This is a genomic window from Butyrivibrio sp. INlla14, from assembly GCF_900102515.1.
Classification (GTDB): domain Bacteria; phylum Bacillota; class Clostridia; order Lachnospirales; family Lachnospiraceae; genus Butyrivibrio.
On record NZ_FMVS01000029.1, the window covers coordinates 1 to 51,027 of the forward strand.

Genomic DNA, 51,027 nt, shown 5'->3' on the forward strand with positions numbered 1-51,027 from the left:
ATCCTTATGAGTCCTGTGACTTGCAGAATCATTGGTGTGAAATATGCTGTCAATCAGCTTGTCAAAGTGCAGTTTGCTGATAAATTCCTTTATTAGGAGAAGACCAGCATCGGAGGATAAATCGCCTCCATCAAAATTTAATTTAAAACGCTTATTGCTTTCTAAGGTTGTGTAATCTAAACTATACATATGAAGCCTCTTTTTTGTTATGGTTTTGGATTCGACACCTAAAATTGTAACAGAATTGGGGCTTTATTAATACCCTTAGGTTTCACTTATTGGGTGAAAGCAATATGCAGTTTAAATGCAGTAACTATGCGGCTTTGTAATTAAGCCGTGAATAATTCAGGATAATATTTATATGTTCTTTGAAAACAGGGCAGATTATATTATGCAATATACCAGGGAACTGGCTCAAAAGGGCGGTGATATGGCATATGTGCAGCAGTATGAGGAACAGGCTTTAGAGGAAAATCCTGATGAGCAGGCCTATGAAGAAATGAATAGTTTAGAAGAAAATAGTGACGAAGAAGTATCGCAGGAAAATGAGGACAATACAGATGGCTGAGACATTAGTTGATATCAGACTTTATTACGCAGAACTTATCAGGGCATGTCTGGAAAAGAGAAAACCTGCTCCAATTCCAGAAAAGGTTAGTCTTAATGATTTACTGAGCTATGCTAAGACTGGACAAATCAGCTATCCGATATTTAGCTCGCTTATTAAGCTGGACATAGATGAAGAACATGCTGATACCATCAGGCAGGCACTTAAGCTGAGTACTTTCAGGACCTTTATGCAGATGGGGGCATTTACTGAGATAACCAATGCCCTTGAGGCAGCAGGTATTCGCCATCAGGTGTTAAAAGGGGCAATCATAAAAAGAGACTATCCATCGCCTGAGATAAGAGAAATGAGCGACATAGACCTTGTTATCTATGATGAATCATTGGATAAGGCTGCTAAGGTTATGGAGAAGCTTGGCTATAAAAATCATGGCATAATCAAGCATCACATGATATTCACCAAGGGGAATGATCTTTATGTAGAAGTGCACTGGTGTCTTTTTGATGAAAGTGTAGGTCATAGCCAGCATTTATATTTTAATGACTTTAGAGCAAGACGCATAGATGGAAAAAAGTATACCTATGAGTTTAGTCATGAAGATTTCTATGTATATCTGATCGCACATATGGCCAAGCATTTCTTTGAAACCGGGTGTGGTATCAGAAATCTGATGGATATCTATATTTATGTGAATAAATATGGAGAGCAGATGGATAAAGAGTACCTTGATAAGGAACTGGAAAAGTGCGGGATCAGGGACTTTGAAAGGGAAATGCGAGAACTTGCATTTATCTGGCTCGACAGCAGAGATTGTCCTGAGTTTTATGAAAATCTTTTTGCTTATATGCTGGACAGCGGTATCTATGGCAAGGGAGAAAACGGAGTATGGGGGCAGCTTGCAAAAGAAACCGTTGCTGGCAATAGAAATATTAAAGTCCATTATTATTTTCCATCCATCAAATTTATGAAGGAAAAGTATACATGGTTAAATAAAGCGCCCTTTTTACTTCCGATAGCATGGGCTGTAAGAGGTGTTTGCGGGGTAAGTAGTAAGACTTCAAGGGAACACAGGCAACAACTTGAAAGTACGGACAAAGACAATGTTGAGAAAATGCTGGATATTTACCATAGATTGAATTTGAATTTTAGAAAGTAATTTTTGTGGGGGAGATTATGTTTCTTAAGAGGGTAGTATTTCATTCAATAAGGGGAGTGGGAAGACTTTTTTTTCGAAAACATATTTGGCTTGTAAGTGACAGGGAAAAAACTGCTGGAGATAATGGAGAAGCCTTTTTCAGATATTTGCAGGATAAGCCGGTGAATTCGGTATTTGCAATCAGCAAGGACAGTCCTGATTATGTCAGGATGAAGGAAATTGGTAAGGTTGTAGATTATGGATCACTTAAGTACAAAATGCTTTTGTGCATAAGTGATTGCCATATTAGCTCGCAGCTGATCCATATGGAGTCACATTCGGAGACTCCGCAGATTTTTTTGCAGCATGGAGTAGCAGAAAAATCTATCGCTAAAATGATAGAACCTGCCTGCCACAAGAATTTTTATATTCTGTGTTCTAGTAGACAAGAAAGTTTAAACAGATGCAGAAATGATTATATTATTTCTGATGATCACATCTGGAATTTAGGTCTTCCAAGATTTGACTTGTTAGAGAATGAAGCTAAGAAACTCGTAATTATTGCGTTTACCTGGCGTGCTGAACTGGCTGGAAGTACAGAGGAAGAGTTTAAAAAATCCTATTATTATTCAGAGCTTGCTCGTATTATGACGGATGAGAAATTACTAGATGAATTAGCTAAAAGGGGATATAAGCTCTGCATAAAGATTCATCCGGAGATGGAGAGATTTAAGGAACTGCTTCCAGTATCGCATAACTGCAGCATTTACACGAAGTCATATAGAGAATTATACAAAGAGGCAGCAATCTTTATTACAGACTATTCCTCATGTATCTATGACTTTGCCTATCTTAATAAACCAGTTATTTATTATCAGTTCGATGACGGCAGATACTATAAGAATAATCCATATGTCGACTTATGTGGATTTAGCTACAAGGAAAATGGGTTAGGACCAGTAGTGACTAGTTACGAGGCGTTTATCTACGAACTTGAGAAGTGTATTGATAATAATTGCGCTATGGAAGATGAGTATCTAAATCGGACAAAAGAGTTCTTTTTTTACCATGACAAGAATAATTGCGAAAGAGTCTATAAAAAGATTCTTGAAACTATCTAGAAGGAAATAAAAGAATGTACTATTACAAAATTTATGGCTTAACTCTTGCCTCTGATTACAAATTTCCGCAGTTTGTCAGTATAGACATGCCCAACGGGGAAGCTGATATAGAGATCGAACATGGTATGTCAGAAGAAATAATGACAAAAGTTAAAGATGGCATCTGGAGTCTTGATAGATTTCATGATAAATGGTTCAGAAATCAGGTTGGAATTTTTTGGATACATGATGACAGAAAGATTAATTTCATTGAGTATGGTGGCACTGTTGATGAGGCTGCGCAGTTCCTTCCGGGAATGTGTCTTTCTATTTTGCTATGGTTTAGGAAAATGATAATGATTCATGGCGCATGCCTTAGATATAAAGGGAAAACTATTATCATTGCAGGAAACAGCGGGGCTGGCAAGTCAACCTTGTCTACAGAACTTATAAAAAAGGGAGCTATGCTGATAGCTGATGATCTGACTGGGATTGTCTCAGAAGACGGGGATTTTTATTCTTATCCGGCATTTCCGGCACAGAAACTCTGTCTGGACCAGGTTGCGAAAAATGAATTTGATGCAAAAAAGCTTAAGCAAATAAGCTATGACAATAATAAGTATGAGATACCAAGAACAGATATTTTTTACGACAAAAAGAGTAAGGCAGACTATCTTTTCAGAGTGGAATTTACCGGAGAAAATGGAGATGCCGAAGAGTCTTATGAATTAAAGACTATGAAAATAGACGGATCTGAGAAAATCAAGGTATTAACAGACTCATTGTTTGTAAAATTTCTATTCGATAATTATTTCAGATGTGAAGCAGATGATCTTCTAAGATGTGTTGGCCTGGCCAATGAAATTGAAATCCACAAGATAATCCGCAACAATAGGAGCAATACTCTGGGTAGAATTATTGAATATATTGATGAAAAGGTTATCTGAAATTAGGGGATTTTCATGTCAGCAATTTGGGGATGCATAGACTTTTCAGGGGATGCTATAGAAAAAGATCTGCCTGAGAAAATGAGCAGGTGTACAAAAAAATATAGGATAGATAAGACTGATCAGCTGCTGGAAGGCTGCATTTACATGGCCTGTGGCCTTCAGTATATAACAAAAGAGTCTTATAGTGAGGAACTTCCTTACTGCGATAAAGGGATTTATTATACTGCTGATTGCATTTTAGATGGGAGAGATGATCTGCTAAAAGAGCTGGGGCAGGCGGCAAATAGTCAAATGCCAGATGGGAAGCTTTTGTTTTTAGCCTATCAGAAATGGGGAGAGGATTTTGGGGAACATGTCTTAGGTCTTTTTTCTTTTGCTGTGTATGACAGCATCCAAAGAGAGTTCCACCTTTATACCGACCACACTGCCTCAAGATGTATTCACTATCATATAAGAGGCAGCAGGGTTTATTTTTCAACACTGACCACATCTATAACAGGTGCTCTTCCTGATATAGAAATCTGTGAAAAATGGATGTGGGCTTGTGAGCAATCAATCTTCTCTTTTGCATTTATACATGAGAGCCTTACTCCCTTTGAAGGGGTGTATATTGTCCCATATGGAAGTGGGATAACTGTTAAGGATATGGGTCAGGGATTACTTGCTACTACAAGGCGTTATTGGGATCCCTTAGGCAATATCAGCCAGGACAATAAGCGCACGGATAGCCAGTACAGACAAGAATTTCTGACGACACACATAAGTGCTGTAAGAGATGCCATCAGGACAGATGGCGAGGTTGGAGTACTTCTAAGCGGCGGCCTGGATTCCACATCTGTTGCAAGTGTTGCTGCGACTGAACTTGCAAGAACAGGTAAGGATCTTTTTAGCTATACTTCTATTCCTTTAGAAGAGTTCAGACAGTCCAAAGAGAACAAAAGTGTATATTGGATTGATGACGAAAGCCATTTGGTATTAGAGCTTTGCAAAATGTACCCTAATATAAGGCCTGAGTTTCTGGATTGTGAAGGAATCAGTACCTGGACTTATCTTGAAGATCTTGTTGATTTCATGGAGATGCCTGGGAAGGCCTTTGTGAACGATGTCTGGATAAATAGTGCCTATAAAGAGGCTAGGGAAAAGGGTTGCAAGGTAGTCATGGGGGGCTTTTGGGGAAATTACACTATTTCCTATGGAAGCATGGAAGAAACAGCTTACAAAGATATTGTAAGCGGACATCCGATCTCGGGAATAAATGAGCTTATGGGCTATGCCAAAAAAATGCATTTTAGCAGAAAAAAGTATATGAAACACTTTCTGCATATGTGCAGTGATAGCAGGAAAAAAACTGATTTCTCCGTTTGCCTTAAGGATGATTGCCTAAAAGAAATCGATTTGCGGGAGTATGATTCCACAAAGACCTGGGAGAAACTTTTATCTGAAGGTGGAGGAGCCTTTAAAAGTAGTGCCGAGAAGAAACATTTTGTGATAAATCCGTACTATATGCAGCATATGGGAGTGGAATGTACTAAATATGGGTTATACCATGGAATTGTTATAAGAGATCCTTCTGCTGATAAGAGGATGCTTGAACTATGCCTCAGGCTTCCATACAAATGCTTTGCGTCAGATGGAGTAGAGAGAAGGCTTGTCAGAGAATATCTGAAAGATTATTTGCCTGACAAGATAAGGTGCGAAGTTATACGTCGTGGAAGACAAAGTCAGGATGCTGCACTCAGAATGGAAAAATATGCATTTCCAGATGGGAAGGAGCCTTGGGAGAAAATAACAGACAAGATTGAGAAATATTATTATAAAGACAAGATAGTAGAAAAACTAAAGGAAAACAGGGGAAGAAATATAGACTGGCAGATAAAAGTTGTGTCATGCAACCTTTTTTTGGAAAAAAATCAAAAATAAAAAGATCAACTTCATAGAAGTTGATCTTTCCCCCGACTACATCAGGCGTGCTGTTCACCGCTTACATAAGCATACTGCTCTGAAGGAACTTGACGTCCATTCGCAAGTGTAGTGTACACGATTTTTCCATCATGGGTCGTGATGTCGAAGCTTCCACCAGCGGTCTGGTTGAGTGCAAGTTCTACAATCTCAGCACTGTTCCAAGTTTTCATACATTTTGCCCTCCTTTGCTGTCTATGGCATAAAGATAGCAAGCAAGACCGTAAGTGTAAAGAAATCTAACAAAACTGTAACCTTTTAATGTATTGAAGTGAACTATAATAGGAGAGATATGGGCATCATAGGAAGAGGATATAGATTCCTTAGATACAACGAACATAAAAGTGTGACTCTTAAAGCCTGGGTTTTATCTGCATATTACAGATTTCAGATGTTGTATGAGGATACCAGGAAACTAAATAAAAAGTGGGGCATTGAAGGAGAGGAATCTGCAGAAGATGTTTCAATGGATGAATACCGCTACTGCAAGAAAGTCTCCTACGCTGTAAATCAGGTCTGCAGTAAGACTAGATGGGAGAGTAAGTGCCTTGTAAGAGCGCTCACGGCCCAGAAGCTTCTTGCAGAAAAGGGAATAGAGTCCACTATGTATCTTGGAGTCAAGGAAGATGGAAACCACAAGATGGTAGCCCATTCCTGGATAAGAGTTGGAAAAGTATTTGTAACTGGTGGTAATGGCGTAGCAGATGGCTATGCTGTAGTAGATAAGTTTAGATCAAGGATCAGTAAGAAAAGATGAGTAAGATTGATAAACTTAAGCATTATTGGAATAGACGTGGGGATGCAATCGAATATTTGAAGTGGTGTTTAAATTACACCAAGCCATATTTCCCTCAATTGGCGCTTCTTATGGGATTTGATTTTCTTGGAACATTTTTGTCAGTTGGTATGGCCATCATAGGAAAAAAGCTGATAGATAAGGCTTCTATCGGCGACCTTTCCGGATTGTGGAAAATCATAATCATATATGTTGCTGTAATCCTGGGAAGCCAGTTGATGGGCATCATAAGTAGCCTTATGGCAGTAGTTGTATACGAAAAGTTTGGGTTTGGAATAAGAAAGAAGGTATACAGGAGAATTCTTGATACCTGCTGGATTGATATTTCCAAGTATCATACAGGGGATCTGATGACCAGACTTACAAGTGACGTAAGCGCTGTGTCTGATGGTATCGCCAATACAATTCCAACCATATTAAGGCTAGTGGTGGAGCTGTTAGTAACCTTCTGCACATTGGCCTATTATGATATTAGACTTGCCCTTTTTGCACTGCTGGTGGCGCCAATAGCCATGATTGCCAGCTTCTGGCTTGGAAGAAAACTCAAGTACCTTACAGTAAAGGTTCAGCAGACTGAGTCCAAGTACCGCTCATTTATGCAGGAGAGTCTTGCAAATATCCTGATCGAGAAGTCTTTCTGTCTTGAGGATTATTCAGAGCAGAGACTTACTCAGCTAAGAGATGAACGAATCTATTGGGTGTTTAAGAGGAATAGGACAAATATGTATGCATCAGCTGCTATGGGATTGTCATTTCAGCTGGGATATATTGTAGCCTTTGCATGGGGTGCTATATGCATAGCTAACAAGACTATCACTTACGGAACTATGACAGTTTTCCTCCAGCTTGTAAACAGGATACAGGCTCCTATTGTGAGCCTTGCTCAACTTATACCAAAAATCATCTCAATGCTTGCGTCTGCAGGACGAATCATTGAACTTCAAGATCTCCCCAAGGAGAAGTATCTGGGCAAGTCTATAACACCTGAAAAGATAGGCGTTAAGGTAGAAACAATTTCTTTTGGATACACAGAGGAGCTTGTATTTGAAGATGCAAGTATCGACTTTAAGCCTGGAGAATTTACGGCAATAGTTGGTAAATCAGGAATTGGTAAGACAACACTTGTAAGGCTCATCATGGCATTTACTGACAAGATGAAGGGGAATATTGAATTCTACAATGAAAAGGGCGAAAGCATTGAGGCCAGTCCTGATGCCAGACAGTTTATCGCCTATGTACCACAGGGTAATACGCTTTTTAGTGGCAGTATCAGAGATAACATCCGCATGGGTAAAAAGGACGCAACGGATGAGGAAATAGTTGAAGCGCTTGAGAGTGCGGCAGCCTATGACTTTATCAAGGAGTTCCCCAAAGGCATAGATACCATCATTGGTGAAAAGGGAGTAGGAATATCTGAAGGCCAGGCTCAGAGAATTGCCATAGCCAGAGCGCTTGTTAAAAAGGCCCCATTCCTTATTCTTGATGAGGCTACTTCATCCCTTGATGAGAGTACAGAGCTTAGGGTTTTGGAAGGAATCAGAAAGTGGAATCCTTCTCCGACCTGTCTTTTGATAACGCACAGAAGGTCAGTGCTCCAGTATTGTGACAGAGAGATTCAAATAGTAGATAAGAAGATGTCTGCTATCGCGGGGTAAATGATATGTACAAAATTCTTATGGTGGATGATGACCTAGAAGTTTTAGAAGTTAATAAGAAATTCTTTGAAGAGAAAAATTGCAAGGTGCAGATTTGTTCAGAAGCTTCAAAGGCTCTTGAAATTGTAGAAAAATATAAACCTGACTGTATTCTTCTTGATGTTATGATGCCTGAAATTGATGGGTTTAAATTATGCAGGAAAATGAGGCATGTTACCAATGTGCCCATTTTATTCCTGTCGGGCAAGGTTTCTGAGGATGACAAGGTAGAAGGCTTTGAAGCTGGTGGGGATGACTACATTGAAAAGCCCTACAGCTTAAGGGAAGTGTATGTCAGGATAGTTGCAAATATTAAGAGAAATACTCAGAGAGTATCCAAAAAGAGTAGCAGTATGTTGATAATCCTTGGGGATTTTGTTATAGACAAGGAAAAGCACAAGCTCTTTTTCCAAAATGATGAAATTATAATATCAAACAAAGAGTATGAGCTGATACTATTCCTGGCTCAAAACATCAACAGAGAAATCACCTTCGAAGAGATAGGAATAAAGCTCTGGGGAACATATATAGAAACTGACAGGCGAAATGTAATGGTGAATGTATCAAGACTTCGCAAAAAGATCCTTGATAATACAGGAGTTGATAATCTTATCGAGACTGTATGGTCTAAGGGATACAAGCTGGTAAGCCATTGATGATAATGAGGTGACAAATTTATGGCTGACAAGAAAAGGTTTGAACAGCCTAAGGTTGATAGTGATACTGTGGCTGAGCTGTCCAAAAAATTATTAGAGGCTAACGCAAAGCTAAAAGAAGCTGAGCTTGAAAGAAAGCTTATGCTTGAAAATATATCTCACGATCTAAGGGCACCGCTTACAGCTATAAGGAGTGCCATAGACTATCTGAAAGCCAAGGATGAAAAAGAAGGGCTAACAGTTTCATCTAAAGACCTTTCTGACATGTTAAGACTTATAGATAACAGGGCATTGACACTAGAAGTCCTTGTTCAGGATCTTTTTTACCTGACCAGTATCGAAAGTGGAAGAGAGGAGCTTAAATTGCAAAGAGTGCCCATAGGACAGTTCCTTGAGGAGTATTTCTTTGCGGCTCAGATTGATGAAAGATATTCAGGAAGGAATCTTTTATTAGAGATTCCGGAGGATGATGACAGCTTTGTTTCTATTGACATCGGCAAGATGAGCAGAGTGCTGGATAATCTTTTTACTAATGCCAGGAAATATTCGGAGGATGGATCCGATATTACTCTTGGTATGGGGCGCTATGGGGATAATGTTCGCTTTTTTGTAAGAGATACTGGAGCGGGAATCCCAAAAGAAGAGGTGTCTCATATTTTTGAGAGAACTTATAGAGTGAGTAAATCCAGAACCCCGGAGGGAGAGACCAGTAGTGGCCTGGGGTTATCGATTGTAAAGAGCATCGTGGATCAGCATGGAGGCAGAGTCTGGTGCGAGAGTAACTTAGGTGAGGGTAGCTGCTTTTTTGTAGAGTTGCCAGTTGTATGAACGGTAATAAAAGGGTGGAGAGCATTTTGATAGGTTCAAAGGTGAGTATTATAGTGCCGATTTATAACGGCGAAAACTATATAGATAATTGTGTCAATAATTTAAAGAAACAAACCTATGGAAATCTGGAGTTTGTTTTGGTAGATGATGGAAGTACGGATAAGACTCCACTAAAGTGTGATGAACTTGCTAAAGGGGATAGTAGATTTAAAGTTATTCACAAGGCAAATGGTGGACTTAGCACTGCGAGAAATGCAGGTATAAAGGCTTCTTCGGGAGATTATGTGTATTTCTATGATGTGGATGATGATATTATTCCAAGTCTTGTTGAAGATAATGTCAGGCTGGCAGAAGAACATAATGCAGATGTTGTGATGTTTGGTTTCTGGTATCACAACCTGGATACAGGAGAGCACAAGGACAATATCTTAGGAAGAGGATTTGTGGGAAACGGAGAGGAGTTTTTTGACGACTATCTTCAGCTTGCGGTAGACCGCGAGGTATTCAATGCCCCATGGAATAAGATATATCGAAGGAGCTTTCTTGATGACAATAATCTTGAGTTTTTGCCTGAGTATCCAATCTATGAGGATATTATTTTCTCAGTCAGGATGCTCAAAAAGGCAGAGAAGATTGTTGTAAATGACAATATGTACTATGTTTACTATATCAGGAGTGCTGGAAGTCTTATTACCAAATATGTAGATGGATATTTTGATTCTGTGACATATTTTTATGATAATGCTTTGGATTATTGCAGATTGCACGCTGATAATAGCAAACAGATATCAAAGTTTAGTACTTTATATGTAAGACTTGTGACTAATAATCTTAAACAAATTAGTAACAATGAAAATTTGGAGCGTGCTACCAGAATCAGACTGATCAGAAATATATGTCATAATGAAAAGTTCAGAAGTGCTCTAAAGCTTGCCAGGTTAGAACCCAGGAAGATATTTGTGAAGGCCTTTGCTCTTACAGGTAATGCTTATGCAGTGTATAGAATGTACAGATTTCTAAGTAAGCATTACAGATAGAGGTGGGTGGACAATGGGCGAAACACTATTAAACGTATACCGGAGTGAACTAAAGTACTACATTAGCCTTTATGAATATTATTATCTCAGGCAAATGCTGCAGAACATAATGGAGCCGGATCCCAATATGGGTTCAAGGGGCGAGTATTTTATCAGAAGTCTGTACTTTGATTCTGTGGATAACATTGATTATATGAATAAAGTAGCAGGACTTGAGAACAGGAAAAAGATAAGACTCAGGATATATGATACTGATTCAGATAAGGTGAAATTAGAAGTAAAAAACAGGTTTAACTCTTATATGCAAAAGGAATCTCTTTCTATAACAAGGGATGAGGCTTTGCAGATGATAGATGGGGATTTTGATGTTCTTGACGGGTTTGAAGCAAGCGTTGCCCAAAAGGCTAAGAATATCATGGTGGATAATGCCTATACTCCCAAGGTTATCGTTGATTATGAGAGGGAAGCATTTATTTATCCAGAGCACAATGTGAGAATTACATTTGACAAAAATATAAGAGCTGCATTTTCAGACAGGCTCTTTGACCCGAATCTTTTGATGACTCCGGTGATAACAGGGCCATTGATGGTCCTGGAGGTTAAATACGATCAAATGCTTCCGGAATATATAAAAAATGCAATAAGTACAGCAAGAATTCTTAACTCGTCAGTAAGTAAATACTGCATGGCAAGAGAATTATTGGGATAGGGGGATAGTATGAACAAAAAGGAACTTCTTTATTATTTACTTGAAAATAACACTAACATTTCCATTGCTGAGATAGCAATTGGACTTATCATGTCCGTGTTTCTGGCTTTCTTTATCTATTTTATCTACAAGAAAACCTACTCTGGAGTAATGTATTCCAAGAATTTTAATGTGACAATACTGCTGGTAACTATAATAACTACAATGGTAATGATGATCATAGGAAGCAACCTTGCTCTCTCACTTGGTATGGTGGGTGCTCTTTCTATCATCAGATTCAGGACCGCTGTCAAGGATGCCAAGGATAGTGCGTTTATTTTCTGGGCTATTGCTGTAGGTATAGCCTGCGGTTCAGGAATTTATACCATCGCTATTTTGGGAAGCATAATTATAGCACTGGTACTTCTTTTCTTAAGCAGAGGTGTGATGGATGTGACTTCCTATCTTGTTATTGTTCATGGGGATGCTTCTGTAGACGTTGATCTTGTTTCAGGAAAAATAGATGAGCATTGCTCCAAAAGTGCCCTTAAAATGAAGAATATTACAGATTCAAAGATTGATATGACCTATGAGGTTACTTTTAAGAAGGAACAGGAAGCACAGCTTACAAAAGAACTTAGAAAGATAGCAGGTGTTTCAGCGATAAATGTTGTTACTTATAATGGCGAAATAGCGGGGTAATCAGGTGAAACACCGTAATTTCTATAGGGTATTGGGGATATTTGCGGCAATCATCGCATTTGCTGTTATGATACTCTGCATAAAAACTGAATATAGAAATCTGGATAATTACCCGCAAAATGATACTGGAAAGACTCTTTGTATCAATGAAGTTATGTATTCAGGTCTAGGTCTCTATAGAGATGAGGATGGCGATAACAGCGACTGGATCGAACTATACAATTATGGGGATAAACCAGTTAATTTGTGGGGCATGTCTATTGCTGATCACGAGGGAGCAAACAGAAGGTGGTATTTCCCTAACTATGTGATGGAGCCTGGCGAATATCTTATAGTATGGGCATCAGCCAAGGATAAAGTGACAGATAGCGGTCAGATGCATACGAATTTTATGATAAGTTCTTCAGATACTATTACTCTGTACTACGGCAGAGATTGCGTTGATAAGCTTTATATTTCTGCTCCGGTTGACCCGGGAGTATCTGTTGGAAGACCTGCCAAGGAGCCAGGGGCCCTGGCTGTGTTATCTAATGCAACTCCTGAAAAGATTAATAATACCAGGCCCATATCCTATCTGGTGAGGCTTGATGATGAGCTTTCTCCACCAGAGTTTTCATACGAATCCGGAGTGTATTCATCGGATTTTTATCTGACTTTGACTTCAGAAGATGAGGATACTTTAATTTTTTATACTCTTGATGGATCAGAACCTGACGAGGATTCCAGTATCTACTCCGGACCAATACATATCTATGACAGAAGTGATGAACCAAATGTTTTAGGTAATACCAAGACGACGCCTAATTACGAAATGAATTACTATTGGGAAAACACTTATTCCTATAAAGGAATTGTAGTAAGGGCAAGAACTATGAAAAATTGGGCGATGTCTGATGAGATTACTACAAAGACTTATTACATTTCTCCTGAAACTGATTTAAACATAGTCTCGCTAACTGTTGACCCTGGGGATATGTTTGATGAGCGTGATGGAATCTATGTTCCTGGAGAGACTTATTATATTTGGAAAAAATATAACAAAGAGAGCACAAACACTGTCTTTCCACCTGCAAATTATAATGCGGAAGAAAAGGTAAAAGCACACCTTGAAATCATGGACAGTAGTGGAGCGATACTTGCAGATAATGAAGTAGAAGTAGAAATCATGGGTGCTGCCTCCAGGTCCAACGCTGCCAAGGGATTAAAAGTAACAATGGCAGATAATGGCCAGACCTTTGATGCAGATATGTTTGAACTTATTCCTCAGGCAAATGTAACACAAGACGCAGAAGGAACTGATAGTTTGCTCCTTAGAGCTGGCGGAACTGATTTTAACAAGTCAATGTTTAGTGACATTCTGGCTCAGTCAATAGTAGCCGACAATATGAATGTTACCTATCAGGCAGCAGAGCCTGCAGTACTCTTCATAAATGGAGAATACTGGGGAATACATAATATTAGAGAAGCATACGGAGCGGATTATTTTAATAGGCATTACGGAATAGATCCATCAAACTTAAGCCTAATTAAGCTTAACACTGGTGTAGACCCTTACGTGCCTGAGATTTCAGAGGGTACGCTACAGGACCTTCAGGACTATCTTGATCTTGTTGAATATGTTAAGACCCATGATTTGTCAGTGCAGGAAAACTTTGATTATGTTGCAGACAAGATTGATGTGGCCAGTTTTATGGATTACTTCATTGCTGAGATTTATTATGGCAATGACGACTGGCCAGGCAATAACTTCCGCATATGGAGGGCTGCGCAGCCAGGTAACAAATATGGGGACAATAAGTGGAGACTGGTTCTATTTGATCTCGATGATGCCTTTTTATATCCGGAGTTTAATTCTGTTGAGTATGTTCTGACTGAGGATTATGACAGGGAAATACTTAAAGGAGTTAATCTGAACTTTGACGATAACAGAGAAATCATTATTGCACTTATGCAGAATGAAAAGTTTAAGGAAGATTTTTTTGAAAGATTTGATCAGTGTCTTGATACTGTCTTCTCTTCTGAGAAGGTACTTGCACAGATTGATGAGCTTCAGGCAATATACGACTCTGAGATGCCAGCTCATTTTTCAAGATGGCATACTCAGGATGGATGGCTAAAGAAGATAAAAAATAAATTAAAGTATACTTATTCTGAAAAGGATCTGTATACCTATCAAAGATGGCTTGCAAAGTTAGAAAACATGAGAACTTTTGCCAAGGAAAGACCCGATAATTTGCGAAGCTATTTAAATGATTATATAGAAAAATGAAAAGGAGTGGTCAGAATTCTGACCGCTCCTTAACTAGTTTATCCCAGATTATTCTTAGTCCGTATCCAACTGGCGTTTGAGAAAGATTTGGATCCCATCCGTCATTTCCTACAACTATCATAGGCCCTTCTGGTGTAATGGCTACATCCCAGCCAATTGTAAAAAGCTCCGGTATTCTTTCGTGAGTACTAATAACAAGCTCTTTTGCTTCATTCCAGAAAGGGATTTTTAAACCTGCATTGGGATTTTCATATCGCTTTTTTTCTGTAAAGCTGAACATATCATTTCTTACGGTTCCATTATCATTAACACCAGTAAATAATCCTCCCATGTCGCCGTTATCAACAAGCTTACCATGTTTACCAAATCTTAAAGCTGCAGTGGTTATAACAACTCTTTTCCCAGTATTGAAAGTTACAATTCTCATGGTATTTACGGAGGTATCGTTGAATTTGCTCATGGTAGGATGCTGAGTGATAAATGCCTGGATAAGCCAGTTGGATCTTGGATTATACAGTGAGTCCAAAAACTCTTTTATAGTAAAGACTTTTGAGGCATAAATAATTTTATTATCCTGAACCATTGCTACCATTACGCCCGTACCACTGCAGCCAAACGTGCTTTTGAAAACCACGTTTTTTTCCGAAAAATCTTTGAGAAAGATATCCGCCGTGATTTCTTTTTTGCCCCCATCTTCGGAAAAACTATAAAGCTTCCCATTTTCAAATATTCCATAGGATCTGCAAAATGCATTGGTATTGCCGTGAATAGATCTCATGAGCATTTCAAATGACTGTTTATCTCGCATGAAAAGGGTATAGTCATAGGGAAATGCACTTCCTTCAGGGTAATATGTCGCATTTACGTCATGCCTCTGTTTGAGGAAGATGCCTCTGTCCAGCCACTGATCTAAGTTAGTGGTTTCTACCCTGTCCATTCCATAGAGGTTATAGCATACGTTGACATCATTGTATTTGTTATACCAGTCGGTAAGCTCTTGCAGTCTAACTTCTCGTGGCTTTCTTTCAGATTCTGTGTAACAAGTGGGTGCATCTACCACAGCTTCTATTTTTGTTAGTATTTCCTGATCCATTTTTTCTCCTACTATTACAAATAATAACTTAGTAATTTCTTCCTGTTATTGACACCATAAATCTGAGGAATTCCTGTACTTTTTAGATCTTTTCCTATAAATTTACCATCAACATACCATTCTAATCCCATATATTCCGCGTACCAGGATAAAAGCTTATCCATCATAGGTGCTTTCGTTCCTATAATATCTGCATAGGATCTGATAATAGCAAGCCCCCATGGGAAATCTTCAGTAAACATACGGGATGTTGTGTCCGAAGAAAATCCTCCGGGAACCTCTATCATAGGCGCATATACCGACTGGAATGTAGCTATGCTGTTAATTTTTGCAGTCATGGCCTCTTCAGTAGGTGATTCGTAGTGCTCTGTAAGTGGTCTTATGGCACTGGTATCCAGTTCATCGATTTTATCAAGAATCTGGTGCAATTCAGAATCCATGGTTAGAAGCGTATGAGAGGCTTCATCTGTCCAACCTACATAGAACTTACATTTATCACTAAAAACATGGTCTTTTGTGTATTTTCCAAAAATCTCATAAGTTCTTGAAGTGTGGAGTATAGGGTTAGTAGGTGTAAGGGCTACTGATAAGTAATTGGCGGCCTTCTTTGTTTTTAGGCCGCATGCTTCTATCTGTTCACATGCCCAGTCAAGTCTTTCAGGCCTTTGGGTTCCTACGACGCTAAAGGGCTTCCAGCTCTTTAAATTAGCTTCCTGTCCGTATTTTTCAAGTTTTGCTGTAAAAGGAACTCGCTGGAATCCGAAGAGAGTCTGGGAGTTTGTAAAATACTTTCCAAAGAAAAATTCGCAGCCCCCTCCTCCTGGCAAAACTCCTATTAAGGCGCTATCTGAAACATAGGGAGCAATGTCTTTAAATGCTTTTTCTACGGCAAAATGCGGAAGTGCGATAAATACAATGTCAGCATCTTTTGCGGCAACAGAAGGGTCCCCGGAAATATTGTCAGGTTCAACTTCAAAGGAAAAGTTTCCTTCCCAGTCGTTGCACTTTAATACTTTTGAGAATTTCTCGGGCCTTCTGGTAAAAAGAGATACTTTATCAGCTTGATTGTGTTTTTTTATATAACATGTGAGGGTTGTTCCAATATGTCCCCCTCCAACAATACAGATATTCATTAGCGTTATTCCTTTTCTCCAAGTACGTCTTCCAGAGCTGCAATAATAGCATCGTCTTCTTCTTTGGTCTTTACTGCAAGTCGAATGTACTGTCTGTTATTTACGTCCATTTTGGGACTAAGGTTTTTAATAAGGATATTGTGTTTAACTATAAGAGTTCTTGTAAGGGCCTCGGCCGACATTCCGCCTAGAACCTCAGCCATAACATAGTTGGCCTGACTTGGGATAACCCTAAGGTGCTTGTTTTTGGAGAGCCCTTCTGTGTAACGCTTTCTTTCCTCACGGAATTTTTCAAGAGCGGCAACATAATCCTTTTTGTATTTTTCAGATATCTGCATATAGAATTCGCCAAAGGAATTGATATTCCAGATAGCTACGTCTTTTTTCATATCTTCGATAACTTCCTGGTTTCCGGATGCGAGGACACCAAGCCTAAGGCCAGGAACACCGTAAGATTTGGAAATACTCTTCATTACAAAAAGGTGCTTGTTGTCATCAAGTAGCTGTTGGTCAAGCAATGTGTTATTAAGCTCATCAGAAAAGTCAGCAAAGGACTCATCGATAACCAGCTTAATTCCCTTTTGCTTTGTCCAGGAAATAAGCTTAAGAATATCAGCGTAAGGAATATAGTTACCAGAAGGGTTGTCAGGGTTGATGAGCACCAGATTACTTATATCTTTATCTTCAAAGAAGGATGTAAGGTCATCTACTGTATAGGTGTAGCAGTCATTATCTGGCCAATATGCTAATACCATATCCTTATCGTATCTGTGAGCATATTCTTCGAAGGTGGGCCTTATGATGCCAAGTTTTCCATCAAAGTGTTCCATGAGACTTTTGATAAGTTCTGCTGCGCCGTTACCAACAAGGATATTTTCCTGATGAACTCCAAAGTTCTTGGCAGCTAAAAGGCTGTTAACACGCATGCCGGAAGGATATTCGGTGAGAAGAGTATCAAAGTTTGCTCTTAGTTCATCCTTCATTCTTTCAGGTGGGAAATAAGGATTAACAAGGTAACAGAAGTCCATTAGTTTGGGATAACGCCAGTATCCGCCGTAACGACCCTGAAGCAGCTTTACACGTTGATCCTCGTCAGGAATAAACATTGATTGCGCAATGTCCAGATCCTGAATGTCATCAATTTCGTACCAGAGCTGACCGCTAAGTCTTTTTGCTTTGATTTCAGGGTCATCAAGCATAGTGATAACGCGGAGAACCTGTTCATAGTATTCGTTTTCACCGAGAGCACTCTGATATGCTTCAAGGAAAGGTACATAGTGAGTTTCAGAGAAGTGCTTACTGAATTTATAGATGTTTACTGTCTTGTAATAATCCTTGATTTCGCTGAATTTGAATCTTTTGCCTGGAACAAAGGCCTCAATGGAATCGTCACTGCCAATCTTGATGCAGGTTCCATCCATCCAGGATTCGTACTTATCCACAAGAGCCAGAGTCTGTCTTGGATCGTTTATGATTTCATCAAGAACTGCATTTTCGAAAATAAGATCTGATTCAAAAAGAAGTGTATCTTCTTTGCGTAGCCAATCTTTTGCAAGAGCAAGAGAATAGATATTGTTGGTCTTATCATAAATTGGGTTGTTTATATATGTAATAGGCGTGTTGATACCAAGAGTCCCAATATAATCAATAAGATCCTGGCCTCTATATCCAACCACGATTACAATACGGGATAAGTAACGCTTATCAAGCTGCTCAAGCATACGTTGGATAAGTGATACTCCGTTGACTTTTACCATACATTTTGTGTTATTAGCAGTGAGTTCTTTAAGTCTTTTCCCCATTCCTGCTGCCAATATTATTGCCTGCATATTTTATTCCCCCATTATCCTTTTTCTTGGCGCATTCTTTCTAGTATTTTTGTATAGGATTCTTCAGTACTGTTTATAACCTTTCCCAATTGCTGGTGTATTGCTGCCTGCTGCTTGGGTATCATATAATCTTTGCCATAGTACCGTAATAATATTTCGTGATATCCTGCAGGTACAGGCACTTTGGTAAATTCAAAAGGTAAATACAGAGTTTCTGCAAACCATTTTTTTTCAAGGTATCTGTATTTGTTGAAAAACTTGTAAAAGGTGACCTTATCCACAAGATTGCTTTTGAATGGAATAAAGTGACACCATTTATCAAATTTTCTATAAGCTTTGGCGGGATCTTTCCTACATTTGTCAGCAAACTTCCCCATGACAAAGCCCTTAAAGGTCTTGGGGGGAGTAGCAATATATACATAACCAAAAGATCTTCTGTAAAAATTCAGCAGTTTACATTTAAGCTTATTAAAAAGTCTTATTTTAGAAGTGACATCGACAGGGAAAATATCCAGGAAAATTCCTTGATTGAAGGGCACTTTTAGTGCCTCGTTTGAAAGTATGGCTGCAGTTTCGGAATTGCGCAGCTGAACATGCGGCCTTAGAAATCCCTCATCATTGTATGGAGTTTGCAAAAAGTAAGGATGCTTGAATTCTGAATCCCCAATTTCCAAAAGCTTGTCATAGTCTTCCCTTAGCATGACTACGTCTATATCATCATCCCAGGGAATAAAGCCCTTTTCCCTTACTGCCCCAAGTAGTGTTCCGCTATCTACAAAAAAATGAAGGTCGTGTTTTTGACATACCTTTTCAAGTTCATTTAAAAGATCTAATAAAACTGCCCAGATTTCTTTACTCTGTCTGGTAACAGCATATCCACATCTTTCCTCAGGTTCTAAAAAGCCCTCTGGAGGTGTGATGTTAAGATTGACCATTTCTAGTTCCCCTCCCAATACTAAAGTCATACCTCACATGATTATATCATCTTACACTGCTTTCGCCATCATTTGATTTTGAAAAGACGGTAATTCTTTTACTATGAATAGAAAAAATAGTGTTTATTGACCTAAGCCTTAAAACGTATATATAATTATTTTCTGAGTGAAATTTCAGAAATACGGTTTTGTTGTGGGTTATATATGTGTATGAGGTGGGGGAACATAGATGAAATATATAGTAAGCGAATCTTTATGTGACAATAATTTAGGTAAAACAGCTATAGGAAAGGCTAGGGCCGATATTGAGCAGGTGGCACAGGCCAATGGCTTTGAACTGCTGAAACTGCCTTTGGTCGATCCGAAGTATGCATTTAGTCATGCTACACATTTAAAGGTATATGAGAATTGGAAGCAAAATATTCCAAAGCTTGGTAAAGGTGATGCTTTACTGCTGCAGTTGCCGCTCAGACAGCATACACTATTATTTTCAAAATTGCTTAAAAAGCAAAAGCGTGCAGGAGTAAAGATATATGCAATACTCCATGATCTTGATACCCTTAGATTTTCAATGAGCAAAGCTGCTTCATACAAAGAACGAATCCGCAGGAAAGCGGAAGAAACAGGAGTTTTAGCTTTGTGTGATGTGATAATTGCACACAACGATAGGATGAAGGCTGCTCTTGTGGAAATGGGAGTTGATGAGAAAAAGATTATTACACTTAAGATATTTGATTACTTATCGGATCAGCCTGCAAAAGACAGATCTTTTGATAAGACCGTGATAGTAGCAGGTAATTTATCAGATGAGAAGTCTGGATTTGTGTACAAGCTTCCGGAGAATGTGAAATTTAATCTTTATGGGCTTGGTTATAAAGGTATTCAAAACGATACTATCTCATACAAAGGATCTTTTTCTCCGGAGGAACTGTCTGATAAAGTGTCAGGAAGCTTCGGACTTGTCTGGGATGGGGACAGTTTGGATACTTGTTCAGGCTTTTATGGTCAGTATCTAAAAATCAATAATCCGCATAAGACATCTTTTTATCTGTCATGTGGATTACCGGTTCTTATATGGAAGGAAGCTGCCCTATCAGAATTTGTAGCAGAGAATAAATGTGGTATTTTAATAGAGTCGTTAAATGAGATTAAAGATATCATGGATAAGCTTTCGGATGATCAATACCATGAGATTTCTGAGAATGCAGTGAAAGTGTCGGAGAGTATTAAAAAAGGACAGTTTTTTGCTAATGCCTTGAAACAGGCTGAAAATATCGCAAATAACCAGGCACAGAACTAATGAAAGTGTAAGGTTTACATCACAAGACAAATATATTAGAATATTGCATACATGCATTTACAATGACGTGTACAATAAATTTTATTATATAAGGATGGAGTATTAGTTATGGCATTATTACAAGAGTGGCGTGACAAGGCCTATTCTGAGACTGCCAACAAGGGCGATCTTCAGAGATTATGGACAGATTATTTTCAGAAGGAGCGCGATATCTATGCTCAGCTTCTCAAGAACCCTGACGAGGTAGTTACAGGTACTGTTAAGGGCCTTGCTGAGAAATATGGCGTTGAGCTTATGTATATGGTTGGATTCCTTGATGGTATCAACGATTCCCTTAAGGAGCAGAATCCAATCGACGATATGACTGAGGATACAGAGGTTAATCTTGGTTTTGACAAGGAACTTCTTTACAAGAACATGGTAGCAGCCGGTGCCGATTGGCTCTATGGTCTTGAGGAGTGGAAGGAAATCTTTGATGAGGACAAGCTTAAGGCTCTTTACAAAGAGGAAAAGTCTTCTCACACAGTAAGAAAAGAGAACAAGGTTTATCCTAACGATCCATGCCCATGCGGAAGTGGCAAGAAGTACAAGAAGTGCCACGGCAAGAACGCATAATTACATTTTGATAATGAATCGGCATCATTTTGAATCAAAAGTGATGCCGTTTATTATGATTAACCATTATTTTACAAGGAGCATTACCCGGTAGGTATTGCGAGAAAGGACAAAAAATGAATAAAGAAGAGTTTCTAGAAGTTTACCGCCATTCTATGGCACACGTACTGGCCAAGGCCGTTATCGAGTTATACGGCAAGGAAGTTCAGTATGCAATCGGACCTCAGATTGAGGATGGTTGCTACTATGATTTCGTACTTCCTAAGGCTGTTACTCAGGATGATTTCAAGACCATCGAGGATAAGATGCGTGAGATCATTAAGAGAAGAGAGGACTGGACACGTAAAGAGGTTTCAAAGTCGGAAGCACTTGAAATGTTCAAGGACCAGAAGTTTAAGACAGAGCTTATTAATGATCTTCCAGAGGATGAGGTAATCACAGTTTATTATACAGGTGAGGATTATGTGGATCTTTGCCGCGGACCTCACGTAGATAACTCTCAGGAACTTATGAATGTTTCATACCAGGTTAAGTCAGTTTCTGGTGCATATTGGAGAGGTGATGAGAAGAGAGATCAGCTTTCCAGAATATATCTCTATGCTTTCCCAAGCAAGGATGAGCTTAAAAAGCACATCAAGATGATACAGGAAGCTATGGAGAGAGACCACAAGAAGATTGGTCCTGAACTTGACCTGTTTATGTTTGATGAGACAGCTCCTGGTATGCCATACTGGCTTCCAAGAGGATGGAAGATGTATCAGGCACTTCTTAAATACTCAAGAGAGATCCAGGAGAGACACGGTTATACAGAGATTGCCGCTCCTCTTGTTAATAACAAGAAGCTCTGGCTTATCAGTGGACACTGGGCTCACTACGTAAACAACATGTTCATGGTTCCAGGTGTTTCAGGATGGCTCAAGGCTGATGCTGAGATTCCAGGAATTCTTGAGAACAACAATGATCCTACAGAAGAGCCCAAGAATATCAAGATTCAGGCTGGCTCTGTAATCTACAATCGTGAGCAGAATGACACAATGGCTGCTAAGCCAATGAACTGCCCTAATGCCATGATGACATATAAGAGAACTAACCACTCTTACAAGGAACTTCCTATCCGTTACAGTGAGTATGATGTACTTCACCGTAAGGAAAAGTCAGGACAGATGAACGGACTTTTCCGTGTTCAGGAGTTCAGACAGGACGATGACCATACATTCGTAATGGAGTCTCAGATCAAGGAAGAGATTGCTGATGTTATTGCAATTGCTGATGAGATCTATTCAACATTCGGTGTAACATACAGAGCAGAGCTTTCAACAAGACCAGAAGACTTCATGGGTGACATCGAGGTTTGGAACAGAGCTGAGGCAGCTCTCAAGGAAATCCTTGATGAGAAGTATGGAGAAGGCGGATATGAGATCAACGAAGGCGACGGAGCTTTCTATGGCCCTAAGATCGACCTTCAGATCAAGGACGCTCTTGGAAGAGAGTGGCAGTGCGGAACTGTACAGCTTGACTTCCAGCTTCCTCACAACTTTGGCCTTACATATCAGGCTCAGGATGGCAGCATGCAGATGCCTGTTGTTATTCACAGAGCTATTTACGGTTCACTTGAGAGATTTATCGGTATCATTATCGAGAACTTCAAGGGTGTATTCCCATTCTGGCTCAGCCCATATCAGGTAGGTATCGTACCTATCCGCCTTGAGCATAATGAATATGCCAAGGAAGTTGAGAAGGCTCTTATGGATGCTGGAGTTCGTGTTGAGACTGATTACTCAGACAACAACATGAAGGAGAAGATCAAGAAGTACAAGAACTACAAAGATCCATACATTCTTGTAATCGGCGACAAGGAAGCTGCTGAGAGAACTGTATCTATCAATGTTCGTGGATCTAACAAGCAGGTTCAGAATGTGCCTCTGGATGCTTTTGTAGCAATGTGCAAGAAGCTCAATGCAGAGCATTCTCTTGAACTTATTGACAGCTACGAAGCTTAATTAGTTATTGATCATTTATTAGGCACAATGCTTAGGCATTGTGCCTATTCAAAAAAAGAATTCTTTTGCCTGTGGGGGAATTATGTTTGGCAAGATAAAGATTATGTTGGGGCTAGTTCTTTCGCTACAACTTATAACTATTGCAACAGTTTCAAGGCTTGATGTGATAGATGCTCATGCTACAGATGAGCTTAAAAGTGCTGTAGATTGTTCTTTTATTATTCCACCTGAATTTATTCCCGGAGGAGAGACTGGTCTTTTTGTGAACAGGAATGCTCCAATGGAATCATCTACAATTAAATATAGCTATTATGACAATGGGACGGATAAGGTTTTGACCAATAGGCAGAAAAAGGAACTTGAAGAATCCGGGGTCAAACAGATCATTGATTCGTCCAGAAATCTTACTAAGGAAATCTATCTGGAGCAGATGAAGCTTGCCTACGACCAGGAATTTGGACAGAATGTAGGCTTTAATGTCAGCTCTTTTGAAAATATAACTATTGACGGGTACCCGGGCTATCGCATAATTTCCAGCTTTCAGCCTGCAGGTGAGGAAACAATTCATCAGACTGTGTATATAGTTTTGTCCAAATACAGGATGTTTACTATATCCTATCAAAGGGCAGAGGATGATGATTGTGAGGAGTTGTTTGAGAAAAGTGCTCAGACGATTCATGTGAAATGAGTTTTAAGGGGATTTAATGGCAGTAAGCAGATCTAAAAGGACGGCCCAGAATGCTGTTATGGGCTTTACATATCAGTTTGTTACGATGATTCTTGGCTTTGTTTCAAGGGTCATATTCTTGCGGACTATTGGGGTTGAGTTTCTGGGCCTTAATGGTATCTTTGGCGATGTTCTAACTCTTTTATCTATGGCGGATCTTGGTTTTTCGACAGCCATGGCTTATAGCTTTTATAAGCCTCTGGCAGATGGAGACAAGGATGCTATCGCGGCCCTGGTGGCCTTTTATAAGCGTATTTACAATATCATAGCTATGGCGGTGCTGCTTATTGGATTAGTGGTTATTCCTTTTTTGAGGTTGATCGTCAAGACAGAGCAGGATATACCACTTCTAGAGGTTTACTATCTCTTTTCACTTGCCAGAGTAACTACTTCCTATCTGTTTGTTTATAAGACAACTCTTTTAACTGCTGATCAGAAGGATTACAAGGTGGTCTGGATCAGAATGATCACCAATGTTTCCAAAGTATGCCTTCAGATTCTGATGCTGGTAGTATTTAAGAGCTATATTCTGTATCTGACAGTGGCCACTGTAATGGGAATTCTTGGTAATCTCATTGCCTCTAAAAAGGCAGAAAAAGAATATCCTTATATCCGGAACTTAAAGGGAAAATATGTATCGGATGAAAACCTTAAGGATAGAATTGTAGAAAACATGAAGTCAGTGTTTATCTACAAGCTCTCAACCACAGTATTTAGTGCTACTGACAACATTATTATTTCAATGGTCATCAGCACTGCTGCGGTTGGGCTTTATTCTAATTATCTTAACCTTAGTCAGAAGCTTCTTTTGATGGAGCAGATTCTTTTTTCATCAATGACTGCCAGCATAGGTAACGTAATAGCCAAGGAAAATGCTGACAAGAAGTACAAAGTTTTTCAATCTATACAGTCAGTGAGCCTTATTTTGTGCGGTGTTATCACTAGTTGCTATTGTCTGCTGGCAGATGACTTTGTTGGGATAGTTTATGGAAAAGAATATGCCCTGCCTTTCATTGTAGTAATTGCAGTTACTGTGAATGCTTACTTTTCCTGCGCTCTGCAGCCTCTTTGGCTTTATAGAGACGCTACAGGATTATACAGGAAAACTAAGTATATTATGCTGGTGGCAACAATAGAGAATATTGTACTTTCTATAATCCTGGGTAAGATTCTTGGAATTGCAGGTGTTATATTTGCATCAGCAATTTCAAGACTGACAACTTATTGCTGGTATGAGCCAAGGCTCCTTTACAGGGAATACTTTGACAGAACTGCTGGTAAATATTACTTCCAGATACTAACGAATGTGCTCTTGTGCCTGGTGGCGATACTTGGAATCGGATTTGTTGTATCCGGAATTAAAGTGACAGGCTGGATGGAATTTATTATAAAGGGATTAGTTGTTGGAATATTGAGCTTTGCAGTATTTATGGGCATTTATTTTAGGACAGAAGGTGCCCAGAATATAATTAAAAAGATCAGGGGAAAGCTTGTCAGATAAGGTCGTTTGGATTTGTTGGGTTATATGTATATGAAAGATTTGGTTACTGTAATTGTACCTGTGTACAAGGTTGAAAAGTATTTGAATAAATGTGTGGATTCTATTTTGAATCAGAGCTACAGAAATCTTGAGATCATTCTTGTGGATGATGGCTCTCCTGATGAATGTGGCAGGATTTGTGATGATTACGCCAGGATGGATTCCAGGATAGTAGTTATCCACAAGGAGAACGGAGGCCTTTCCAGCGCTAGAAATGTAGCTCTTGATGTGGCCAAGGGAGACTGGATCCTTTGTGTTGACAGCGATGACTATATTCACAGTACTATGGTTGAAAAGATGCTTGCTGCGGCTGAGGAGAATTTGGCTGATATAGTTATCAGTTCTTATTATCTACAAAAGAATGACAAGCTATCCATTGTGGATGAGATCCATGATGAGGTGATCGTAATGGATAAAATGACAGCTCTGGATAGGCTTGTTGCAGATAAAGAGATTAAGAGTTATGCCTGGGGGAAACTGTACAGAGCAAAGCTTTTTGAAGGAGTAAGATATCCAGATGGCAGAAACTATGAGGATATTGCAACCACCTATTATCTGTTTGATAAGGCTGACAAGATAATCAAGATTCCAGAGTATCTGTATTACTATCTTGTAAGGGGTGACAGCATCTCTTTTAACAATTCTACAGTCAGCTGGCATAAGGGATGCCACGCATCCTGCCTTGGACAGGAGGAGAGAGCTGAATACTTCGAGCAAAAAGGCTATGTTGACCTGCATGAAAAGGCGATGGCAGCTCTTTTGCCATATCTGTTCTCTGATATTAAGAGCGCTTACCAGGCTGGTGAATTTGAAGATGCTATTGAAACTCAGAAGTATATACAAGGACATTTGAATTCATTTAGGGAAAATGCGCGTATTTCAGGCAAAGATAAAAAACTTATCGACGTATATTTAAAGTCACCTGATTACTTTAAGTTCTATGAAAAAGTAAAAAAGCCAGTTCTGAAGATAAGTAAAAAAATAGCAAAAGTAAGACATCATATCTGGCTTTTAAATGTGTTTTATGATTTTGAACTAAAGCCAGGGAAGAGCAGAAGAGTAGTTTACTTTGAACTTCCCTGTTTTGATAATTTGGGGGATCATGCTATAGCTTATGCTACTAAAAAGCTTCTAAACAACGTTTTTGCTGACGATGACTCTACTCAAATATATGTGGTTCCTGGATGGAAAACCAATAAAGCAATCTCTGCACTGAAAAGATGTATAGGCAAGGACGATGTTATAGTATGTCAGGGCGGTGGAAACTTTGGAAATCTATATGATTTTGCACAGGTCTTTAGAAGAAAGGTATTAAAGAGTTTTCGTGATAACAGGATTGTTATAATGCCTCAGACAGTTTTTTATACAGATGATGATAAAGGTAAAAAAGAAATCGAGCTTGATAGGAAGGCTATAGAAAAATGTAGCAATCTGACAATACTTGCCCGGGATAAGAAGTCATACGGATTATTCAAACAGTATTTTAAAACCGATGTTTGTCTCATGAGAGATGTAGTAACAACAATGGATATTCCTGAACAGAATAACGAGAGAGAGGGAATTCTTCTCTGTCTTAGATCTGACAAGGAAGGAAAGCTTTCTCTGATAGATAAATTACAAATTGAAAATGAGTGTAGGGAATGCGGACAAGATGTGCGTGTTACTGATACCTGCACTAATTATGTGATAAAAGATGAAGACAGGGAGAGAATCTTACTTTCGAAATTAGGACTCTTTAGCAGGGCTAGGCTTGTTGTTACTGACAGATTGCATGGAATGTTTTTTTCATTTATTACCAAGACTCCTTGTATAGTTCTTGGCAACAACCATCACAAGGTCAGTGAAGCCTATGATACCATAGTGGATTGTGATTATATCAGGTATATTGAGTCAGTAGGTGAATTAAAAAAGGCAATCAGCGATCTTTTAAATGATAATTGTGGTAGTTATACAAGACCTGTTTACAGAAATGATCTAGGCAAATATAAGGAACTTATGCGTGAGGGACATGAAAAAGCAGAATTCAAAGATTGATATTGTTATTCCATGGGTGGATGGAAGTGACCCGGCCTGGCTGGAGGAAAAGAGAAAGTTTGATAAAAGCATAGAGACTATCAGCGGGGATAGTTCAAACTCAAGCCAGCGTTTCAGGGACTGGGGACTTATGCGTTATTGGTTTAGGGGAATAGAAAAATACATGCCCTGGGTTAATAAGATTTTTTTTGTTACCTGGGGACATGTCCCGGAGTGGCTTGATACAAATAATGAGAAACTTGTGATCGTTAAGCATGCAGATTATATGCCGGCCAAGTATTTGCCAACATATAATTCCAGTGTTATTGAGTTAAACGTACATAGAATTAAGGAACTTTCGGAGAATTTTATTATCTTTAACGATGACCTTTTTGCTATAGCACCTACCAAGGAAGAGATGTTTTTTGAAAATGACATGCCTTGCGATATGTTATTAAGTGAGATCATGTATAACTATGATGTTAAAGGAGTTTTTAGGCATATTGTCTTTAATAATCTTGGTATTATCAATAAGTATTTTGGATTTGAAAGAAAAGAGCTAAAACAATTTTCCAAGTGGGTTAATCCTGTATATGGCTACAAGAATATGTTCACAAATTTAAACAAGTTCTTATTTAAAAGGATATTGGGCTTTAAAGATCAACATCTTGCAGTTCCGCACAAGAAGAGCACCTTCGAAAAGATATGGGGATTGGAGCATGATGCATTAGACAGTGCCTGCCTTAATAAGTTCAGATCACCAATGGATTTAAACCAGTGGTTGATGAGATATTGGAATTTTATGACAGGTGAATTTGTACCAACTAATATCTGGGCTATAGGACAATATATGGGGGTCAATGATGCGTCCGCTGTTGATGATGTTTGTGACGTAATCAAGAGACAAGAGAAACCAATACTTGTTATTAATGATACTTTGCGGGGGGACGATGAAGAAGCGTTTATAACTTATAAAAAGAAAATCAGTGAAGCTTTTGAATCTATTTTGCCAGATAAGTGTTCATTTGAAAAATGAACACTTGAGGTGCTTAATATCTAAGATTTCAAAGGAAATGGCGCCTCATTGAACCCATATTTTTTCAGAATGTAATCTCTTCCAAAATTCAATTGGCAAATATAAACAAAAATCCGCGTAAAAATTCTCTGTAACCGCTTACATAAAAATATTGAATCTCCAAGCCTCAAACATTATGATTAAGAGGCATGAACGAAACGGGCTCTGTGGGGGGACACGGGGCTTGTTTCAACTAAAAAATCTTAAAAGTATTGTTGGGAGGTAGAAATGTTGGGGAAACAGTATAAGGCAAGGCTATGTCTGGCTGTAGCGGGGGTATTATGCGCTTCGTCAGTATTTGCAGGAACTGGGCTTGAGGCATCAGCTGCAGTTAATGCTCCAGCTGTAACAAGCGCAGGAGGATGGCTGGAATCAGCCTATGTGACATGGAGCGCATCTGAGGGAGCAGATGGCTACAATGTTTATGTAACAGGTGAGAGCGGAGAAAAGCTCCTTGATGATGAGCTTATCCGCGTATATTCTAATGGCTCAGGGCAGCAGTATTATAGAGCTGATGCGCTGGGGCTTTCTTCTGGTAATTATTCTTTTAAGGTAGTTCCTGTGGAAAACGGCAAGGAACAGGCAGGGGCTAGTTCTTTTTCTCAGACTGTATATGTACAGAACCATGACAGATCAGGCTTTGGCTTTGTCAATGGAACATCAAACGGTGCATATAACGCTGACGGAACTCTTAGGTCAGATGCAGTAGTTCTTTATATCACAAAGGATACTAAGGACAGCGTGGCACTTGATGTCGTAACAAACGCAAAAGGTGCAACTACAAGCGCTACTGGCCTTCAGAATATTCTTAACTTATATAAAAAGGGATATGACAAGCGTCCTCTTGATGTTAGATTTGTAGGACAGATCACAGACTTTGATACAATGGAAGGCGGAGATATCTGCATTAGCGGCTCTGGAGATTCCAAGAGGCTTTCTTGCGGCATTACCTTTGAGGGTGTCGGAGAAGATGCAACAGCAGATGGATGGGGACTCAGAATCAAGAACGCTTCCAATATAGAAGTGAGAAACCTTGGCTTTATGAACTGCGATAGTAACGAAGGGGATGACCTGGGACTTCAGCAGAGTGATGATCATATCTGGGTTCATAACTGCGACTTTTTCTATGGCTATGCAGGTGGAGACGCTGACCAGGCCAAGGGTGATGGAGCACTTGATACCAAGAAGTCTACTTTTGTAACTCATTCTTATAACCATTTCTATGACACAGGTAAGAGTAACCTTCAGGGAATGAAGTCAGAGTCTACTGAGAACTACATCACATACCATCACAACTGGTATGATCACTCAGATTCCAGACACCCACGTATCAGAACATGCAGTGTACATATTTACAACAACTACTATGATGGCAATGCCAAGTATGGTGTTGGCGTAACTATGGGGGCTTCTGCATTTGTAGAGGGCAACTATTATAGAAACTGCAAGTTCCCAATGCTTATTTCAGAGCAGGGATCAGATGTTATCGAGAACTGGGATACACTTAAGAGAAATGAAGACTATGGTACCTTCTCAAGTGAGAACGGTGGAATCATTAAGTCTTTTAACAACTATATCGAGGGTGCTCAGTCCTACGTAACTTACCAGGAAAATACAAAAGAGTTTGATGCTTATGAGGTATCAGCAGCTGAGCAGCAGGTTCCTTCCGAGGTAGTTTCTTATAAGGGTGGCACAAGCTACAACAACTTTGATACATCAGCTATTATGTATTCTTATTCTGCTGATGCTCCAGAGGTGGCAAAAGAAAAAGTACAGGCCCTGGCTGGTAGAGAAAATGGTGGTGACTTTAAGTGGGATTTCAACGATGCAGTTGATGATACAGACTATGGAGTGAACCGTGAACTTAAGGCTGCTCTTAATTCTTATGAGACAAGCCTTGTAGCAGTTGGCGGCGGTTCAGTGGATTCACCAAGTGAAGGGGCATCAGATAGCTCAAGTGAAGGCTCTTCAGAGGCCGCAGGCGAATCATCAAGTGATAGCGGAGCCGAGGCATCTTCTGAGTCAGCAGGCGAAAGCTCAAGCGAGGCTGCATCTGAGAGCTCCAGTACAGAAAAAGAGCCAGAGACGCCTGTGGAAGTAACAAGCTATGTTCATAATTTCACTGCACAGGGCAAGGTTAGCGATTTCTTTAGCATAGTAGGAAATCTTTCTACAGATAAAGGGACAGTTATATACAATGATAAGAAGCTTACACAGTGCCTTAAGATTGAGTCGAAGACAAGCATTAAGTTTACAGCTGCTTCAGAGGGACAGCTTACACTTGTATTTGGCGACAAGGATTCTTCTATAAAGCTTGATGGTGATGCGGTAAAAGAGACATCTAATGTTATGACTCTTGATATAAAAGAAGGTGCTCATGAACTTACCAAGAAGGATACAGAAAATCTCTTTTACATGGAGTATGTAACAAAAGGCCAGTCCCAGGTAGAGGAACCATCTACTGATGAGCCTGGAAATGAAGCTTCTGGCGAGGAGTCAAGTGAGGCTGCAGGAGAGGCATCAAGCCAGGAATCAGCTTCAGAAGCAAGTAGTGAGGCGGCGGGAGAGGCATCAAGCCAGGAATCAGCTTCAGAGTCTTCTAGTGAAGCTGCTGGAGAAGCATCTTCCGAGGAAGTGAATGAACCAGTGATCGAAGAGCCAGGTAGTGACCCAGAACCTGTGGATCCTGAGCCAGTTCAGGAGACAGGCACATGGAGCACAAAGTGGGGCAAGACAACATATGTATTTCCAGATGGAACAGTTGCAACAGGCAAGCAGACAATTGATGGCGTAACTTATTTCTTTAAAAATAATGGTTCGTTGATAAAGCAGGACTTTGTCGACATTGATGGAGACAGATATTATGCCGACAGCGAAGGCAGGATGGTAACAGGCTGGAAAGATAAGTGGAGCGCCAGATATCACTTCAATGATGAAGGCAAAATGGATACAGGAATGACTACTATCGATGGAAACACATATTTCTTCAAAAATACAGGTAAACTTGTAGTCAGCAACTTTGTTACTATCGATGGAAATACATATTTCTTCAACAGCGAAGGCAAGATGGTGACTGGAGAAATGATCAGATGGCATCACAAATATGTATTTGATGAAAACGGAATTTTGATAGAAGGTTGAAAAATAAGTTGACAATAAAAAAATAATGTGCTAATTTATACAAGGTCGTCTGAGATAACCATTCAGATGATGTGCCGAAGACAGCAGGTGTTCCTTTATGAGGAACATAATGAGTGATCGCCTGCCGAGGAAAAGTTTGATTAGACTTTTTTACCTCTCGATGTCTTCGAGAGGTTTTTTTTCGGCGGTATATTCTATAAGGAGGTAAAAAAGATGGCAAAGGTTGAACTTAAACAGCCTGTAGTAGCTGAGATCTCAGAGAAGATTAAGGACGCTCAGGCAGTCGTACTTGTAGATCACCGCGGACTTACTGTAGCACAGGATACTGAGCTTCGTAAGAAACTTCGTGAAGAAGGCGTAACATATAAGGTTTACAAGAATACGATGATGAACTTCGCATTCAAGGGAACAGATTTTGAGCAGCTTTCAGACCTTTTAAACGGTCCTAGCGCTATGGCTGTATCTGAGACAGATCCAGCAGCTCCAGCTCGTGTTCTCTATGAGTTTGCAAAGAAGGCTAAGGCTCTTGAGATTAAGGGTGGTGTTATTGAAGGAAAGTTCTATGACGCTACAGCAATGACAGACATTGCTACAATTCCTGCAAAGGATGTACTTCTTTCAAGATTGCTTGGTTCTATGCAGTCACCTATCACAAACTTCGCTCGTGTTCTTAATCAGATCGCAGAGAAGAATGGTGAGGCAGCTCCTGCTGAGGCAGAGGCACCAGCTACAGAAGAGGCTCCTGCAGAAGCACCTGCAGCAGAGTAATCTGTACAGAATTATTAGTAATAACAACACAACAAATTTAGAAATTATACTATATGGAGGTATATAATAATGGCAAAGTTAACAACAGCAGAATTTATCGATGCTATCAAAGAGCTTACTGTTCTTGAGTTAAATGATCTTGTAAAGGCTTGTGAGGAAGAGTTCGGCGTATCTGCAGCAGCAGGCGTTGTAGTTGCAGCAGCAGGTGCTGGCGCAGCAGCAGCTGGTGAAGAGAAGACTGAGTTCAACGTAGAGCTTACAGAGGTTGGTCCTAACAAGGTTAAGGTTATCAAGGTTGTTCGTGAGCTTACAGGTCTTGGACTTAAGGAAGCAAAGGATCTCGTTGATGGAGCTCCTAAGATGGTTAAGGAGAACGCAGCTAAGGCTGAGGCTGATGATATCAAGGCTAAGCTTGAGGCTGAGGGTGCTAAGGTTACTCTTAAGTAATCTTGTTATCTTCAAAGATAAGCAGATAAATAATGAGAAGTCAGATGTAAGTTTACTTACATTCTGGCTTCTTTTTTTCTTTATAAAAAGCCCTTGACACCCAGAGAAATTGATGATAGGATATAGGGTGCACTATTGTGGTGTGGTGGGCCTTTTTGCGCACTTTTTTAAAAGTACTCTAAAATCCCCATTTCATCGCAAAAAATAAAATTTAGAACGGGGTGAATGTCAATGGAAAAAAACAGATTACATCCTACTGGTTCTGGTAAAAACATTCGTATGAGTTTCCAGCGTCAGAAGGAAGTCCTGGAGATGCCAAACCTGATTGAAGTACAGAAGAATTCATATCAGTGGTTTCTTGACGAAGGCTTGAAGGAAGTCTTTGACGATATCTCTCCTATTGAGGACTACAGTGGCAAGCTCAGTCTGGAATTTGTTGATTTCAAACTTTGCGAGGATGAGATTGACAAAAATAAGAACACGATTGAGAAATGCAAGGAGAGAGATGCAACATTTGCTGCACCTTTAAAAGTTAAGGTTCGTCTCCATAATAAGGAGAAGGATGAGATCACTGAACATGAGATTTTCATGGGCGATCTTCCTCTTATGACAGCCACTGGTACATTCGTTATCAATGGAGCAGAAAGAGTTATCGTCAGCCAGTTAGTTCGTTCACCCGGTATTTATTATGATATTACATACGATAAGATCGGTAAGGAGCTTATGGCGTGCACTGTTATCCCTAACAGGGGTGCATGGCTTGAGTACGAGACTGATCCTAATGACGTATTCTATGCAAGAGTAGACAGAACAAGAAAGGTTCCTGTTACTGTTCTTATCAGAGCTCTTGGTATAGGTACAAATGAGGAGATTCTTGAACTCTTTGGTGATGAGCCTAAGATCCAGGGAAGCTTTTCTAAGGATTCTTCTACAGATTATCAGAGCGGTCTTCTTGAACTCTACAGAAAGATCCGTCCTGGTGAGCCACTTAGTGTTGAGAGTGCAGAGTCTCTTATCAACGCTATGTTCTTTGACCCTAGAAGATATGACCTTGCTAAGGTTGGTAGATATAAATTCAATAAGAAACTTCATTTTAAGAACCGTATCAACGGACATGTTCTTGCTGAGGATGTAGTTGATGAGACTACAGGTGAGATGATCGCATCTGCTGGTACTAAGGTTGACCGCGCTCTCGCTACAGAGATTCAGAACTGCGCTATTCCTTATGTTCTTCTTCAGGAAGAAGAGAGAAATGTTAAGGTTCTTTCTAATATGATGGTAGATATCACACACTTTATTGAGTGTGATCCTGCTGAGCTTGGAATTAATGAGAACGTTTATTATCCAGTACTTAAGGAAATCCTTGATGAGTATACAGTCAAGAATGATCCAGAAGGTCTTGCTGAAACTATCAAGAAACGTGTTCATGAGCTTATTCCTAAGCACATTACCAAGGAAGATATCATTGCTTCTATTAACTACAATATCCATCTTGAGTATGGCATTGGTAATGATGATGATATCGACCACTTGGGCAACAGACGTATTCGTTGCGTAGGTGAACTTCTTCAGAACCAGTATCGTATCGGTCTTTCAAGACTTGAGAGAGTTGTTCGTGAGAGAATGACTACACATGATACAGAAGAGGTTTCTCCTCAGACACTTATCAATATTAAACCTGTACAGGCAGCTGTTAAGGAGTTCTTTGGTTCTTCACAGTTGTCACAGTTCATGGATCAGAACAACCCTCTTAGTGAGATTACTCACAAGAGACGTCTTTCAGCTCTTGGTCCTGGCGGTCTTTCAAGAGACAGAGCCGGATTCGAGGTTCGAGACGTACACTATACACACTATGGACGTATGTGCCCTATCGAGACTCCTGAAGGTCCTAACATCGGACTTATAAACTCACTTGCAAGCTATGCAAGAGTTAATGATTATGGTTTCGTTGAGGCTCCATATCGTGTTGTTGACAGAACAGATCCAGAGAATCCACGTGTTACTGACAAGGTTGAATACCTTACAGCGGACGAGGAAGATAATTACCATGTAGCTCAGGCTAATACTTCACTTGATGAGGAAGGCCATTTCGTTAAGAAGACTGTTTCTGGTCGTTACAGAGAGGAAACATCCGAGTATCCTAAGACAGCAGTTGAGTACATGGACGTATCACCTAGAATGGTATTCTCAGTTGCTACAGCACTTATCCCATTCCTTGAGAACGACGATGCTAACCGAGCCCTCATGGGATCAAACATGCAGCGTCAGGCAGTGCCTCTTCTTATGACAGAAGCTCCTGCTGTAGGTACTGGTATGGAGAGAAAGGCTGCTGTTGACTCAGGTGTATGCGTAGTAGCTAGAAAAGCTGGTACTATCGATTTCGTTGATAGTAAGCTTATCCAGATGACATATGATGATGGTGAGAAGGAAGAGTTCCATCTTATTAAGTTCCAGAGATCTAACCAGAGTAACTGCTACAATCAGAGACCTATCGTATTTAAGGGCGATCATGTAGAAGCTGGTCAGGTTATCGCAGATGGTCCTTCTACATCACAGGGAGAACTTGGTCTTGGTAAGAACCCTCTTATCGGCTTCATGACATGGGAAGGTTACAACTACGAGGATGCTGTTCTTCTTTCAGAGAGACTTGTACGTGATGATGTTTATACATCTGTACATATTGAGGAGTATGAGGCAGAAGCTCGTGAGACAAAGCTTGGACCAGAAGAAATCACTCGTGATGTTCCTGGTGTAGGCGATGATGCTCTCAAGGATCTTGATGACCGCGGAATCATCCGTATCGGTGCTGAGGTTCGTGCAGGTGATATCCTTGTTGGTAAGGTTACACCTAAGGGAGAGACAGAGCTTACAGCTGAGGAGAGACTCCTTAGAGCAATCTTCGGTGAGAAGGCAAGAGAAGTTAGAGATACATCTCTTAAGGTTCCTCACGGAGAATATGGTATCGTTGTTGATGCCAAGGTATTTACAAGAGATAACGGCGATGAGCTTTCACCTGGTGTTAATCAGGCTGTTCGTATCTATATCGCACAGAAGAGAAAGATTTCTGTAGGTGATAAGATGGCTGGTCGTCATGGTAACAAGGGTGTCGTATCACGTGTACTTCCTATTGAGGATATGCCATATCTTCCAAATGGTAGACCACTTGATATCGTGCTGAACCCTCTGGGCGTTCCTTCACGTATGAATATCGGACAGGTCCTGGAGATTCACCTTTCTCTTGCTGCTAAGGCACTTGGATTTAACATTGCAACACCTATTTTTGATGGTGCAAACGAGATAGATATTCAGGATACACTTGAACTTGCTAATGACTATGTAAATAGCACATGGGATGAGTTCGAGGCTAAGTACAAAGATCTTGTACATCCTGAGATCATGGATTATCTGTACGAGAACAGAGATCATAGAGAACTCTGGAAAGGTGTTCCTATCAGATCAGACGGTAAGGTACAGCTCCGTGATGGTAGAACAGGTCAGAAGTTTGATAGCCCAACAACTATTGGACACATGCATTACCTGAAGCTCCATCACCTGGTTGACGATAAGATCCATGCTCGTTCAACTGGTCCTTACTCTCTTGTTACACAGCAGCCTCTGGGTGGTAAAGCTCAGTTCGGTGGACAGCGTTTCGGAGAAATGGAAGTTTGGGCTCTCGAGGCTTATGGCGCAGCTTACACTCTTCAGGAAATTCTTACAGTTAAGTCTGATGATGTTGTAGGACGTGTTAAGACCTACGAGGCAATTATTAAGGGTGATAACATTCCTGAACCTGGCGTTCCAGAATCATTCAAGGTTCTTCTTAAAGAACTTCAGTCCCTTGGTCTTGATATCAAGGTTCTTCGCGAAGATAACACTGAGGTTGAGATTATGGAGAGCGTTGATTACACTGATTCTGATTATCGCTTCGAGATGGAAGGCGATAATTCATCACGTGATTACAGCCAGGAATCTTTTGAGGCTAATGGCTACTCCAAGCAGCACTTCGATGAAAGTGGCGAGCTTGTAGCGGAAGCAGAAGAAGCAGATGATTTTGAAGAGTCATTTGAGGACGATTTCGGTTCATCTGATGATGAGTAATCAGAAATAAACTGTTTGACTGGCCTTATGGTCAGTCAGGCAGATTGCTGTAACTTAAACTCACGATAACATATAGAAAAGAGGTTACGAATGTCTGATTCAACAATGAATAAAGCAATAAATGAAGCTTCAAGTGGCAGAGGCAGCAGCCTTCAGCAGGTTTATCAGCCAATGACATTTGATTCTATCAAGATAGGACTTGCATCACCTGAAAAAATCAGAAGCTGGGCTCATAGAAATGACAATGACCCACATAGTGGTGAGGTAACAAAGCCAGAGACAATCAACTACAGAACACTTAAGCCTGAAAGAGATGGTTTGTTCTGTGAGAAGATATTTGGACCTACCAAGGACTGGGAATGTCACTGCGGTAAGTACAAAAAGATTAGATATAAGGGCGTTGTCTGCGATCGTTGTGGCGTAGAGATCACAAAGAGCAGCGTACGTCGTGAGAGAATGGGATATATCGAGCTTGCAGCTCCTGTATCACATATTTGGTATTTCAAGGGAATACCTAGCAGAATGGGTCTTATTCTTGACCTTTCACCTCGTGTACTTGAGAAAGTTCTTTACTTCGCATCATATATAGTACTTGATCCAGGAGAGACAACTCTTGAGTACAAGCAGGTTCTTTCAGAGAAAGAATATCAGGACGCAAGAGAAGAGTGGGGCGGTAAGTTCCGTGCCGGAATGGGCGCTGAGTCTATCAAAGAGCTCCTTCTTGCTATTGACCTTGAGAAAGAATATACAGAACTCAAGGAAGGCCTTGATACATCAAGCGGACAGAAGAGAGCAAGAATCATCAAGAGACTTGAAGTTGTAGAAGCTTTCAGAGAGTCTGGAAATGATCCTTCATGGATGATCATGGATTGCATCCCTGTAATTCCGCCAGATCTTCGTCCTATGGTACAGCTTGATGGTGGACGTTTTGCCACATCAGATCTTAACGATCTTTATAGAAGAATTATCAACAGAAATAACAGACTTAAGAGACTTCTTGATCTTGGTGCGCCTGATATTATCGTTCGCAACGAGAAGAGAATGCTCCAGGAGGCTGTAGATGCCCTCATCGATAACGGTAGAAGAGGAAGACCTGTAACTGGCCCTGGTAACAGAGCACTCAAGTCTCTCTCTGATATGCTTAAGGGTAAGTCAGGACGTTTCCGTCAGAACCTTCTTGGTAAGCGTGTAGACTACTCAGGACGTTCAGTTATCGTAGTAGGACCAGAACTTAAGATTTACCAGTGTGGTCTTCCTAAGGAAATGGCTATCGAATTGTTCAAGCCTTTCGTTATGAAGGAACTGGTTTCAAGAGGAATTTCTCAGAATATTAAGAATGCCAAGAAGCTTGTTGAGCGTCTTGATGAGCAGGTTTGGGATGTACTTGAGGATGTTATCAAAGAGCATCCTGTTATGCTGAACCGTGCCCCCACACTTCACAGACTTGGTATCCAGGCATTTGAGCCTATTCTTGTAGAAGGTAAGGCTATTAAGCTTCATCCACTTGTATGTACACCTTTCAACGCCGACTTCGACGGTGACCAGATGGCTGTACATCTTCCATTGTCAGTAGAAGCTCAGGCAGAGTGTAGATTCCTTATGCTCTCACCTAACAATATCCTTAAGCCTTCAGATGGTGGCCCTGTAAACGTTCCTACACAGGATATGGTACTTGGTATCTACTATCTTACACAGGAAAGACCTGGTGCTCTTGGAGAGGGTAAGGCATTTAAGAATGTAGATGAAGCTATCCTTGCTTATGAGAATGGCTACATTACACTTCAGTCAAAAGTTAAGATCAGAATTCACAAGAAGGACGCTGAGGGCGTTGATCATACAGGTATTGTAGAGTCAACACTTGGTAGATTCCTCTTTAACGAGCTTATTCCTCAGGATCTTGGTTTTGTTGACAGATCAGATCCAGAGAACTTCTTCAAACTTGAAGTAGACTTCATGGTTGGTAAGAAGCAGCTTAAGCAGATTATTACTGCTATTATCAATACTCACGGTACATTTGCTACTGCTGAAGTACTTGATAAGATCAAGGATACAGGTTATCACTATTCAACACGTGCTGCCATGACTGTTTCAATTGCAGATATGACAGTGCCTAAGCAGAAGCAGGCAATGCTTGATGAAGCACAGGCTACAGTTGACAGAATTGCTGTTAACTATCGTCGTGGTCTTATTACAGATGAAGAGCGTTATCGTGCAGTTGTTGATACTTGGATGGAGACAGATAAAAAGCTTACTGAAGAGCTTCTTGCTGGTCTTGATAAGTACAATAACATTTACATGATGGCTGACTCTGGTGCCCGTGGATCTAACCAGCAGATCAAGCAGCTGGCTGGTATGCGTGGACTTATGGCTGATACAACAGGTCGTACAATCGAACTTCCTATCAAGTCAAACTTCCGTGAAGGTCTTGACGTTCTGGAGTACTTCATGTCAGCTCATGGAGCTCGTAAGGGTCTGTCAGATACAGCTCTTAGAACAGCCGATTCAGGATACCTGACACGTCGAATGGTTGACGTATCACAGGAACTTATCATTCGTGATGTAGATTGCTGCGCAGATAAGGAAGTTATTCCTGGAATGACAGTTAAGGCATTCATGGATGGCAAGGAAACAATTGAGCCATTAAAGGATAGAATCACAGGAAGATATTCTTGCGAAACTATTAAAGATAAAGATGGTAACGTGATCGTTAAAAAGAATCACATGATCACACCATCTCGTGCAGCTAAGATCCTTTCAGTAGGTGTTAACTCAAAGGGACAGCCAATAGAGGCAGTTAAGATCCGTACAATCCTTACATGCCGTTCACATAACGGTATCTGTGCTAAGTGTTACGGTGCTAACATGGCAACTGGTGAGGCTGTTCAGGTAGGTGAGGCAGTTGGTATCATCGCTGCTCAGTCTATCGGTGAGCCTGGTACACAGCTTACTATGAGAACATTCCATACTGGTGGTGTTGCCGGTGGCGATATTACACAGGGTCTTCCTAGAGTAGAAGAGCTTTTCGAGGCTAGAAAACCTAAGGGACTTGCAATCATCTCAGAGCTTGACGGTAAGGTTGAGATCAGAGATACCAAGAAGAAGCGTGAAGTTATCGTTACTAACGATGAAACAGGCGAGTCAAAAGCTTATCTGATTCCTTACGGATCAAGAATCAAGGTTCAGGATGGAATCACAATTGAAGCTGGTGATGAGCTTACAGAGGGTTCAGTTAACCCACACGATCTTCTTAAGATTAAGGGAATCCGTGCAGTTCAGGATTATCTCTTAAGAGAAGTACAGAGAGTTTACCGTCTTCAGGGTGTTGATATCTGCGATAAGCATATCGAGGTTATCGTACGTCAGATGCTCAAGAAGGTAAGAATAGATGAGAGTGGTGATACAGAATTCCTTCCAGGAACTCTTGTAGATGTTCTTGATTTCGAGGACAGCAACGAAGCACTTATCTCAGAAGGCAAGAAGCCAGCTGAAGGTAAGCAGGTTATCCTTGGTATTACTAAGGCAGCTCTTGCAACTAACTCATTCCTCTCAGCTGCTTCCTTCCAGGAGACAACAAAGGTTCTTACAGATGCAGCTATTAAGGGTAAGGTTGATCCACTTATCGGACTTAAAGAGAACGTTATCATTGGTAAGCTGATTCCTGCAGGAACAGGTATGAAGAGATACAGAAATACAACTCTTAATACTGATGCGAACTTTAAGGATCCGGAGAAACTCATTCTCAAGAAAAAGAGAAGAGACTTCGATGATGAGATAGTAGATGCTTCTGCAGATCTTGATGAAGAGCTCATTGTTGATGATGATGAAGAGTGATTGTTAAGAAATTTTTTAGTTGACAATCAAAAACATAGTATTTATAATTCATAATTGCGTGTATTGACAAAGGGGTGAATTTCTGCCCCTTTGTCTTATGCATATATTAAAATAGGAGGTAAAAGGAATGCCAACATTTAACCAGTTAGTTAGAAAGGGTCGTCAGACATCTGTTAAGAAGTCTACAGCTCCTGCACTTCAGAAGGGATTCAACTCTCTTCACAAGAAGGCTACTGCAACAGCTTCTCCACAGAAGCGTGGTGTATGTACAGCTGTTAAGACAGCTACCCCTAAGAAGCCTAACTCAGCTCTGAGAAAGATCGCCAGAGTACGTCTTTCTAACGGTATTGAGGTAACAAGCTACATTCCTGGAGAGGGACACAACCTTCAGGAGCACAGCGTTGTTCTTATCCGTGGCGGAAGAGTTAAGGATTTACCTGGTACAAGATATCACATTATCCGTGGTACTCTTGATACAGCAGGTGTAGCCGACAGAAAACAGGCTCGTTCCAAGTATGGCGCTAAGAGACCAAAGGCGTCTAAGTAATCTATTAACTAAACATCTAATTTTATAAGTGTTGGATTCTTTTAACATAGTTATAAGTAAGACCCCATTTTTATGGGTGGTATTTCTTTATCTAAGTTAGAAAACAGCACGAACACTAAGATTAGTGAGTACCGATGATTTATAGTAAGCAGTGACTTTATTATAATCATTGCAATTCTAAAGGAGGGAAGAACCGTGCCGCGTAAAGGACATATTGTAAAACGTGACGTATTAGCGGATCCTTTATACGATAACAAGGTTGTTACTAAGCTTGTTAACACAGTTATGCTTGATGGTAAGAAGGGCGTAGCTCAGAAGATCGTATACGGAGCATTCGCACAGGTAGAGGAGAAGGCTGGTAAGCCTGCTCTTGAAGTATTCGAGGGAGCCATGAACAACATCATGCCTGCTCTCGAGGTAAAGGCTAGACGTATCGGTGGTGCTACATACCAGGTTCCTATCGAGGTTAGACCAGACAGACGTCAGGCTCTTGCACTTCGCTGGCTTGTTAATTTCTCACGCGCTAGAGGCGAGAAGACTATGGTAGATAGACTTGCTTCAGAGATTATGGATGCATACAACAATACTGGTGCAGCTGTAAAGCGTAAGGAAGATATGCACAAGATGGCAGAAGCAAACAAGGCGTTCTCACACTACAGATTCTAATCTGCAGCGTAGGGATGTGTGTTTAGATTTAATTAGGAGGAAGAACCTTTGGCTGATAGACAATACCCATTGGAGAGAACCAGAAACATCGGTATCATGGCTCATATTGATGCTGGTAAGACTACACTTACAGAGCGTATTCTTTACTATACCGGTGTAAACTATAAGATTGGTGAGACTTACGAAGGTACTGCTACCATGGACTACATGGCTCAGGAGCAGGAAAGAGGTATCACAATCACATCTGCAGCTACAACTTGCCACTGGACACTTCAGCAGAACGGTAAGACAAAGCCAGGCGCTCTTGAGCACCGTATCAATATCATTGATACACCTGGACACGTTGACTTCACCGTTGAGGTTGAGCGTTCACTTAGAGTACTTGATGGTGCTGTAGGTGTATTCAGCGCTAAGGAAGGCGTTGAGCCTCAGTCTGAGAACGTATGGCGTCAGGCTGACGGATTTAATGTTCCTCGTATGGCATTCATCAACAAGATGGATATCATTGGAGCAAACTATTTCGGAGCTGTTGAGCAGATCAGAAATAGACTTAAGAAAAATGCAATCATGATCGAGATTCCTATCGGAGCTGAAGATCAGTTCATGGGAGTTATCGACCTTTTCGAGATGCAGGCTTACATCTACAATGGTGATAAGGGTGAGGATGTTCAGATTGGTGAAATCCCTGCTGATCTCAAGGATGATGCTGAGCTTTATCACTCAGAACTTGTTGAGAAGATTTGCGACCTCGATGAGGATCTTATGATGAAGTATCTTGAGGGCGAAGAGCCTTCAGTTGATGAGCTTAAGGCAGCACTTCGTAAGGCTACTTGCGAGTGTAAGGCATTCCCTGTTTGCTGTGGTTCAGCCCACAAGAACAGAGGTATCCAGAAGCTTATCGATGCAGTTATCGAGTTTATGCCTTCACCAGTTGATATCCCAGCTTGTAAGGGTACAGACATGGATGGCAATGAGATCGAAGTTGAGTCAACAGATGATGGCCCATTCGCAGCTCTTGCATTCAAGATTGTCAGCGATCCATTCGTTGGAAAGCTTGCATTCTTCCGTGTATACAGAGGTACTGCAAATTCAGGTTCTTATGTACTTAACAGTACTAAGGATACTAAGGAGCGTATTGGACGTATTGTTCAGATGCACGCTGATAAGCGTACAGATATTGAGAAGGTTTACTCAGGTGATATCGCTGCAGCTGTAGGTCTTAAGAACACAGTTACAGGTGATACACTCTGTGATGAGAAGAACCCTGTAATTCTCGAGTCTATGGAATTCCCTGATCCTGTTATCGAGCTTGCTATCGAGCCTAAGACTAAGGCTGGTCAGCAGAAGCTTGATGAGGCTCTTATGAAGCTTGCTGAAGAAGATCCTACATTCAGAGCTCATACAAACCCTGAGACAGGTCAGACAATCATCGCTGGTATGGGTGAGCTTCACCTTGATATCATCGTTGACAGACTTCTTAGAGAGTACAAGGTTGAGGCTAACGTAGGTGCTCCTCAGGTTGCTTATAGAGAAGCTCTTACAAAGGCTGTAGACGTTGAGTCTAAGTATGCTAAGCAGTCCGGTGGACGTGGTCAGTACGGACACTGTAAGGTTCGTTTCGAGCCTATGGATGCAAATGGCGACAATCTTTACCAGTTTGATAGCGAAGTAGTTGGTGGTGCTATTCCTAAGGAATTCATTCAGCCAATCAGCGAAGGTATCGAAGAGGCTATGAAGGCTGGTTCACTTGGTGGATATCCAGTAGTTGGTGTTCATGCAACAGTTTACGACGGATCATACCACGAAGTTGACTCTTCAGAAATGGCATTCCATATCGCTGGATCTATGGCGTTCAAGGATGCTATGCAGAAGGGTGCTCCTGTTCTTCTTGAGCCTATCATGAAGGTTGAGGTTACTATGCCTGAAGAGTACATGGGAGATGTTATCGGTGACGTTAACTCTCGTCGTGGACAGGTTGAAGGTATGGATGACCTTGGCGGCGGCAAGATTGTTAGAGCACATGTGCCTCTTGCTGAGATGTTCGGATATGCTACAGACCTTCGTTCTAGAACACAGGGACGTGGTAACTACTCAATGTTCTTTGAGAAGTACGCTCCAGTTCCTAAGAACGTACAGGATAAGGTCCTTTCAAACAAGGGCTGATAATAAAATAAGTAAATGTTTCGCCGTTTAAATCTAGCAAAATGCTTGATTTAGCGGCAAACATTTAATATAATCGATATAGTCGGTTAAATTATGTATGAAAATGTTGGATAACATTTCACTTAAGGAGGATATTTAGAAATGGCAAAAGCTAAGTTCGACAGAACCAAACCACACGTAAACATTGGTACTATCGGTCACGTTGACCATGGTAAAACAACTCTTACAGCTGCTATCACAGCAGTACTTGCTGATAGAGGATTCAGCCCTGCAGTAGCATTCGATCAGATCGATAAGGCTCCTGAAGAGAAGGAAAGAGGAATCACAATCAACTCAGCTCACATCGAGTATGAGACAGCTAGCAGACACTATGCTCACGTTGACTGCCCAGGTCACGCTGACTACGTTAAGAACATGATCACTGGTGCAGCTCAGATGGATGGTTCTATCCTTGTTGTTGCTGCTACAGACGGTGTTATGGCACAGACTAAGGAGCACGTTCTTCTTGCTCGTCAGGTTGGTGTTCCTTACATCATCGTATTCATGAACAAGTGCGATATGGTTGATGATCCTGAGCTTCTTGACCTCGTTGAGATGGAGATCAGAGACCTTCTTACAGAGTATGAGTTCCCTGGAGATGACACACCTATCATTCGTGGTTCAGCTCTTAAGGCTCTTGAGGATCCTAAGTCTGAGTGGGGTGACAAGATCATCGAGCTCATGGACACAGTTGATTCTTACATCCCTGAACCTACTCGTGAGACAGATAAGCCTTTCCTTATGCCTGTTGAGGACGTATTCACAATCACAGGACGTGGAACAGTTGCTACTGGTAGAGTAGAGAGAGGTCACCTTAACCTCAACGACGAAATCGAAATCGTTGGTATCAAGGAAGAGACATCTAAGTCTGTATGTACTGGTATCGAGATGTTCAGAAAGACTATGGATTACTGCGAAGCTGGTGACAACGTTGGTCTTCTTCTTCGTGGTGTTGACCGTGATGGCATCCAGAGAGGTCAGGTTGTAACAAAGCCTGGCACAGTTACATGCCACACAAAGTTCACAGCAGAGGTTTACGTACTTACAAAGGATGAGGGTGGCCGTCATACACCTTTCTTCACAAACTACAGACCTCAGTTCTATTTCAGAACAACTGACGTTACAGGTGTCTGCAACCTTCCAGATGGTGTTGAGATGTGCATGCCTGGTGACCACGTAACAATGTCTATCGAGCTTATTCACCCAATCGCTATGGAGCAGGGTCTTAAGTTCGCTATCCGTGAGGGTGGACGTACAGTTGGATCAGGTAAGGTTGCTACAATCGTTGAGTAATTCTTATCGGATTGCATAAACACTGAACTTATAAAGGGTTTCAAGCTTTTGCTTGAAACCCTTTTTATGTCTATAATTCACGAAATATCAATTGCCGGTGCCAAAACGGTGCCATAAAATAAAAATCCCCATTTTACTGGGGATTTATCATTACCATTTCTTTATATCTTTTATCTGTTTTTCTCTATCAGGGTCTTTATGGTATTGAAACTTGTCGGATAAGTATTGATAAAACTTACTACAGGATCAAAGGAAAAGATGTAATAACAACTCCTAAAACAGAGCAATCGGTCAAAGTGATAGAAATACCGGAGTTTTTACGAGATGAGCTTAAGGAGTACTTGGATAGGCTGTATGGAATCCCATTAGACGAAAGAATTTTTCCAATAGGGCAAGAAGCGGTGCAACATAAAATGAAGAGAAACTCAGAGAAAGCAGGAGTGAAAAAGATAAGGGTTCACGATCTAAGGCATTCACATGTAGCTTATCTGATAAACAGAGGAGTAGAACCGCTTATAATCAAAGAAAGGCTAGGTCATAATGATATAAGAATTACCTTGAACACATACGGTCATTTATACCCAAGTAAGCAAAGAACCATAGCTGATATGCTGGACGCAGATGTTAAGAAAGCAAATATAAGGACGGAGTACACAGATAATGCGGATAGAACTAAAAAACAGAGAGAAGATGATTTGTTATTTGCATACATGTTCCGTCTGAAAGACGGCTCTGAGGATTCATCGTTTTTATGATTAACAATATATCTTGAAATTAATTATAATACTTGGTAATATAATATTACTTAGGGCTGATCGAAAGATCCGGGTCCACATGAAGACGGGCGGGACGCCCGTCATTTTTTTATGGAGAATTATGAAAGAATTAAGTATCTTTGTAGATGAATCAGGAGATTGGGGAGAATATGCGCATCATTCGCCTTATTATATTATTTCCTTTATTTTCCATGATCAAAGTATAGATATTACAGATGAATTGAATAGATTAGAAAATGATTTGAGAAGTGTTGGATATAGAGGACATTGTGTCCATGCGGGTCCTATAATTCGTGGCGAAGAGGAATATAAGGGAGTTGATATTGCAACTCGTAAAAAGATATTTGCTAAGATGATGGGATTCTTCCGAAGAATGGACATTAGTCAAAAATCATTTTACATCGAAAAGAAACAGTTTGATGATTCACTTGATGCTATAGGTCGAATTAGCAAACAGCTAGCAATGTTTATAAGAGAAGATCTTGAATACTTTTTCGAATTTGATACCGTAAAAATTTATTATGACAAAGGTCAGAATGAAGTAAATAAGATATTATCATCTGTGTTTAATGTATTGTTAGATAATGTTGAGTTTAAGAAGGTGATGCCTAAAGATTACAGACTCTTTCAAATGGCAGATTTTGTATGCACTATGAAATTGTTAGAACTAAAAATGGAACAGAAGTCATTATCTAGGTCAGAAGTATTTTTCTTTGATAATGAGAAAGTGCTTAAAAAGAATTATATTAAGCATATTCATAAAAAGGAGCTTAATTACAATAAATAGAAATACTGGTTTCATTTGGAACCCAATCGGTAACTGATCAAAATCGAATATGTTTCATGCTTTAAAACAAAGTTTAAAAATCGTCCACAGGCTGTGGACGATTTTTTTGTACAAATACAGTATTATGGCGCATATTTCCTTGACTATATGCATATGTAACGATACCATCATAATAAAATGGTTGTGGAGGCTTGGGTATGCTTGAATTAAAGGGGATAAACACTGATGCAGAAAAAGAATGGGAATTTGTTAGGGATATGCCGGAAGATGAGAACGAAAAGCCAAATTATGAAGTGAACAGTTTATCAGAACTTCTGGAGGTACTATGAAAATAGCAGCTTATGAGAAAGGTATTTGAATTATGCAATTGTTATATGCTACAGGGAATGAATCCAAAATATGTAATATGAGATACAGGCTCACGGGCTATGATGTAGAGATTATTACTCCTAAAGACCTGGGAATTCATATAGATGTCGATGAATCAGGCAGTACACCTATAGAGAATGCCAGATTGAAGGCAAAAGCTTATTATGAGGAAACAGGACTACCTACATTAGCAGCCGATTCAGGACTTTATGTGGATGACATTCCTTCTGATGCTCAGCCAGGATTATTTGTGCGCAGGGTACAAGGTAAGACACTATCGGAAGAGGAAATGATTGAGCATTATAGTAATCTGGCTGCAAGATATGGAGGAAGGCTGAAAGCACGTTATATTACAGGATTGGTTCTTCTGATAGAAGGAAAAGAATACACTACAGAAATACCAGATGACTATTTTTACATATCTAATGAACCAAATGTTAACAGGCAACATAGAGGCAATCCGCTTGATGTTGTAACGATTTGTCCAGCCAACGGCAAATACTATAATGACTGCTCATTAGATGAGCTTTCGGCTCTTGCAAGTTCTTTTGACAAAAAGTGCATTAAGTTCCTGCAGGAGATACACGTTATACCGGAAAAATCCTGTGGCGGAATTGTTTATAAAAATGTAAATGGTGAAGCGGAGTATCTGCTTGTAGAAGAAGCAAGCGGTTTTTTAAGTTTTCCAAAAGGACATATTGAAATAGGAGAAACAGAGGAAGAAACGGCGATCCGAGAAATAAGAGAAGAAACCGGATTGGAGCTAAGCCTGCTACCCGGATTTAGGGAAATTCAGGAATACTATCCGTCAGAACGTCCTAATGTAAAAAGACAAGTGGTATTATTCTTAGCTGAGTATACAGATCAAGTTCCTTGTATTATGCGGCCGGATGAAATTATTTCAATCAAGAGTTTAAGATTGGACGAAGCTTTATCAATATCAGAATATGATGAAACAAAGCGTGTACTTCTTGAAGCTGACAATTTTTTAAGAGGCAAATTGTAAAAAAAACACATTTATCATAGTAAGGGATTGTATTATGAGCAATGTAATATTCCTTGATGTGGATGGAGTCCTTAATTCGAAGTTTTGGGACAACGAACATCAACGTGAGATTAGTAATGGCAAATATATTGATTCTGAGGCTGTAAAGTTACTTGGAAGCCTTGTGAAAAGAACTAATGCTAAGATAATTCTTCATTCTGGCTGGAGATTTTGGTTTGATGAAACGATGAAACCATTAAGGACGGAAGCAGATTTTTTGGCTAACACAATGAAGGAAGCAGGCATTACGATTGCAGGAGTAACACCAGACTTAACTACGGAAGAGATAAGAAAGGCCAAGAAGTTTAGCCTGGTTAAAGCTGATGAAATACTTTTGTGGTTAAAAGATAATCCCTCTGCGAATTGGGTAGTACTTGATGATCTTGAACTTCATAATAGTGAGATTGAAAAACATCAGGTAAAGACAGATGCTGAGGTTGGCCTTACTACAAAAGATGTTGAAAAAGCTATAACTATACTACTGGGAAATTAGTAAGAAGGAAGAGACTATATGTTAAGACTTGAGAAGATAAATGGTAAAAATGCTTGGGATATTTTAAAACTATCTGTTAATGACGACCAGAGAGAATTTGTTGCTTCTAATGACGTTAGTATCATTGAGGCTTATACAACCATCACAAATAATGGTTATGCTTTCCCTTTTGGCATCTATGATGAGGATATTCTGGTTGGATTTGTCATGATCGGATATGACAAAGATGATTACTGGGATGATGCGCCACAAATAGCAGACAACAACTATAATCTTTGGCGGCTGATGATAGATAAGAGATATCAGCAAAAGGGCTATGGCAGAAAAGCAATTGAACTTGCGCTTGAGTTCATAAAGACGTTTCCTTGTGGCAGAGCAGAATATTGTTGGCTATCATATGAACCAGACAATAAGGTGGCAAAAAATCTTTATGAGTCTTTTGGATTTGTAGAAACCGGGGATGTGGACGGAGAAGAATTAATTGCAGTTTTAAAACTATAAAGCATAAGCATGATGAGGAAAACATGAGCAGAACCGAAATATCAGAAATAACAGTCCTTTGCCTCATTTCAGATGGAGACAAAGTGCTGCTTCAAAATAGAGTCAAAGAGGATTGGAAAGGCTACACTCTTCCAGGGGGTCATGTTGAAATGGGAGAGTCTTTTGTTGATGCGGTAATTCGTGAGATGAAAGAAGAAACCGGCCTGGATATAAAGAACCCACGACTTGCTGGAGTTAAGCAGTTTCCAGTCAGGGACGGTAAATACGAAAATGGAAGATATATAGTATTTCTTTTTAAAACAAACGAATTTACAGGAGATATCATTTCCTCAGATGAAGGAAAGATGGAGTGGGTTGAAATAAGTAAACTGTCAGAGCTTGAAACAGTTGATGACTTGGAAGAACTACTAGAAGTTATAAATAATCCTGAACTGACAGAGTTCCAATATCTGGTTGATGGGGATAACTGGACGGTAGCGATTAAATGAGAGTATATGTAATAAGGCATGGAAAAGTGTTACATGAATGGAAAAAGTGGTGCACATCTGCTGAGTTTGATGAGCAGAGTGCGTTATATGACAAAGCCCCGATTGATAAGGCATCTGTAGATACAGTGAACGATGATATTCAAAAGATTTATATTAGCGATTTGGACAGGACTCTACAAACTGCAGAAAAAATATTTGGAGAAGAGGATTTCAATAGGACAGCACTGCTAAATGAGGTTCCGCTTCATTCAGGATTTGATATAGCAATACGTTTGCCGCTGGGGGTCTGGAATGTTTTAGGAAGGCTGCAATGGCTGACCGGAAATAAAAGACAGCCTGAAGTCCGGAAACAGACCTCTAAGAGAGCAGAGCAGTTTGTGAACATGATAATAGAGCGTAATGAGGATTGTGCTATAGTCACACATGGCTTCTTTATGCACACTTTGATTAGAATGATGAAGAATGCTGGCTTCAAAGCAGATAAAGAGCGCGTGAACTATAGGAATGGAGAAGTAATTTTGCTTACAAGAAAGTGTTAAGGTGAAGAACATGAAACGTTGGTGACGGAAAATACGAAAATAATAATCAAGTGTCAAAAGCTTCTGTTGTTAAGCACAGGAGCTTTTTGCATATATGTGAACTTCCGCGATAATTAACTCTCGGCAGCCAAATTGAGAGGTGGAAAAATTGGAAAAACCCAGATTTTATGCGGATTTCGCTTGATTTTGAGTGGGGAACATGGTAAGATAATAGAGAAGTAATTACATCTCTATGGAGGCTGCCATGTATATGAATTTCCTTGTGAAGATACCGACTGGGGAAAACGGTATCACAATAAAAAACATCAAGGGAACTACCTACGTGTACTATGCGTATGAGAGAAAGTATGACCCTGACAAGAAGTATTCCGTCCCCAAGACCACATCCATCGGA

42 protein-coding genes, 1 pseudogene and 1 other annotated feature are annotated in these 51,027 nt (G+C 40.2%); of the genes and pseudogenes, 37 read left to right on the plus strand and 6 right to left on the minus strand.

Annotation, left to right across the window (positions count from 1 at the left end; genetic code table 11):
* The coding region (locus BLO53_RS15720) for a transposase (protein ID WP_176757321.1) at window positions 1-189 on the minus strand (189 nt) is incomplete at its 3' end.
* Between the two features lie 172 nt (window positions 190-361).
* Here BLO53_RS15720 and BLO53_RS15725 point away from each other — a divergent pair.
* Genes BLO53_RS15725 through BLO53_RS15745 form a run of 5 tightly spaced genes read left to right on the plus strand, consistent with a single transcriptional unit; the run spans window position 362 to window position 5,673 of the window.
* Window positions 362-568, plus strand: a complete 207-nt coding sequence (locus BLO53_RS15725) for a hypothetical protein (RefSeq protein WP_092063709.1) — start codon at window positions 362-364, stop codon at window positions 566-568.
* Window positions 561-1,724, plus strand: a complete 1,164-nt coding sequence (locus BLO53_RS15730) for a nucleotidyltransferase domain-containing protein (RefSeq protein WP_176757322.1) — start codon at window positions 561-563, stop codon at window positions 1,722-1,724. Before BLO53_RS15725 ends, BLO53_RS15730 begins: the two co-directional genes overlap by 8 nt.
* Before the next feature lie 17 nt (window positions 1,725-1,741).
* On the plus strand, window positions 1,742-2,824 hold the full coding sequence (locus BLO53_RS15735) for a CDP-glycerol glycerophosphotransferase family protein (RefSeq protein ID WP_092063715.1): 1,083 nt from the start codon (window positions 1,742-1,744) through the stop codon (window positions 2,822-2,824).
* Window positions 2,825-2,838: 14 nt separating this feature from the next.
* On the plus strand, window positions 2,839-3,750 hold the full coding sequence (locus BLO53_RS15740) for an HPr kinase/phosphorylase (protein ID WP_092063718.1): 912 nt from the start codon (window positions 2,839-2,841) through the stop codon (window positions 3,748-3,750).
* 15 nt (window positions 3,751-3,765) lie between these two features.
* Entirely contained in the window at window positions 3,766-5,673 is a 1,908-nt protein-coding gene (locus BLO53_RS15745) for an asparagine synthase-related protein (RefSeq protein WP_092063721.1), read from the plus strand.
* A gap of 41 nt (window positions 5,674-5,714) precedes the next feature.
* Here BLO53_RS15745 and BLO53_RS19325 read toward each other — a convergent pair whose 3' ends face one another.
* Window positions 5,715-5,885 carry a hypothetical protein gene (locus tag BLO53_RS19325; RefSeq protein WP_176757323.1) on the minus strand — a complete coding sequence of 57 codons (171 nt, stop codon included), beginning with the start codon at window positions 5,883-5,885 and terminating at the stop codon, window positions 5,715-5,717.
* Window positions 5,886-6,004: 119 nt separating this feature from the next.
* Between BLO53_RS19325 and BLO53_RS15750 the strand changes: the two genes are divergently transcribed.
* The 8 genes from BLO53_RS15750 to BLO53_RS15785 are packed head-to-tail and all read left to right on the plus strand — an operon-like array spanning window position 6,005 to window position 14,382.
* A complete protein-coding gene (locus BLO53_RS15750) occupies window positions 6,005-6,469 on the plus strand; it encodes a lasso peptide biosynthesis B2 protein (protein ID WP_092063724.1) in 465 nt (154 codons plus the stop codon).
* Entirely contained in the window at window positions 6,466-8,163 is a 1,698-nt protein-coding gene (locus BLO53_RS15755) for an ABC transporter ATP-binding protein (RefSeq protein ID WP_092063727.1), read from the plus strand. Before BLO53_RS15750 ends, BLO53_RS15755 begins: the two co-directional genes overlap by 4 nt.
* 5 nt (window positions 8,164-8,168) lie before the next feature.
* Window positions 8,169-8,858, plus strand: coding sequence for a response regulator transcription factor (locus BLO53_RS15760; protein ID WP_092063730.1), 690 nt, complete (start codon window positions 8,169-8,171; stop codon window positions 8,856-8,858).
* 21 nt (window positions 8,859-8,879) lie between these two features.
* Window positions 8,880-9,686, plus strand: a complete 807-nt coding sequence (locus BLO53_RS15765) for a sensor histidine kinase (RefSeq protein WP_092063733.1) — start codon at window positions 8,880-8,882, stop codon at window positions 9,684-9,686.
* On the plus strand, window positions 9,683-10,723 hold the full coding sequence (locus tag BLO53_RS15770; RefSeq protein ID WP_092063736.1) for a glycosyltransferase: 1,041 nt from the start codon (window positions 9,683-9,685) through the stop codon (window positions 10,721-10,723). The genes BLO53_RS15765 and BLO53_RS15770 overlap by 4 nt, the downstream gene beginning before the upstream one ends.
* Window positions 10,724-10,736: 13 nt before the next feature.
* The gene (locus BLO53_RS15775) at window positions 10,737-11,432 is read left to right on the plus strand and encodes a polyphosphate polymerase domain-containing protein (protein WP_092063739.1); all 696 of its coding nucleotides are present in this window, start codon (window positions 10,737-10,739) and stop codon (window positions 11,430-11,432) included.
* A 9-nt stretch (window positions 11,433-11,441) separates the two neighbouring features.
* On the plus strand, window positions 11,442-12,113 hold the full coding sequence (locus BLO53_RS15780; RefSeq protein ID WP_092063743.1) for a DUF4956 domain-containing protein: 672 nt from the start codon (window positions 11,442-11,444) through the stop codon (window positions 12,111-12,113).
* Between the two features lie 4 nt (window positions 12,114-12,117).
* Entirely contained in the window at window positions 12,118-14,382 is a 2,265-nt protein-coding gene (locus BLO53_RS15785; protein ID WP_143003261.1) for a CotH kinase family protein, read from the plus strand.
* 10 nt (window positions 14,383-14,392) lie between these two features.
* On the opposite strand, the gene BLO53_RS15790 is transcribed toward BLO53_RS15785, so the two are convergent.
* The 4 genes from BLO53_RS15790 to BLO53_RS15805 are packed head-to-tail and all read right to left on the minus strand — an operon-like array spanning window position 14,393 to window position 19,372.
* Window positions 14,393-15,475 (minus strand): sugar-transfer associated ATP-grasp domain-containing protein, encoded by a 1,083-nt coding sequence (locus tag BLO53_RS15790; protein ID WP_092063749.1) that lies wholly within the window; start codon window positions 15,473-15,475, stop codon window positions 14,393-14,395.
* A 14-nt stretch (window positions 15,476-15,489) separates the two neighbouring features.
* Window positions 15,490-16,608 carry an NAD/NADP octopine/nopaline dehydrogenase family protein gene (locus BLO53_RS15795; protein ID WP_092063752.1) on the minus strand — a complete coding sequence of 373 codons (1,119 nt, stop codon included), beginning with the start codon at window positions 16,606-16,608 and terminating at the stop codon, window positions 15,490-15,492.
* Between the two features lie 5 nt (window positions 16,609-16,613).
* Window positions 16,614-18,437 carry an aminotransferase class I/II-fold pyridoxal phosphate-dependent enzyme gene (locus BLO53_RS15800; protein ID WP_092063755.1) on the minus strand — a complete coding sequence of 608 codons (1,824 nt, stop codon included), beginning with the start codon at window positions 18,435-18,437 and terminating at the stop codon, window positions 16,614-16,616.
* Between the two features lie 14 nt (window positions 18,438-18,451).
* Window positions 18,452-19,372, minus strand: a complete 921-nt coding sequence (locus BLO53_RS15805) for a LicD family protein (protein ID WP_176757325.1) — start codon at window positions 19,370-19,372, stop codon at window positions 18,452-18,454.
* A 229-nt stretch (window positions 19,373-19,601) separates the two neighbouring features.
* Here BLO53_RS15805 and BLO53_RS15810 point away from each other — a divergent pair, with 229 nt between their 5' ends.
* From BLO53_RS15810 to BLO53_RS15920, 24 genes and pseudogenes are all read left to right on the plus strand, one after another.
* Complete coding sequence (locus BLO53_RS15810) at window positions 19,602-20,672, plus strand: sugar transferase (protein ID WP_092063761.1); 1,071 nt, start codon at window positions 19,602-19,604, stop codon at window positions 20,670-20,672.
* 108 nt (window positions 20,673-20,780) lie between these two features.
* Window positions 20,781-21,287 carry an SEC-C metal-binding domain-containing protein gene (locus BLO53_RS15815; RefSeq protein ID WP_092063764.1) on the plus strand — a complete coding sequence of 169 codons (507 nt, stop codon included), beginning with the start codon at window positions 20,781-20,783 and terminating at the stop codon, window positions 21,285-21,287.
* A 116-nt stretch (window positions 21,288-21,403) separates the two neighbouring features.
* Window positions 21,404-23,287, plus strand: coding sequence for a threonine--tRNA ligase (locus BLO53_RS15820; RefSeq protein WP_092063767.1), 1,884 nt, complete (start codon window positions 21,404-21,406; stop codon window positions 23,285-23,287).
* Window positions 23,288-23,369: 82 nt separating this feature from the next.
* Window positions 23,370-23,975 carry a hypothetical protein gene (locus BLO53_RS15825; protein WP_092063770.1) on the plus strand — a complete coding sequence of 202 codons (606 nt, stop codon included), beginning with the start codon at window positions 23,370-23,372 and terminating at the stop codon, window positions 23,973-23,975.
* A 16-nt stretch (window positions 23,976-23,991) separates the two neighbouring features.
* A complete protein-coding gene (locus BLO53_RS15830; RefSeq protein WP_092063773.1) occupies window positions 23,992-25,515 on the plus strand; it encodes a lipopolysaccharide biosynthesis protein in 1,524 nt (507 codons plus the stop codon).
* Window positions 25,516-25,545: 30 nt separating this feature from the next.
* Entirely contained in the window at window positions 25,546-27,588 is a 2,043-nt protein-coding gene (locus tag BLO53_RS15835; protein WP_176757326.1) for a glycosyltransferase, read from the plus strand.
* Entirely contained in the window at window positions 27,563-28,603 is a 1,041-nt protein-coding gene (locus BLO53_RS15840) for a Stealth CR1 domain-containing protein (protein WP_092063811.1), read from the plus strand. The genes BLO53_RS15835 and BLO53_RS15840 overlap by 26 nt, the downstream gene beginning before the upstream one ends.
* 267 nt (window positions 28,604-28,870) lie before the next feature.
* The gene (locus tag BLO53_RS15845) at window positions 28,871-31,783 is read left to right on the plus strand and encodes a pectate lyase family protein (protein WP_092063778.1); all 2,913 of its coding nucleotides are present in this window, start codon (window positions 28,871-28,873) and stop codon (window positions 31,781-31,783) included.
* Between the two features lie 56 nt (window positions 31,784-31,839).
* Window positions 31,840-31,972 (plus strand) — a sequence feature (ribosomal protein L10 leader region).
* A 24-nt stretch (window positions 31,973-31,996) separates the two neighbouring features.
* Window positions 31,997-32,551 (plus strand): 50S ribosomal protein L10, encoded by a 555-nt coding sequence (gene rplJ / locus BLO53_RS15850; protein ID WP_092063781.1) that lies wholly within the window; start codon window positions 31,997-31,999, stop codon window positions 32,549-32,551.
* A gap of 69 nt (window positions 32,552-32,620) precedes the next feature.
* The gene (gene rplL, locus BLO53_RS15855) at window positions 32,621-32,998 is read left to right on the plus strand and encodes a 50S ribosomal protein L7/L12 (protein ID WP_026488801.1); all 378 of its coding nucleotides are present in this window, start codon (window positions 32,621-32,623) and stop codon (window positions 32,996-32,998) included.
* 231 nt (window positions 32,999-33,229) lie between these two features.
* Window positions 33,230-37,096: a DNA-directed RNA polymerase subunit beta gene (gene rpoB, locus BLO53_RS15860; RefSeq protein WP_092063784.1), complete on the plus strand. Its 3,867-nt coding sequence runs from the start codon at window positions 33,230-33,232 to the stop codon at window positions 37,094-37,096.
* A gap of 105 nt (window positions 37,097-37,201) precedes the next feature.
* On the plus strand, window positions 37,202-40,927 hold the full coding sequence (gene rpoC, locus BLO53_RS15865; RefSeq protein ID WP_092063814.1) for a DNA-directed RNA polymerase subunit beta': 3,726 nt from the start codon (window positions 37,202-37,204) through the stop codon (window positions 40,925-40,927).
* Window positions 40,928-41,054: 127 nt separating this feature from the next.
* Entirely contained in the window at window positions 41,055-41,474 is a 420-nt protein-coding gene (rpsL, locus tag BLO53_RS15870) for a 30S ribosomal protein S12 (protein ID WP_013281753.1), read from the plus strand.
* Window positions 41,475-41,669: 195 nt separating this feature from the next.
* On the plus strand, window positions 41,670-42,140 hold the full coding sequence (rpsG, locus tag BLO53_RS15875) for a 30S ribosomal protein S7 (RefSeq protein WP_013281752.1): 471 nt from the start codon (window positions 41,670-41,672) through the stop codon (window positions 42,138-42,140).
* 48 nt (window positions 42,141-42,188) lie between these two features.
* On the plus strand, window positions 42,189-44,303 hold the full coding sequence (fusA, locus tag BLO53_RS15880; protein ID WP_092063787.1) for an elongation factor G: 2,115 nt from the start codon (window positions 42,189-42,191) through the stop codon (window positions 44,301-44,303).
* Between the two features lie 141 nt (window positions 44,304-44,444).
* Window positions 44,445-45,635 (plus strand): elongation factor Tu, encoded by a 1,191-nt coding sequence (tuf, locus tag BLO53_RS15885; RefSeq protein WP_092063790.1) that lies wholly within the window; start codon window positions 44,445-44,447, stop codon window positions 45,633-45,635.
* A 215-nt stretch (window positions 45,636-45,850) separates the two neighbouring features.
* Window positions 45,851-46,252: pseudogene (locus BLO53_RS15890) on the plus strand (site-specific integrase); the annotation flags it as partial.
* A 259-nt stretch (window positions 46,253-46,511) separates the two neighbouring features.
* Window positions 46,512-47,198 carry a DUF3800 domain-containing protein gene (locus tag BLO53_RS15895; RefSeq protein WP_092063795.1) on the plus strand — a complete coding sequence of 229 codons (687 nt, stop codon included), beginning with the start codon at window positions 46,512-46,514 and terminating at the stop codon, window positions 47,196-47,198.
* A gap of 197 nt (window positions 47,199-47,395) precedes the next feature.
* On the plus strand, window positions 47,396-47,527 hold the full coding sequence (locus BLO53_RS19800; protein ID WP_255363891.1) for a hypothetical protein: 132 nt from the start codon (window positions 47,396-47,398) through the stop codon (window positions 47,525-47,527).
* 32 nt (window positions 47,528-47,559) lie between these two features.
* Complete coding sequence (locus tag BLO53_RS15900; RefSeq protein ID WP_092063798.1) at window positions 47,560-48,573, plus strand: non-canonical purine NTP pyrophosphatase; 1,014 nt, start codon at window positions 47,560-47,562, stop codon at window positions 48,571-48,573.
* A gap of 34 nt (window positions 48,574-48,607) precedes the next feature.
* Window positions 48,608-49,105, plus strand: coding sequence for an HAD domain-containing protein (locus BLO53_RS15905; RefSeq protein WP_092063800.1), 498 nt, complete (start codon window positions 48,608-48,610; stop codon window positions 49,103-49,105).
* Window positions 49,106-49,123: 18 nt separating this feature from the next.
* A complete protein-coding gene (locus BLO53_RS15910) occupies window positions 49,124-49,606 on the plus strand; it encodes a GNAT family N-acetyltransferase (protein WP_092063802.1) in 483 nt (160 codons plus the stop codon).
* A 23-nt stretch (window positions 49,607-49,629) separates the two neighbouring features.
* Window positions 49,630-50,094, plus strand: a complete 465-nt coding sequence (locus BLO53_RS15915) for an 8-oxo-dGTP diphosphatase (RefSeq protein WP_092063805.1) — start codon at window positions 49,630-49,632, stop codon at window positions 50,092-50,094.
* On the plus strand, window positions 50,091-50,633 hold the full coding sequence (locus BLO53_RS15920) for a phosphoglycerate mutase family protein (protein WP_092063808.1): 543 nt from the start codon (window positions 50,091-50,093) through the stop codon (window positions 50,631-50,633). The genes BLO53_RS15915 and BLO53_RS15920 overlap by 4 nt, the downstream gene beginning before the upstream one ends.
* The last annotated feature ends 394 nt before the right edge of the window (window positions 50,634-51,027 follow it).

Coding starts and splice junctions, on each gene's coding strand:
- BLO53_RS15725 (WP_092063709.1), top strand. CDS start 362: ATGTTCTTTGAAAACAGGGCAGATTATATTATGCAATATACCAGGGAA.
- BLO53_RS15730 (WP_176757322.1), top strand. CDS start 561: ATGGCTGAGACATTAGTTGATATCAGACTTTATTACGCAGAACTTATC.
- BLO53_RS15735 (WP_092063715.1), top strand. CDS start 1,742: ATGTTTCTTAAGAGGGTAGTATTTCATTCAATAAGGGGAGTGGGAAGA.
- BLO53_RS15740 (WP_092063718.1), top strand. CDS start 2,839: ATGTACTATTACAAAATTTATGGCTTAACTCTTGCCTCTGATTACAAA.
- BLO53_RS15745 (WP_092063721.1), top strand. CDS start 3,766: ATGTCAGCAATTTGGGGATGCATAGACTTTTCAGGGGATGCTATAGAA.
- BLO53_RS19325 (WP_176757323.1), bottom strand. CDS start 5,885: ATGAAAACTTGGAACAGTGCTGAGATTGTAGAACTTGCACTCAACCAG.
- BLO53_RS15750 (WP_092063724.1), top strand. CDS start 6,005: ATGGGCATCATAGGAAGAGGATATAGATTCCTTAGATACAACGAACAT.
- BLO53_RS15755 (WP_092063727.1), top strand. CDS start 6,466: ATGAGTAAGATTGATAAACTTAAGCATTATTGGAATAGACGTGGGGAT.
- BLO53_RS15760 (WP_092063730.1), top strand. CDS start 8,169: ATGTACAAAATTCTTATGGTGGATGATGACCTAGAAGTTTTAGAAGTT.
- BLO53_RS15765 (WP_092063733.1), top strand. CDS start 8,880: ATGGCTGACAAGAAAAGGTTTGAACAGCCTAAGGTTGATAGTGATACT.
- BLO53_RS15770 (WP_092063736.1), top strand. CDS start 9,683: ATGAACGGTAATAAAAGGGTGGAGAGCATTTTGATAGGTTCAAAGGTG.
- BLO53_RS15775 (WP_092063739.1), top strand. CDS start 10,737: ATGGGCGAAACACTATTAAACGTATACCGGAGTGAACTAAAGTACTAC.
- BLO53_RS15780 (WP_092063743.1), top strand. CDS start 11,442: ATGAACAAAAAGGAACTTCTTTATTATTTACTTGAAAATAACACTAAC.
- BLO53_RS15790 (WP_092063749.1), bottom strand. CDS start 15,475: ATGGATCAGGAAATACTAACAAAAATAGAAGCTGTGGTAGATGCACCC.
- BLO53_RS15795 (WP_092063752.1), bottom strand. CDS start 16,608: ATGAATATCTGTATTGTTGGAGGGGGACATATTGGAACAACCCTCACA.
- BLO53_RS15800 (WP_092063755.1), bottom strand. CDS start 18,437: ATGCAGGCAATAATATTGGCAGCAGGAATGGGGAAAAGACTTAAAGAA.
- BLO53_RS15805 (WP_176757325.1), bottom strand. CDS start 19,372: ATGGTCAATCTTAACATCACACCTCCAGAGGGCTTTTTAGAACCTGAG.
- BLO53_RS15810 (WP_092063761.1), top strand. CDS start 19,602: ATGAAATATATAGTAAGCGAATCTTTATGTGACAATAATTTAGGTAAA.
- BLO53_RS15815 (WP_092063764.1), top strand. CDS start 20,781: ATGGCATTATTACAAGAGTGGCGTGACAAGGCCTATTCTGAGACTGCC.
- BLO53_RS15820 (WP_092063767.1), top strand. CDS start 21,404: ATGAATAAAGAAGAGTTTCTAGAAGTTTACCGCCATTCTATGGCACAC.
- BLO53_RS15825 (WP_092063770.1), top strand. CDS start 23,370: ATGTTTGGCAAGATAAAGATTATGTTGGGGCTAGTTCTTTCGCTACAA.
- BLO53_RS15830 (WP_092063773.1), top strand. CDS start 23,992: ATGGCAGTAAGCAGATCTAAAAGGACGGCCCAGAATGCTGTTATGGGC.
- BLO53_RS15835 (WP_176757326.1), top strand. CDS start 25,546: ATGAAAGATTTGGTTACTGTAATTGTACCTGTGTACAAGGTTGAAAAG.
- BLO53_RS15840 (WP_092063811.1), top strand. CDS start 27,563: ATGAAAAAGCAGAATTCAAAGATTGATATTGTTATTCCATGGGTGGAT.
- BLO53_RS15845 (WP_092063778.1), top strand. CDS start 28,871: ATGTTGGGGAAACAGTATAAGGCAAGGCTATGTCTGGCTGTAGCGGGG.
- rplJ (WP_092063781.1), top strand. CDS start 31,997: ATGGCAAAGGTTGAACTTAAACAGCCTGTAGTAGCTGAGATCTCAGAG.
- rplL (WP_026488801.1), top strand. CDS start 32,621: ATGGCAAAGTTAACAACAGCAGAATTTATCGATGCTATCAAAGAGCTT.
- rpoB (WP_092063784.1), top strand. CDS start 33,230: ATGGAAAAAAACAGATTACATCCTACTGGTTCTGGTAAAAACATTCGT.
- rpoC (WP_092063814.1), top strand. CDS start 37,202: ATGAATAAAGCAATAAATGAAGCTTCAAGTGGCAGAGGCAGCAGCCTT.
- rpsL (WP_013281753.1), top strand. CDS start 41,055: ATGCCAACATTTAACCAGTTAGTTAGAAAGGGTCGTCAGACATCTGTT.
- tuf (WP_092063790.1), top strand. CDS start 44,445: ATGGCAAAAGCTAAGTTCGACAGAACCAAACCACACGTAAACATTGGT.
- BLO53_RS15895 (WP_092063795.1), top strand. CDS start 46,512: ATGAAAGAATTAAGTATCTTTGTAGATGAATCAGGAGATTGGGGAGAA.
- BLO53_RS19800 (WP_255363891.1), top strand. CDS start 47,396: ATGCTTGAATTAAAGGGGATAAACACTGATGCAGAAAAAGAATGGGAA.
- BLO53_RS15900 (WP_092063798.1), top strand. CDS start 47,560: ATGCAATTGTTATATGCTACAGGGAATGAATCCAAAATATGTAATATG.
- BLO53_RS15905 (WP_092063800.1), top strand. CDS start 48,608: ATGAGCAATGTAATATTCCTTGATGTGGATGGAGTCCTTAATTCGAAG.
- BLO53_RS15910 (WP_092063802.1), top strand. CDS start 49,124: ATGTTAAGACTTGAGAAGATAAATGGTAAAAATGCTTGGGATATTTTA.
- BLO53_RS15915 (WP_092063805.1), top strand. CDS start 49,630: ATGAGCAGAACCGAAATATCAGAAATAACAGTCCTTTGCCTCATTTCA.
- BLO53_RS15920 (WP_092063808.1), top strand. CDS start 50,091: ATGAGAGTATATGTAATAAGGCATGGAAAAGTGTTACATGAATGGAAA.